General features: G+C 69.3%; 56 protein-coding genes and 9 pseudogenes (1 of these 65 running past the window's edge). 29 read left to right on the forward strand and 36 right to left on the reverse strand.

All coding sequences use genetic code 11. From position 1 onward, the window contains the following. Both KAE78_RS05050 and KAE78_RS05055 read left to right on the forward strand, forming a co-directional pair. Positions 1-168 carry the 3' portion of a type II toxin-antitoxin system Phd/YefM family antitoxin gene (locus KAE78_RS05050; protein WP_223172029.1) on the forward strand. It extends 114 nt beyond the left edge of the window, so 168 of the gene's 282 nt are visible here — the last part of the coding sequence; its start codon lies beyond the left edge, outside the window; it ends in the stop codon at positions 166-168. After that, positions 168-557: a type II toxin-antitoxin system VapC family toxin gene (locus KAE78_RS05055; RefSeq protein ID WP_223172030.1), complete on the forward strand. Its 390-nt coding sequence runs from the start codon at positions 168-170 to the stop codon at positions 555-557. The genes KAE78_RS05050 and KAE78_RS05055 overlap by 1 nt, the downstream gene beginning before the upstream one ends. Before the next feature lie 178 nt (positions 558-735). Here the strand turns inward: KAE78_RS05055 and pntB are convergent, their stop codons facing one another. From pntB to KAE78_RS05100, 9 genes and pseudogenes are all read right to left on the reverse strand, one after another. Continuing rightward, positions 736-2,169, reverse strand: coding sequence for a Re/Si-specific NAD(P)(+) transhydrogenase subunit beta (pntB, locus tag KAE78_RS05060; protein WP_223172031.1), 1,434 nt, complete (start codon positions 2,167-2,169; stop codon positions 736-738). Then, positions 2,169-3,746 carry a Re/Si-specific NAD(P)(+) transhydrogenase subunit alpha gene (locus KAE78_RS05065; RefSeq protein WP_223172032.1) on the reverse strand — a complete coding sequence of 526 codons (1,578 nt, stop codon included), beginning with the start codon at positions 3,744-3,746 and terminating at the stop codon, positions 2,169-2,171. Before KAE78_RS05065 ends, pntB begins: the two co-directional genes overlap by 1 nt. 216 nt (positions 3,747-3,962) lie before the next feature. Further along, entirely contained in the window at positions 3,963-4,439 is a 477-nt protein-coding gene (locus KAE78_RS05070; protein ID WP_223172033.1) for a heme-degrading domain-containing protein, read from the reverse strand. Positions 4,440-4,443: 4 nt separating this feature from the next. After that, positions 4,444-5,481, reverse strand: coding sequence for an aldo/keto reductase (locus tag KAE78_RS05075; RefSeq protein ID WP_223172034.1), 1,038 nt, complete (start codon positions 5,479-5,481; stop codon positions 4,444-4,446). A gap of 54 nt (positions 5,482-5,535) precedes the next feature. Next, entirely contained in the window at positions 5,536-6,141 is a 606-nt protein-coding gene (locus KAE78_RS05080) for a bifunctional 4-hydroxy-2-oxoglutarate aldolase/2-dehydro-3-deoxy-phosphogluconate aldolase (protein WP_223172035.1), read from the reverse strand. After that, positions 6,138-6,881: an IclR family transcriptional regulator gene (locus KAE78_RS05085; RefSeq protein ID WP_223172036.1), complete on the reverse strand. Its 744-nt coding sequence runs from the start codon at positions 6,879-6,881 to the stop codon at positions 6,138-6,140. The genes KAE78_RS05080 and KAE78_RS05085 overlap by 4 nt, the downstream gene beginning before the upstream one ends. 50 nt (positions 6,882-6,931) lie before the next feature. After that, positions 6,932-8,430: pseudogene (locus tag KAE78_RS05090) on the reverse strand (tripartite tricarboxylate transporter permease). Beyond that, entirely contained in the window at positions 8,427-8,918 is a 492-nt protein-coding gene (locus KAE78_RS05095; protein WP_223172037.1) for a tripartite tricarboxylate transporter TctB family protein, read from the reverse strand. The pseudogene KAE78_RS05090 and the gene KAE78_RS05095 overlap by 4 nt, the downstream one beginning before the upstream one ends. Then, complete coding sequence (locus KAE78_RS05100) at positions 8,915-9,904, reverse strand: tripartite tricarboxylate transporter substrate binding protein (protein ID WP_223172038.1); 990 nt, start codon at positions 9,902-9,904, stop codon at positions 8,915-8,917. Before KAE78_RS05100 ends, KAE78_RS05095 begins: the two co-directional genes overlap by 4 nt. Before the next feature lie 318 nt (positions 9,905-10,222). Here KAE78_RS05100 and KAE78_RS05105 point away from each other — a divergent pair, with 318 nt between their 5' ends. Both KAE78_RS05105 and KAE78_RS05110 read left to right on the forward strand, forming a co-directional pair. Next, positions 10,223-11,827, forward strand: coding sequence for an ABC transporter substrate-binding protein (locus KAE78_RS05105; RefSeq protein WP_223172039.1), 1,605 nt, complete (start codon positions 10,223-10,225; stop codon positions 11,825-11,827). Between the two features lie 26 nt (positions 11,828-11,853). Continuing rightward, positions 11,854-12,366 carry a M14 family zinc carboxypeptidase gene (locus KAE78_RS05110; RefSeq protein ID WP_223172040.1) on the forward strand — a complete coding sequence of 171 codons (513 nt, stop codon included), beginning with the start codon at positions 11,854-11,856 and terminating at the stop codon, positions 12,364-12,366. A gap of 338 nt (positions 12,367-12,704) precedes the next feature. On the opposite strand, the gene KAE78_RS05115 is transcribed toward KAE78_RS05110, so the two are convergent. Further along, positions 12,705-12,860, reverse strand: coding sequence for a hypothetical protein (locus tag KAE78_RS05115; RefSeq protein WP_223172041.1), 156 nt, complete (start codon positions 12,858-12,860; stop codon positions 12,705-12,707). 115 nt (positions 12,861-12,975) lie between these two features. On the opposite strand from KAE78_RS05115, the gene KAE78_RS05120 reads away from it, so the two are divergent. The 6 genes from KAE78_RS05120 to KAE78_RS05145 are packed head-to-tail and all read left to right on the forward strand — an operon-like array spanning position 12,976 to position 17,284. Further along, positions 12,976-13,263: a hypothetical protein gene (locus KAE78_RS05120; protein WP_223172042.1), complete on the forward strand. Its 288-nt coding sequence runs from the start codon at positions 12,976-12,978 to the stop codon at positions 13,261-13,263. After that, positions 13,248-13,754 carry an ABC transporter permease gene (locus tag KAE78_RS05125; protein ID WP_223172043.1) on the forward strand — a complete coding sequence of 169 codons (507 nt, stop codon included), beginning with the start codon at positions 13,248-13,250 and terminating at the stop codon, positions 13,752-13,754. The genes KAE78_RS05120 and KAE78_RS05125 overlap by 16 nt, the downstream gene beginning before the upstream one ends. Before the next feature lie 22 nt (positions 13,755-13,776). After that, positions 13,777-14,178 (forward strand): ABC transporter permease, encoded by a 402-nt coding sequence (locus KAE78_RS05130; RefSeq protein ID WP_223172044.1) that lies wholly within the window; start codon positions 13,777-13,779, stop codon positions 14,176-14,178. 39 nt (positions 14,179-14,217) lie between these two features. After that, positions 14,218-15,069 carry an ABC transporter permease gene (locus KAE78_RS05135; protein ID WP_223172045.1) on the forward strand — a complete coding sequence of 284 codons (852 nt, stop codon included), beginning with the start codon at positions 14,218-14,220 and terminating at the stop codon, positions 15,067-15,069. Positions 15,070-15,114: 45 nt separating this feature from the next. Next, the gene (locus KAE78_RS05140) at positions 15,115-15,645 is read left to right on the forward strand and encodes a GbsR/MarR family transcriptional regulator (protein WP_223172046.1); all 531 of its coding nucleotides are present in this window, start codon (positions 15,115-15,117) and stop codon (positions 15,643-15,645) included. After that, positions 15,632-17,284 (forward strand): dipeptide ABC transporter ATP-binding protein, encoded by a 1,653-nt coding sequence (locus tag KAE78_RS05145; RefSeq protein WP_223172047.1) that lies wholly within the window; start codon positions 15,632-15,634, stop codon positions 17,282-17,284. The genes KAE78_RS05140 and KAE78_RS05145 overlap by 14 nt, the downstream gene beginning before the upstream one ends. A gap of 18 nt (positions 17,285-17,302) precedes the next feature. Here KAE78_RS05145 and KAE78_RS05150 read toward each other — a convergent pair whose 3' ends face one another. After that, positions 17,303-17,824, reverse strand: coding sequence for a winged helix-turn-helix domain-containing protein (locus tag KAE78_RS05150; protein ID WP_223172048.1), 522 nt, complete (start codon positions 17,822-17,824; stop codon positions 17,303-17,305). Between the two features lie 117 nt (positions 17,825-17,941). Here KAE78_RS05150 and KAE78_RS05155 point away from each other — a divergent pair, with 117 nt between their 5' ends. Both KAE78_RS05155 and KAE78_RS05160 read left to right on the forward strand, forming a co-directional pair. After that, positions 17,942-18,868: an MFS transporter gene (locus tag KAE78_RS05155; RefSeq protein ID WP_262927763.1), complete on the forward strand. Its 927-nt coding sequence runs from the start codon at positions 17,942-17,944 to the stop codon at positions 18,866-18,868. 115 nt (positions 18,869-18,983) lie between these two features. Then, complete coding sequence (locus tag KAE78_RS05160) at positions 18,984-19,181, forward strand: hypothetical protein (RefSeq protein ID WP_223172050.1); 198 nt, start codon at positions 18,984-18,986, stop codon at positions 19,179-19,181. Positions 19,182-19,189: 8 nt separating this feature from the next. Here KAE78_RS05160 and KAE78_RS05165 read toward each other — a convergent pair whose 3' ends face one another. Continuing rightward, a complete protein-coding gene (locus tag KAE78_RS05165; RefSeq protein ID WP_223172051.1) occupies positions 19,190-20,614 on the reverse strand; it encodes a carboxylesterase/lipase family protein in 1,425 nt (474 codons plus the stop codon). Between the two features lie 103 nt (positions 20,615-20,717). Continuing rightward, positions 20,718-21,281, reverse strand: a pseudogene (locus tag KAE78_RS05170) (TetR/AcrR family transcriptional regulator); the annotation flags it as partial. A gap of 197 nt (positions 21,282-21,478) precedes the next feature. Here KAE78_RS05170 and KAE78_RS05175 point away from each other — a divergent pair. Together KAE78_RS05175 and KAE78_RS05180 are read left to right on the forward strand one after the other, a co-directional pair. Continuing rightward, a complete protein-coding gene (locus KAE78_RS05175) occupies positions 21,479-21,745 on the forward strand; it encodes a hypothetical protein (RefSeq protein ID WP_223172052.1) in 267 nt (88 codons plus the stop codon). Further along, on the forward strand, positions 21,745-22,797 hold the full coding sequence (locus KAE78_RS05180; protein ID WP_262927830.1) for an MFS transporter: 1,053 nt from the start codon (positions 21,745-21,747) through the stop codon (positions 22,795-22,797). The genes KAE78_RS05175 and KAE78_RS05180 overlap by 1 nt, the downstream gene beginning before the upstream one ends. Positions 22,798-22,907: 110 nt before the next feature. Here KAE78_RS05180 and KAE78_RS05185 read toward each other — a convergent pair. The 8 genes and pseudogenes from KAE78_RS05185 to KAE78_RS19445 form a co-directional block, all read right to left on the reverse strand. Further along, positions 22,908-23,249 (reverse strand): annotated as a pseudogene (locus tag KAE78_RS05185) (TA system VapC family ribonuclease toxin); the annotation flags it as partial. Then, a complete protein-coding gene (locus tag KAE78_RS05190; RefSeq protein WP_223172546.1) occupies positions 23,188-23,481 on the reverse strand; it encodes a hypothetical protein in 294 nt (97 codons plus the stop codon). The gene KAE78_RS05190 and the pseudogene KAE78_RS05185, both read right to left, overlap by 62 nt. A gap of 68 nt (positions 23,482-23,549) precedes the next feature. Continuing rightward, positions 23,550-25,716, reverse strand: a pseudogene (locus KAE78_RS05195) (ATP-dependent Clp protease ATP-binding subunit). 345 nt (positions 25,717-26,061) lie between these two features. Then, the gene (locus KAE78_RS18430; RefSeq protein WP_317451867.1) at positions 26,062-26,217 is read right to left on the reverse strand and encodes a hypothetical protein; all 156 of its coding nucleotides are present in this window, start codon (positions 26,215-26,217) and stop codon (positions 26,062-26,064) included. Beyond that, the gene (locus KAE78_RS05200; RefSeq protein ID WP_317451913.1) at positions 26,181-26,849 is read right to left on the reverse strand and encodes a glycine betaine ABC transporter substrate-binding protein; all 669 of its coding nucleotides are present in this window, start codon (positions 26,847-26,849) and stop codon (positions 26,181-26,183) included. Before KAE78_RS05200 ends, KAE78_RS18430 begins: the two co-directional genes overlap by 37 nt. Before the next feature lie 62 nt (positions 26,850-26,911). Then, positions 26,912-27,865: pseudogene (locus KAE78_RS05205) on the reverse strand (ABC transporter permease). A gap of 16 nt (positions 27,866-27,881) precedes the next feature. Beyond that, positions 27,882-29,162: pseudogene (locus KAE78_RS05210) on the reverse strand (quaternary amine ABC transporter ATP-binding protein); the annotation flags it as partial. A gap of 259 nt (positions 29,163-29,421) precedes the next feature. Further along, positions 29,422-30,768: pseudogene (locus tag KAE78_RS19445) on the reverse strand (class I SAM-dependent methyltransferase). A 254-nt stretch (positions 30,769-31,022) separates the two neighbouring features. On the opposite strand from KAE78_RS19445, the gene KAE78_RS05225 reads away from it, so the two are divergent. The 10 genes and pseudogenes from KAE78_RS05225 to KAE78_RS05270 all read left to right on the forward strand — a co-directional run bounded on the left by KAE78_RS05225 (position 31,023) and on the right by KAE78_RS05270 (position 38,370). Continuing rightward, positions 31,023-31,391, forward strand: a complete 369-nt coding sequence (locus KAE78_RS05225) for a GntR family transcriptional regulator (RefSeq protein ID WP_223172054.1) — start codon at positions 31,023-31,025, stop codon at positions 31,389-31,391. A gap of 32 nt (positions 31,392-31,423) precedes the next feature. After that, a pseudogene (locus KAE78_RS05230) lies at positions 31,424-32,318 on the forward strand (ABC transporter ATP-binding protein). Beyond that, positions 32,315-32,761, forward strand: coding sequence for a hypothetical protein (locus tag KAE78_RS05235; protein WP_223172055.1), 447 nt, complete (start codon positions 32,315-32,317; stop codon positions 32,759-32,761). The pseudogene KAE78_RS05230 and the gene KAE78_RS05235 overlap by 4 nt, the downstream one beginning before the upstream one ends. Further along, positions 32,758-33,021 (forward strand): hypothetical protein, encoded by a 264-nt coding sequence (locus tag KAE78_RS05240; protein WP_223172056.1) that lies wholly within the window; start codon positions 32,758-32,760, stop codon positions 33,019-33,021. Before KAE78_RS05235 ends, KAE78_RS05240 begins: the two co-directional genes overlap by 4 nt. Before the next feature lie 158 nt (positions 33,022-33,179). Beyond that, the gene (locus KAE78_RS05245) at positions 33,180-34,199 is read left to right on the forward strand and encodes an RNA polymerase sigma factor (protein ID WP_223172057.1); all 1,020 of its coding nucleotides are present in this window, start codon (positions 33,180-33,182) and stop codon (positions 34,197-34,199) included. A gap of 761 nt (positions 34,200-34,960) precedes the next feature. Next, the gene (locus KAE78_RS05250; protein WP_262927764.1) at positions 34,961-35,896 is read left to right on the forward strand and encodes a S8 family peptidase; all 936 of its coding nucleotides are present in this window, start codon (positions 34,961-34,963) and stop codon (positions 35,894-35,896) included. A 38-nt stretch (positions 35,897-35,934) separates the two neighbouring features. Continuing rightward, entirely contained in the window at positions 35,935-37,215 is a 1,281-nt protein-coding gene (locus KAE78_RS05255) for a hypothetical protein (protein ID WP_223172059.1), read from the forward strand. Further along, positions 37,182-37,559 carry a hypothetical protein gene (locus tag KAE78_RS05260; RefSeq protein ID WP_223172060.1) on the forward strand — a complete coding sequence of 126 codons (378 nt, stop codon included), beginning with the start codon at positions 37,182-37,184 and terminating at the stop codon, positions 37,557-37,559. The genes KAE78_RS05255 and KAE78_RS05260 overlap by 34 nt, the downstream gene beginning before the upstream one ends. Positions 37,560-37,888: 329 nt before the next feature. Next, positions 37,889-38,173 (forward strand): CHAT domain-containing protein, encoded by a 285-nt coding sequence (locus KAE78_RS05265; protein ID WP_223172061.1) that lies wholly within the window; start codon positions 37,889-37,891, stop codon positions 38,171-38,173. Continuing rightward, entirely contained in the window at positions 38,110-38,370 is a 261-nt protein-coding gene (locus KAE78_RS05270; protein WP_262927765.1) for a CHAT domain-containing protein, read from the forward strand. The genes KAE78_RS05265 and KAE78_RS05270 overlap by 64 nt, the downstream gene beginning before the upstream one ends. A gap of 240 nt (positions 38,371-38,610) precedes the next feature. On the opposite strand, the gene KAE78_RS05275 is transcribed toward KAE78_RS05270, so the two are convergent. Continuing rightward, a complete protein-coding gene (locus KAE78_RS05275; RefSeq protein WP_223172063.1) occupies positions 38,611-38,910 on the reverse strand; it encodes a chorismate mutase in 300 nt (99 codons plus the stop codon). A 77-nt stretch (positions 38,911-38,987) separates the two neighbouring features. Between KAE78_RS05275 and KAE78_RS05280 the strand changes: the two genes are divergently transcribed. Next, positions 38,988-40,169 (forward strand): AI-2E family transporter, encoded by a 1,182-nt coding sequence (locus KAE78_RS05280; protein ID WP_223172064.1) that lies wholly within the window; start codon positions 38,988-38,990, stop codon positions 40,167-40,169. Positions 40,170-40,193: 24 nt separating this feature from the next. On the opposite strand, the pseudogene KAE78_RS05285 reads toward KAE78_RS05280, so the two are convergent. From KAE78_RS05285 to KAE78_RS05305, 5 genes and pseudogenes are all read right to left on the reverse strand, one after another. Beyond that, a pseudogene (locus tag KAE78_RS05285) lies at positions 40,194-41,605 on the reverse strand (dihydrolipoyl dehydrogenase family protein). Then, positions 41,602-42,036, reverse strand: coding sequence for a hypothetical protein (locus KAE78_RS05290; protein WP_223172065.1), 435 nt, complete (start codon positions 42,034-42,036; stop codon positions 41,602-41,604). Before KAE78_RS05290 ends, KAE78_RS05285 begins: the two are co-directional and overlap by 4 nt. Then, positions 42,033-42,128 carry a lactonase family protein gene (locus KAE78_RS05295; RefSeq protein WP_223172405.1) on the reverse strand — a complete coding sequence of 32 codons (96 nt, stop codon included), beginning with the start codon at positions 42,126-42,128 and terminating at the stop codon, positions 42,033-42,035. Before KAE78_RS05295 ends, KAE78_RS05290 begins: the two co-directional genes overlap by 4 nt. Continuing rightward, positions 42,095-42,313, reverse strand: a complete 219-nt coding sequence (locus KAE78_RS05300; protein WP_223172547.1) for a hypothetical protein — start codon at positions 42,311-42,313, stop codon at positions 42,095-42,097. Before KAE78_RS05300 ends, KAE78_RS05295 begins: the two co-directional genes overlap by 34 nt. 450 nt (positions 42,314-42,763) lie before the next feature. Beyond that, complete coding sequence (locus tag KAE78_RS05305; protein ID WP_262927766.1) at positions 42,764-43,333, reverse strand: GntR family transcriptional regulator; 570 nt, start codon at positions 43,331-43,333, stop codon at positions 42,764-42,766. 296 nt (positions 43,334-43,629) lie between these two features. On the opposite strand from KAE78_RS05305, the gene KAE78_RS05310 reads away from it, so the two are divergent. The 4 genes from KAE78_RS05310 to KAE78_RS05325 are packed head-to-tail and all read left to right on the forward strand — an operon-like array spanning position 43,630 to position 47,183. Further along, the gene (locus tag KAE78_RS05310; protein ID WP_223172066.1) at positions 43,630-44,499 is read left to right on the forward strand and encodes a hypothetical protein; all 870 of its coding nucleotides are present in this window, start codon (positions 43,630-43,632) and stop codon (positions 44,497-44,499) included. Next, a complete protein-coding gene (locus KAE78_RS05315; RefSeq protein ID WP_223172067.1) occupies positions 44,436-45,779 on the forward strand; it encodes an adenylate/guanylate cyclase domain-containing protein in 1,344 nt (447 codons plus the stop codon). Before KAE78_RS05310 ends, KAE78_RS05315 begins: the two co-directional genes overlap by 64 nt. Then, on the forward strand, positions 45,772-46,857 hold the full coding sequence (locus KAE78_RS05320; protein ID WP_223172068.1) for a mechanosensitive ion channel family protein: 1,086 nt from the start codon (positions 45,772-45,774) through the stop codon (positions 46,855-46,857). The genes KAE78_RS05315 and KAE78_RS05320 overlap by 8 nt, the downstream gene beginning before the upstream one ends. Positions 46,858-46,871: 14 nt before the next feature. Further along, the gene (locus KAE78_RS05325; protein ID WP_411155988.1) at positions 46,872-47,183 is read left to right on the forward strand and encodes a hypothetical protein; all 312 of its coding nucleotides are present in this window, start codon (positions 46,872-46,874) and stop codon (positions 47,181-47,183) included. 24 nt (positions 47,184-47,207) lie between these two features. On the opposite strand, the gene KAE78_RS05330 is transcribed toward KAE78_RS05325, so the two are convergent. The 9 genes from KAE78_RS05330 to KAE78_RS05370 all read right to left on the reverse strand — a co-directional run bounded on the left by KAE78_RS05330 (position 47,208) and on the right by KAE78_RS05370 (position 56,067). Then, positions 47,208-48,494, reverse strand: coding sequence for an adenylosuccinate synthase (locus KAE78_RS05330; RefSeq protein WP_223172070.1), 1,287 nt, complete (start codon positions 48,492-48,494; stop codon positions 47,208-47,210). Positions 48,495-48,575: 81 nt separating this feature from the next. Then, positions 48,576-50,738: a DUF5979 domain-containing protein gene (locus tag KAE78_RS05335; RefSeq protein ID WP_223172071.1), complete on the reverse strand. Its 2,163-nt coding sequence runs from the start codon at positions 50,736-50,738 to the stop codon at positions 48,576-48,578. After that, positions 50,726-51,163, reverse strand: a complete 438-nt coding sequence (locus KAE78_RS05340; protein ID WP_223172072.1) for a hypothetical protein — start codon at positions 51,161-51,163, stop codon at positions 50,726-50,728. Before KAE78_RS05340 ends, KAE78_RS05335 begins: the two co-directional genes overlap by 13 nt. A 297-nt stretch (positions 51,164-51,460) precedes the next feature. After that, positions 51,461-52,075, reverse strand: a complete 615-nt coding sequence (locus KAE78_RS05345; RefSeq protein WP_223172073.1) for a hypothetical protein — start codon at positions 52,073-52,075, stop codon at positions 51,461-51,463. Between the two features lie 70 nt (positions 52,076-52,145). Beyond that, positions 52,146-53,108, reverse strand: coding sequence for a hypothetical protein (locus KAE78_RS05350; protein ID WP_223172074.1), 963 nt, complete (start codon positions 53,106-53,108; stop codon positions 52,146-52,148). Then, a complete protein-coding gene (locus KAE78_RS05355; RefSeq protein ID WP_223172075.1) occupies positions 53,105-53,599 on the reverse strand; it encodes a hypothetical protein in 495 nt (164 codons plus the stop codon). The genes KAE78_RS05350 and KAE78_RS05355 overlap by 4 nt, the downstream gene beginning before the upstream one ends. Further along, entirely contained in the window at positions 53,569-53,802 is a 234-nt protein-coding gene (locus KAE78_RS05360) for a hypothetical protein (RefSeq protein WP_223172076.1), read from the reverse strand. Before KAE78_RS05360 ends, KAE78_RS05355 begins: the two co-directional genes overlap by 31 nt. A gap of 67 nt (positions 53,803-53,869) precedes the next feature. Then, a complete protein-coding gene (locus KAE78_RS05365) occupies positions 53,870-55,465 on the reverse strand; it encodes a hypothetical protein (protein WP_223172077.1) in 1,596 nt (531 codons plus the stop codon). Continuing rightward, positions 55,375-56,067 carry an isopeptide-forming domain-containing fimbrial protein gene (locus KAE78_RS05370; RefSeq protein ID WP_223172078.1) on the reverse strand — a complete coding sequence of 231 codons (693 nt, stop codon included), beginning with the start codon at positions 56,065-56,067 and terminating at the stop codon, positions 55,375-55,377. The genes KAE78_RS05365 and KAE78_RS05370 overlap by 91 nt, the downstream gene beginning before the upstream one ends. Positions 56,068-56,102 lie beyond the last annotated feature (35 nt).

Below are 56,102 nucleotides of genomic sequence, written 5' to 3' on the forward strand. Positions count from 1 at the left end.
GGTCCCGTCGAGTACTCGACGCTGGATGACCTCGCCGCCAAGGGCCGGCTGCGGCGCGCCGTCCATGGCGCTGAGGCTCTGCGCGCCATCGCTCGCGTGAAGCTCGACGGCGACACGAGCTCGGCCGATGTGATCGCCGATCTCCGCGGATACGACCGCGATCGCTGATGCAGATCTCCTACGTCGACACCTCCGCGGCGATGAAACTCCTCTTCGACGAGGCGGAGTCTGAGGCCGCCATCGCCCACTTCATCGAGTCCACGGATCGAACGTTCGTCTCCTCGTGGCTGCTGCACACCGAACTGCACTGCGCGGCCGGGCGCCGATCGGATCTCACGGCGGAGGCGCTCACCGCCATCCTCGGGATGATCGATCTCGCAGATCTCACCCGCGGCGATCTGATCGCCGCGGGCACCCTTGCGCCCCTGCGCTCGAACGATGCGATCCACCTGGCCGTCGCGATGCGGCTCGGTGCCGATGAGATCGTCACCTACGACCTGGAGCTTACGGATGCCGCGGCACGCGCGGGATTCCGGGTAAGCGCGCCCGGCGCCTGAGCGACTTCTCGCGTCACCGGCGGTTCGCCGGCATCCGATGCGCTCAGCTCTGCACCTCCGACGCTCGCGCTACTCGAAACCGTACGCGCCCCACGAAAACTGTGCAGCGGAAGCAGGTTCGAGTAGCGCGAGCGTCTGCGGTGCGCGTGTCTACGGGGCGAGCATCCTCGCGGAGGGATCAGTGGGTCGGCGCGGTTGCGTGGAGTGCGGTGAGGATGTCGTCCACGCGCTCCTTCGCGTCTCCGAAGAGCATCTGCGCGTTCTCGCGGAAGAACAGCGGGTTCTGCACGCCGGCGTAGCCGGAGGCCATCGACCGCTTGAAGACGATGACGTTCTTCGCCTCCCAGACCCGCAGCACCGGCATGCCGGCGATGGGCGAGCCCGGATCCTCGGCGGCGGCCGGGTTGACCGTGTCGTTCGCGCCGATGACGAGGACGACATCGGTCTCGGCCAGCTCGTCGTTGATCTCGTCCATCTCGAGCACGATGTCGTAGGGCACCTTCGCCTCGGCCAGCAGCACGTTCATGTGGCCCGGCAGGCGACCCGCGACCGGGTGGATGCCGAAGCGCACGTCGACGCCGCGGTCGCGCAGCTTCTGGGTGAGCTCGGCGACCGGGTACTGCGCCTGGGCGACGGCCATGCCGTAGCCGGGGGTGATGACGACGCTCGTGGCGTTCGCGAGCATGTCGGCCGCCGACTCGGCGTCGATCTCGCGGTGCTCACCGTGGTCGACGTCGTCGCCCTTGGGCGCCTCGATGCCGAAGCCGCCGGCGATCACCGAGAGGAAGGAGCGGTTCATCGCCTTGCACATGATGTACGACAGGAACGCACCCGAGGAGCCGACGAGGGCGCCGGTGACGATGAGCAGGTCGTTGTTGAGCAGGAACCCGGCCGCCGCGGCCGCCCAGCCCGAGTAGCTGTTGAGCATCGAGACCACCACGGGCATGTCGCCGCCGCCGATCGAGGCCACCAGGTGCCAGCCGAGGAGGAACGACAGCACGGTCACCGCGACCAGGAGCCACAGCTGCTGGTCGATGACGAACCAGACGGTCAGGCCCAGGAAGACGACGATGGCGCCGAGGTTGAGGATGTTCTTGCCCGGGAGCACGAGCGGCTGGGAGGAGATGCGCGCCGACAGCTTCAGGAACGCGACGATCGAACCGGTGAAGGTCACCCCGCCGATGAAGATGCCGATGAAGACCTCGGCGTGGTGGATGTCGGCGAGCGCCCCCTCGAGACCGGGGCTGTGCAGGTGCCCGTTCCAGCCGACGAGCACGGCGGCCAGTCCCACGAAGCTGTGCAGCAGGGCGATGAGCTCGGGCATCCCGGTCATCTCGACCTTGCGGGCGCGCCACAGGCCGATCGTGGCGCCGATGACCATGGCCACGACGAGGAGCGTGAGGCCCAGTGCCGCCTGGGGCTGCCCCCAGGCGTCCTGCACCGTGGCCCAGATGGTCGCGGCCAGCGCGATCGCCATGCCGAAGATGCCGTAGGTGACGCCCGCCTTGGACGACTCATGACGGCTGAGCCCCGACAGGCTCATGATGAACAGCAGGGCCGCGACGATGTAGGCGGCTCCGGCGACGGATGCGGAAAGCTCGACCGCGGTCATCAGCGGGCTCCCTTCGTGTCAGCGGCCGGCTTGGCCGGGCCTTTCGAGAACATCTTGAGCATTCGGCGGGTGACCGAGAAGCCTCCGAAGACGTTGATGGATGCGACCAGCACCGCCACGGCGGAGACGATCTGCACGATCAGATCGTCAGTGGTGATCTGCACGATCGCGCCGACGATGATGATGCCGCTGATCGCGTTGGTCACGCTCATGAGCGGCGTGTGCAGCGCGTGGGCGACCTTGCTGATCACGTAGAAGCCGACGACGACCGAGAGCATGAGCACCGTGAAGTGCTGCGGCAGGGGCGCCGGGGCGAAGGCGTTCACGAGGAAGAGGGCGAGGAGTCCCGCACCGATCAGCGCCGCCTTGCGGCCCGCACTGAGCTTCTTCTTCTCCGCAACGGGGGCCCCCGCATCGGTCCCTGAGCCCGTCGAAGGGTTCGGTGGTGCCGCCGACACCTGCACCGGAGGCGGCGGCCAGGTCTCCTCGCCGTCGCGGACGACGGTGACGGCGCGCTGGACGACGTCGTCGAAGTCGAGGGTGAGCTGCCCGTCCTTCTCCGGCGTGAGGAGCTTGAGGAGGTTCACGAGGTTCGTGCCGTACAGCTGCGAGGCCTGGGTGGGCAGGCGCCCGGCCAGGTCGGTGTAGCCGAGGATGATGACGCCGTTCTCGGTCACGACCCGCTCGCCGGCGACGGAGCCCTCGACGTTGCCCCCGGTGCCGGCGGCCATGTCGACGATGACGCTGCCGGGCTTCATGAGGGAGACATCGGATGCCGTGATCAGACGCGGCGCGGCACGGCCCGGGATCTGGGCGGTCGTGATGATGATGTCGACGTCGGCGGCCTGCTCGGTGTAGATCTCCGCGGCGCGCTTGTCGTAGGCCTCACTGGTCGCCTTCGCGTAGCCGTCGGTGGACTGCTCGACCTCGACGTCGACCGGGAGGTACTCGCCGCCGATCGACTTCACCTGGTCGGCGACCTCGGGACGCGGGTCGGTGGCGCGCACGATCGCACCCATGCTCGAGGAGGCGCCGATGGCGGCGAGGCCCGCGACGCCGACGCCGGCGACGAGCACCTTCGCCGGCGGCACCTTGCCGGCCGCGGTGACCTGTCCGGTGAAGAAGCGGCCGAACTCGTGCGCGGCCTCGACGACGGCGCGGTAGCCGGCGATGTTCGCCATGGAGCTGAGCACGTCCATCGACTGGGCGCGGGAGATGCGCGGCACGGCGTCCATGGCCAGCGCGGTGATGCCGCGGGTGGCGAGCGCTTCGCGAAGCTCGGGGCGCAGGGCAGGGCTCAGCAGGCCGATGAGGGTGGCGCCGTCGGCGATCCGGGCGATCTCGGCATCCGTCGGCGGGTTGACCTTGAGCAGGACCGGGCTCGCCCAGGCCGTGTCACCGTCGACGATCTCGGCGCCGGCGGCCGCGTAGGCCTCGTCGGGGTAGGAGGAGTCCTCGCCCGCGCCCTTCTCGACGGCGACCTCGTAGCCGAGCTTGATGATGGCCCCCACCGTCTGGGGGGTCGCGGCGACTCTGGTCTCGCCGTCCTGTTCTGCCACGATGCCGATACGCGTCATCCGAACTCCCTTGTCTTGCGGGCACCATGCCCTGTGCCCTGGCGCGGTCCCCGTGCTTCGGACCGGCTCAGCGACCGGTCGAACGGTCCGCGTCAGGCACACAAATCACGACTATACGGATGCCACACTGCCGCACTTCCCGGATGACAGCATCAGATCGCGAAAGAATCGCGACTTTTTTCGCCTACGCAAGTCCGAGATATCTGATACCTGCGCTCAGTGCGACCCCCGGCGCTCTCGCAGAAACGCCTCGAGGCCGTCGACCACGAACTCGTGATCGTCCATCTGCGCGAGACCCGAGATGCCGGCCGCGCCCACGACGCCCAACCCGCGAACCGTCAACGGGAACGCGCCGCCGTTGGCGGCGATCTCCCGATGATCGAGCCTGGAGTCGCTCGCGTAGTCTCGCCCCTGCGCGGCGAACTGTCCTCGCACCCCGGCCGAGGAGCGCTCGAAATGCATCACCGCGGCGATCTTGCGGTCCAGCCAGGCATCGTTGTCGGGTGTCGCCCCGGCAAGCGCGGCGTGGAAGACGCGCTGACGGCCGATCGTCACGCCGACGACCACGGGCAGTTCCCGCTCCACCGCCCTTCGGCGCAGGAAGTCCCCGAGTTCCCACGCCCGACTCCGGTCGAGGCGGTCGAACACGATGCGACGTTCCTGCTCGGTGATCCTCTTCAGTTCCGCAGACATCGGCTCAGGCCTCCGAGGACGCGGCCCAGATGTTCAGGCCCCCGTCCTTCGCGTGCTCATCGATCTCCGCCAGCTCCGCGTCGGTGAGAGACGCGGCGCGCAGCGCGGCGACCGTGTCGTCGAGCTGGCTGGCACGGCTCGCACCGAGCAGCACGGAGGTGATGCGCCCATCGCGCAGGGCCCAGCTGACGGCGAGCTGCGCAAGACTCTGACCGCGCCGCTGTGCGATCGCGTGCAGTGCGCGCACGCGCTCCAGGTTCCCCTCGCTGAGCATGCCCTCGCGCAACGTCTTCCCCTGCGTCGCCCGCGATCCCTGCGGCACGCCGTGCAGATACTTGTCCGTGAGGATGCCCTGCGCCAGAGGGGAGAAGGCGATCACGCCGACCCCGCACGTGGACGTCACATCCAGCAGGGAGGGCTCGCCCTCTTCGATCCAGCGGTTGAGCATCGAGTACGAAGGCTGATGGATCGCCAACGGCGTGCCCAGATCGCTCAGCAGCCCGGCGATCTGGGCGGTGCGCTGGGCCGAGTACGAGGAGACGCCGACGTAGCGCGCCAGCCCTTGCCGCACGATCGCGTCCAGGGCGAGGGCGGTCTCCTCCAGCGGGGTCTCCGGGTCGAAGCGATGACTGTAGAAGACGTCGACATAGTCCAGTCGCAGGCTGCGCAGCGAGTTCTCCAGGCTCTCGAAGAGATGCTTGCGGCTGCCGCCCCCGCCGAGCGGTCCCTCGAAGAACGGGTAGCCCGCCTTCGTCGATATCACCAGCTGGCTGCGCAGTGCACCGAAGTCTTCGTCGAGGATCCTCCCGACGTTCTTCTCCGTCGATCCGGCCGGCGGACCGTAACCGTTCGCGAGGTCGAAATGGGTGATGCCAAGATCGAAGGCATGCCGGAGGATCTCGCGCTGACGAGCGATCGGGGTGTCGTCACCGAAGTTGTGCCACGTCCCCAGCGACAGGGCCGGAAGCACGAGACCGGAGGCACCCGACCGTCGGTAGTCCATCGCGGCGAAGCGATCGGGCGCAGGCAGATAGGAACTCATGGGTACTCCTCGGTTCTGGATGGGGATCGGCGGCGGCGAGTGCCACGCCGCCGTTCAGTGGGCGCGGATGAGATCCGCGAGAAGATGCAGTTGGCTCTCGTCCTCGAGCGCGGAGCCGACCGCGACGACGTCGGCTCCGGCAGCGAGGAAGTCGGCTGCGTTGCGAGAGGAGATTCCCCCTGTCGCAACGATGCGCACGTCCGGGAAGGGACCCCGGATGCCGCGGACCCAGGCGGTGCCCAGCGCGTCGGCGGGAAAGGCCTTGACCCATCTCAGCCCTGCACCCATCGCCCGCTGCACCTCGGTGGCGGTTCCGACACCGGGGAGATGACTCAGCCCCGCCGCGACACTCGCTTCGGCGACCTCGAGATCGAGTCCCGGCGCGACGGTGAACACCGCTCCGGCATCCGCTGCGGTCGCGACGTGCTCTACCGAGACGACGGTGCCCGCACCGACCAGACGCCCCTGCCGGGCGCCGGCGTCGACACACGCGCGCAGCGCCTCCACCGCCAGCGGTGACTGGATCGGCACTTCGACGGCGTCGACGCCCACCTCCCACGCGAGCGTGGCGAGCTCCACGGTGCGCTGCGGACTGTAGCCGCGCAGGATCGCCATGATCGGAGCACGAGAGAAGATGCGGTCGAAGCGGTCGCCGGTCATGCTCGCCACCCGAGATCGCGGGAGATGCCGTCGGTGACGTGCAGGAGATCGGGGAGCATGTCCTTCAACGTGGGCAGCGGGGCCTTCGCCTTCAGCGCGGTGATCGAGCAGGCCGCGACGACGGCGCCGGAGGCGTCCCGGATCGGCGTCGCGATGCAGTTGACGAAGTCCTCGTGCTCACCGTCGTCGACGGCGTACCCGGTCTCGCGCACGGCATCCAGATCTCTGTCGTACTCCTCGCGGGAGGTCCTGGTCGTCTCGGTGAACCGCTCGAAGCGATACCCGACGAAGAGGTCATCCACACGTGCCGCCTCCTGATAGGCGAGGATCGCCTTGGCCACGCCCGCGGTGTGCAGCTGCACGATCTGACCGATCTTCGAATGCAGTCGGACCATTCCGGCGGGCTCGACCTTGTAGGCGTAGACGATCCGCGTCGGCTCCAGCGCCGCGAGATGGATGGTGTGGCCGCAGGCGTGACCGAGCTCCTGCATCCTCGGGCGAGCGACGATGGGCAGGTCGAACTGCTCCTCGGCGACGTGGGCCAAGCCCACGAACCGGTAGCCGATGCTGTACGAGCCGTCGGGGTTGCGCCGCGTGAGTCCGGAATCGGTGAGGGTCTGGAGAATGCGCAGCGCCGTGGATCGATGCGTATCCAGGTGCATCGCCACCTCCGATTGGGTACGCGGTGCGGTGCTCAGGAACTCCAGCACCTCAACGGCGCGCTGAATGCTCTGCGACATCGTGCAGCTCCTCTGCTTCGGGGATGAGATCACGGGACCCTGCTGTGCGCTCACGTCGATTCTGCCAAGGCATTTCCTCTGCGTCCTTTCAGCAGTCGCCGCAGCAGCGGTGAGCACACGGCGAGCGCGCTCAGCGCGAAGAGAGTGATCGCGATCGGGCTGGTGACGAAAGCGGCGGGACCGTCGATCAGGAGCGCGCGACGCAGATTGCTCTCGGCGAGCGGGCCGAGGATGAGCCCGAGGACCATAGGCCCCGTGGGGAAGCCGAAGCGGCGCATCCCCAGACCGACGACCCCGAAGATGAACATCAGGATGACGTCGAACACGCTGTTCTGCACGGCGTAGGTGCCCACCATGCAGAACGTGATGATGATCACGTTGAGATAGCGCGGGCGCAGGGCGAGCAGCTTGACGACGCCGCGCATCCGGACCAGTGCCAGGGCGAGCGCACCGAGCGTCGCGATGATCATGATCGCGGCGAGGCTCGAGACCAGGTCCGGCCGGTTGACGAACAGTGCCGGCCCCGGCTGGAGCCCCCAGACGATCATCGAGCCGAGCATCACGGCCATGACCGAGTCTCCCGGCACACCCAGCGCGAGCGTCGTGGTGAGCGAGCCGCCCATCGTGGCCGTGCTGGCGCTGTCGGCGGAGGCCACGCCCTCGAGGGAGCCCTTGCCGAACTTCTGCGGCTCGCGCGAGGCCCGACGGGCCTGGTCCACGCGACGAGTCCGGCGATGTCGCCGCCTGCGGCGGGGACGACGCCCACGACGGCCCCGATGCCGGTTCCGATGCCGGTCGGCTTGAGGAGGGTGCGCACCTCCTTGCGGTTGGGCCACCATCGACCGAGCTGCGTGATCGGGTCGGGGTGGTGTCCGCGGCGCGTCGTCGCGATCTGGTTGAAGACCTCGGCGAGACCGAACAGGCCGATGATGGCCGCGATGAACGGGATGCCCGAGGACAGCTCGTCGATTCCGAGCGTGAATCGCTGGTCTCCGGTGATCGGATCCCGCCCGACGGCGCCCAGGAGGAGCCCGGCGGCGCCCGCCACGAGACCTTTGGTGAGGCGATCGCCGGAGACCCCGATCATCATCGTGAGCCCGAACACCACGAGGGCGAACATGGCGATGGGGCCGAACTGCAGCGCGAAGCCCGCGAGAGGCTGCGCCAGGAACAAGAGGACCAGCACCCCGGCGAGGGCGCCGACAGCCGAGACCAGAGCCGAGCTGGTCAGCGCGACGCCGGCGAGGCCCTTGCGTGCCATCGGGTACCCATCGAAAGTGGTGGCGATCGAGGCGGGAGTGCCCGGGGTGTTGACGAGGATCGCCGGGACGCGGTCGCCGAACTGCGCCGCGACATAGATCGACAGGAGAATCGCCAGCCCTTGAAGCGGTTCCAGGGTCAGGGTGAACCCGGCGGCGAGGGCGACCGCCATCGTGGCGGTGACGCCGGGCACCGCGCCGACGAGTGTGCCCAGGAGGATGCCGATGATCAGGCAGAGGCCGATCGACGGGTCCAGCAGCGCGACGACGCCGTCCCACGCGCCGTTCACAGCGGCACCCTCAGAAGCACGCCGAAGAGCACGTAGAGCACGCCGGTGATGACAGCGGGGAAGAGCAGGAGCGCACGCCAGCCGCGCCCGCCCTGAAGAGCGGTCAGTGCGGATGCGAGCACGAGGGTCACGGGAATGAAGTGCACGAAGTTCCAGACGATGCCGTAGATGATGATGAGTCCGATCGCGCCGAGGAGACGGAGCACGCCGTTGCCGGTCACGGACGCCTCGTCACTGAACGAGGGCTTGACGATGGCGAGCACGATCATCGCTCCCGACAGCAGGAGCGTCGTCACCGCCAGCAGACTCGGCCACCATCGTGGCCCGAACGTGTCGCCGCCGGAGGCGTCCGGCAGGGACTGCGTGGCGACGAGCACGCCGCCGGCGAGCACGGCCACGCCGGCGGCGATGCCGACTTCACGCGCGCGGCTGGCCCGCACCCGTGAAGTCGGCGTCGCGACGATGTCGGTCAATGGATCGCTTGTCATCGATCGGGCGACCTGCTACCGGCCCAGGATGGCCGCGAAGCGGTCCCACTCCGCGGAGACGAACGCCGTGGCCTCGGCGGCGCCCCTGTGCAGCGGGATGTTGCCGCCGGACTCGATGAGGGAGATGTACTCCTCCGTCTGGACCGCCGCGGCGATGGCCGCTTCGAGACGCTCGGCGACGGATGCCGGAAGACCTGCGGGCGACGCGATGACCGCCCAGCTGCCGATGACGACATCCGCCCCTGCTCGGTCGCGGTCGGCACATCGGGGAGAGCAGGCGTGCGCTCCTCCGTGAACGTGGCGAGCACGCGCAGCCTTCCGTCCTGATGAGCCGGAGCGGTCTCACCGATACCGGCGACGACGGCATCGACCTGGCTGCCGATGGCTGCGGTGACAGCGGGAGCGCCGCCGTCGAAGGGGACGCCTTGGAAGGTCACGCCGGCCGCTTCGCCGAGCGCGACGGCACCGGCCTCCCAGATCGAGCCCGGCCCGGCGTTGGACACGGTGATCGTGTGGGGGGCAGCCGCGGCGGCAACGATGAGATCGTCGAGGGTCTCGTAGGGGCTGGATGCGGGGACCGCGATCGTGCCGGGCTGGGAGTTGACCTGCCCGAGGAAGTCGTAGTCGGCGGGATCGGTCGAGTAGCCCAGGTGTCCGAGCATCGCCACTTCCACGGGGAAGACGGCGATCGTGTAGCCGTCGGCTGCCTGCTTGCCGACGTGCTCCATCCCGACCGAGCCGGCCCCGCCCGGGCGGTTGTCGACCACGACGGAGACGCCGAGGTCGTCCTCCAGCTGCGTGGCCAGCGTGCGTGCGGTGAGATCGGTTGCGCCTCCGGCGGAGGTCGGTGTGTAGAAGGTGATCGTCCCTGTGGGGAAGCCTTCCTCGTCCGCGTGCGAACCGTTCCGATTCGCACATGCGGACATGCCGAGCACCATCACACCGGCGAGAGCCGCGGCGGCGGCTCCCTTGAACCTCTTGTTCATGCGAGGCATCTGGTTCCTTTCATCATCGTCGATGATGTTGCACTATGTGCAACGCTGTTGTTCCTACTGCACGTTAACCTATACCGAGTCATGGACCCCTCGCGAAATCGTCGCAGTAACGGTTTGATAACGGCAGGCTCGACAGTGTTGCCGTCGCGTTGCGCAGCTGTTTCACTTCGATCACAAGTTTCAGAAGTTCGTGAATCTTCATTGACATACGAACTGGAAGCATCCTAGGTTTCGAGAGTACCCACCCCGCTCCGATACTCAGGTGCTCCGACGCAGCACCCACCGGTATCACTCAAGGAGGAGTCAGCCATGCAACGCACAACACCCACCCTGATGCTCGCGGCATCCGCGGCCATCGCGCTCGCGCTCACCGGCTGCGCCTCGCAGTCCTCACCCGGCAGCGACGAGGACACCGCCGCCGACCCGATCCGCTACGCCGTCGAAGAGCCCGACAGCCTGGTCCCCGGCAACCACTTCGGCTCCTACGCGATCCTGTTCTCGCTGTTCTCGCCTCTCACCTCGCTCGACTCGAACGGTGAGATCAGCTACCTCGCCGCCGAGTCGGTCGAGTCCGATGACGCGATCACCTGGACGATCACGCTGCGCGAAGGCTGGACCTTCCACAACGGCGAACCCGTCACCGCGCAGGACTACGTCGACACCTGGAACCACGCCGCCTACGGCCCCAACGGGTGGGTCAACGGCCCGCAGCTGGCCGGCGTCGTCGGCTATGCAGACCTGAACCCCGGCGAAGGCGAGCCGGCAGCCGAAGAGCTCTCCGGGCTCACCGTCATCGACGAACGCACCTTCACCGTCGAGCTCGGCGCCGCCGACCGCCAGTTCCCGCTGCAGCTGACGGCGGGCCAGACCGGTCTCTACCCCCTCCCTTCGGAGGCCCTCGAGGACGTCGCCGCCTGGGAGCAGAACCCCGTCGGCAACGGACCGTTCCAGCTGACGGGCACCTGGTCGCCCAACGCGCCGATCGAGACCGTCGCCTACGAGGGCTACGCCGGCCCCGCACCGAGCATCGACGCAGTGACGTTCGTGCCGTACCTGGACACCGCCACCGCCTACACCGACACCCTCGCCGGCCAGGTCGACATCGTCGCCATCGGCGGCTACCAGGCCGGCCAGGCGCGCACGGACTTCGGCGATCACGTCTACGAGCTCGACGCGCCGGGTGTCGACTTCCTCGGCTTCAACCTCGACGACCCGCGCTTCTCCGATGTTCGCGTGCGCCAGGCGATCTCGATGGCGATCGACCGCGAGGCGATCAACAACGCCGTCTTCGGCGGATCGCAGGTGCCGGCGACGTCGCTCACGGCGCCGAGCATGCCCGGAGACCCGGCCGGCATCTGCGGGCGGTACTGCGAGTTCGACCCTGAGGGGGCCAAGGCGCTCCTGGAGGAGGCCGGCGGCTTCGAGGGCGGCATGGAGATCCACTTCATCGCCAACTGGGGCCAGGAGGACCTCTTCGAGGCGATCGCGAACCAGATCCGCCAGAACCTGGGCATCTCGAGCGTCGTGGCCGCTCCGGCATCCGACTTCGCCGCCTTCGTCGACCGCGTCTCGGGCGGAGACGTCAACGGACCGTTCCGCGCACGCTGGGGCGCTCTCTACCCCAGCCAGCAGAACACGCTGATGGCCGTCTACACCGCCAGCGGCGAGGGCAACTTCGGTGCCGGCGGCTACTCCGACGCGGAGGTCGACGATCTGCTCCGCGCAGCGAACGCCGCCGACACCTACGAGGAGTCGTACGAGGGCTACCGCCTGGCGCAGGAGCGCATCCTCGAGGACTTCCCGACGGTGCCGCTGTTCGGCAACCGCTACCTCTACGTCACCTCCGACCGCATCGCCGAGCTGTACACGGTCTCCGGCGGCGTGGACCTCAACCGCGTCGTCCTGGCCGACTGACCCGCCCCCACGAGAGAGCATCACCCGTGCACAACCCTGTCACGGCGCACAGCGCCATCGGCCCGGTCGAGGAGATCCTCCGCCGGGCCGGTGGCGTGTCCGCGCACACCGCCTTCCCGACCGTCGACGAGCTCCACGCGGCGATGGAGGACCTGCGCGCGCGGCGTCCCGACCTCGTCACGAGCGAGCGGATCGGCACGAGCCGGCTGGGTGAGCCCATCCGGCGCTATCGGGTCGGCTCCGGGGCGCTCTCGGCGCTCATCGTGGGAGGCGTGCACCCGAACGAGCCGATCGGATCGCTCACCGTGCTCCACCTGGTCGAGCAGCTCATCGCCGATGACGACTTCCGCGGGCGGCTCGACACGACCTGGCACATCGTGCCCTGCGCCGACCCCGACGGCATGCGCCTGAACGAAGGGTGGTTCGCCACCCCTCCGATCGGGAGCGCTACGCGCGCGAGTTCTTCCGTCCGGCTCCGGACGAGCAGGTCGAGTGGACGTTCCCCTTCTCCTACAAGGACGCCTACTTCGACCGGATGATGCCGGAGACCCGGGCTCTGGCACGAGCGATCGACCTCGCCGAGCCCGACCTCTACGTGCCCCTCCACAACAGTGAGGGCGGCGGAGCGTACTTCTACCTCTCCCGCGCCACCCCCGGGCTGTACGAGCAGCTGCACGCCGTGACGGCGCACCTCGGGGTGCCGCTGCACGCGGGCGAGCCGGAGGGCGCGCACTTCCCCGTCCTCGCCCAGGCGATCTACGAGATGGGCACGATCGAGGAGGCCTACGACTGGACGGAGTCCCTCGGCATGGACCCCTATCCGGAAGGCTCGGCCGGAGACGCCTCGACGTCCTACGCGCGCAAATACGGCTCGCTGTCACTGATCGCCGAGCTGCCGCAGTTCTCCGACCCGGATGCCGACGACACGACGCCCACCGCGCACTCCTACGCCGACGAGCTGCGCCGCAGCGGCGAGCTGCTCATCGAGGCGGGCACGCGGCTGGTCGCACTGCTGCAGGACTCCGAGCCCCATCGGCGACTGGACACCCCCTGCTGCGCGCCGCCCGCGTCTTCGCGCCGGCGGCGGTCTCGGCCGGCCAGGCCAACATCGCCCGCGCGGCCGCCCCGAGGCGGAGCGCCCCGCGACCGTGGCGGAGGTCTCCGCACTGCGCGGACTCGTCGAGCTGCACCGGCTGCGCTGGGGCGGGATGCTCGTGCGCGCGCTGCGCGCCGAGGTCGATGCCGGCACCGCCGCCCCCGAGGTCCGAAGGGCAGCGGATGCCGCGCAGGCGCTGTTCGACGGCTGGCTCGCCGAAGCGCTCGAGACGGGCACGCCTGCCGCGCTGCCGCTCAACGATGTCGTGGGCGTGCAGTACGGCGCCATCCTTGCCGCGCACGCCTACGTCGCCAAGGAGCGGACATGCGCCTCGGACTGAGCCTCCTCCAGCGCGTCGGAGGATTCGCGATCGTCTTCATCGGCGTGACCTTCATCATCTATCTGACGGTCTTCAGCCTGCCCGGCGACCCTATCCGCGCCCTCGCCGGCGACCGTCAGCTCCCCCAGTCCGTGATCGACGCGATCAACGCGCGCTACCTGCTCGACCAGCCGCTCTGGGTGCAGTACACCAACTATCTCGGCAATCTGCTCCGTGGCGACTTCGGCGTGGACCTGACCGGTCGCCCCGTGGCCGATCAGCTCGCGGCCCGCTGGCCGGTGACGATCACCCTCGCGCTGACCGCCTGGGTGATCCAGATCGTGCTGGGCCTGGCCGTCGGCATCGTCTCGGCGCTCAAGCGCGGCACGCTCATCGACCGGGGTCTGCTGATCACGACCATCGCGATCAGCTGCGTGCCGGTCTTCGTCCTCGGCATCACGGCGCAGATCGTGTTCGGCGTGCGGCTGGACTGGTTCCCGTCGCCGGGGTGAGCGAGGGTGGCCCGCGTCCTACGTGCTGCCCTCGCTCGTGATCGCCGTCTTCGGGCTGGCATCGGTGTCGCGTCTCGTGCGCGGCTCGATGATCGAGAACCTCGACGCCGACTTCGTGCGCACCGCCCGCGCGAAGGGCATCGGCGAAGGTCGCGTGGTCGGGCTCCATGTCATGCGCAACTCGCTCATCCCCACCGCGACCTATCTCGCCACCGACCTCGGCTTCCTCCTGGGCGGAGCGGTCGTGATCGAGGGCATCTTCAACCTCCCCGGCGTCGGGAACCTGCTGTTCACCGCCATCCGGAACCACGAGGCGTCCCTGGTCGTCGGCATCTCCACCGCCCTGATCATCATCTTCCTGCTCACCTCGCTGATCGTGGACGCCCTCCATGCACTGCTCGACCCGAGGATCCGCCGTGGCTAAACAGGCTCCCCGAAGACGACCGCCATCGCCACTGCGAAGGTGCGGCAGAACTCCGCCTGGAACCATCTGATCCGCCGGCCGCTCGTCTGGGCGGCATCCCTCGTCCTCCTCGTGCTCTTCGCCTTCGCCGTCGCGCCGGCTCCCTTCGCCGGACTGTTCGGCAACGGCGACCCCCGCGCCTGCGATCTCGCCGACAGCGCCGTCCGATCGGCTCCCGGCCACCCCTTCGGCTTCGACCTGCAGGGCTGCGACATCTGGGCGAACGCCGTCTATGGAGCGCAGAGCTCCATCGCCGTCGGGTTCCTGGCGACGGCGATCGCCTTCCTCCTCGCCGTCGTCCTGGGGACGCTGGCGGGCATGGGCGGCCGGGTCGCGGACTGGATCGTGTCTCGCCTGACCGAGGTGTTCCTGGGCTTCCCGCTGCTGCTGGCGGCGATCGTCGTGCTGAACATGCTCGGCGCCCGCAACGTCCTCACCGTCAGTCTCGTGCTCGGCGTCTTCGGCTGGCCGATGATGGCCCGGCTGATGCGCAGCGCGGTGCGCTCGGTGAACAAGGCGGACTATGTGCTCGCGGCGAGGACCATGGGGCTGGGCACGCCGCGCGTGGTCGGACGCTACGTCCTTCCGAACGCGATCCAGCCGGTCCTGCTCCTAGCCACGCTCACGGTCGGCGCGGTCATCGTCGCCGAGAGCACGCTGACCTACCTCGGGATCGGACTGTCGTCGCCGGCGATCTCCTGGGGGCTGCAGATCGCCGCCGGCTCGCGCGTCTTCCACTCCGCCCCGCACATCCTCGTGCTCCCGAGCATCATGCTGGCGCTCACGGTCCTGGCCATCGTCGCGATCGGCGAGGAGCTGCGCAGCGCCTTCGATCCACGCGAGAGACGCTGAGGATGCGATGCTGATCGTGAGCCCACAGCGGGAAAGGACCAGAACATGACCGAGAATCCGGATGCGGCAGACGACGTCGACGAGCGCGAGGCCTACCGGCTCCAGTTCGCCGAGGACATCAGCCTGATCTGGGACATGGCCGGCGTCTCGCGCATGGACGGCCGGGTCCTCGGCTATCTCATGATCATGGACCGCCCCTACATCTCCTCGGCCGACCTGGCCAAGGCACTCGGTGCGAGCGCGGGCGCGGTGTCGATGGCGACGCGGCGACTGCTCGACACCAACTACATCCGTCGCCATTCACTGCCCGGGGACCGCAGCCACTACTTCAAGGCGGATGAGGACCCCTGGGGCAGCTTCCTCGCGAACGAACGCCGCTACTTCGGCCGTCAGATCGAGGCCCTGGACGCCGCCCTGCGCTGGCTGAAGCCGGAGGAGGGCGAGGCGCGCATCCGCGTCATGAACGGGCGCGACTACCTCGAGTGGATCGATGAGTACCACAACAAGATGCTCGGCGACTGGCGCGAGTACAAGCGCGCCCGCGACACAGGCGAGGAACGGGATGAAGATGGCTGAGTCGCATCCGGATGTCGTCCTGAGCGTGCGCGACCTGCGGGTCGCGTTCGGGAGGAATTCCCCTGTCGAGGTCGTCCACGGCGTCGACTTCGACATCGCGCCCGGCGAGGTCGTCGCCGTGGTCGGCGAGTCCGGCTCGGGGAAGTCGGTCACGGCCCTGTCGGTCATGGGCCTGCTTCCGGAGGGCGCCCACGCCACCGGATCGATCGCGCTGCACGGCCGGGAACTGCTGGGACTTCGCCCCAAGGAGCTGCAGCAGGTCCGCGGTGCGCAGGTCGCGCTGATCTCCCAGGACCCCGTCGCATCGCTGAACCCCGTGTTCACGATCGGCTTCCAGGTCGTCGAGGCCGTGCGCGCGCACGATCGATCCCTCGGCCGGCGGGCCGCCCGGCGCCGCGCGGTCGAGCTGCTCGAGCTCGTCGACATCCCCGATCCGCAGCGGAGGATGGGTCAGTACCCGCATGAGCTGTCCGGCGGCCAGTGCCAGCGCGTCGGCATCGCGATGGCGCTCGCCTCCGACCCCCGGCTCCTCATCGCCGATGAGCCGACGACCGCGCTCGATGTGACCGTGCAGGCCGAGGTGCTCGACGTCCTCGCCCGCCTCGGGCGGCGCGACGGCCGCGGCATCCTGCTGATCACGCACGACATGGGCGTCGTCGCCGACATCGCCGACAGGGTCGTCGTGATGCGCGACGGGGCGCTGGTCGAGGACGGCCCGGTGCAGGAGGTCCTCACCTCACCGGCCGCCGCCTACACCCGGCAGCTGCTGGACGCCGTGCCGCGGCTGGGGCAGCGCGACGAGGAGGAGCCGGCGGCATCCGATCGGCTCATGCTCGAGGTGCGCGATCTCGTCGTCGAGTACGGAGGGCGGCTGCGCGGCGTCGTGCGTGCGGTCGACGACGTCAGCCTCGACGTCCGCCGCGGGGAGATCCTGGGCCTTGTCGGCGAGTCCGGCAGCGGAAAGTCGACGATCGGACGGGCGATCATCGGGGCGGCTCCGGTCACCGAGGGCGGCATCGTCATCGACGGCACCGATATGAGCACGGTCTCCCGTGCGGAGCGCACCCGCATCCGACGTCGCATCGGGGTGGTCTTCCAGAACCCCGCGACCTCCCTCAACCCCCGCTACACCGTCCGGGAGAGCATCGCCGAGCCGGTCGCGACCATCGGCGGCCTGCGGGGACGCGAGCTGCGCGAGAGGGTCGAGAGCCTGCTGATCGACGTCGACCTGGCCGATCGCAGAGACCACTATCCCCATCAGCTCTCCGGCGGCCAGCGGCAGCGGGTGGCGATCGCCCGAGCCGTCTCCCTCGACCCGACGATCCTCATCGCGGACGAGCCGACCAGTGCACTCGACGTCTCGGTGCAGGCGCAGGTGCTGGATGTCTTCCGTCGCCTCCAGGAGAGGCTTCGATTCGCCTGCGTCTTCATCAGCCACGATCTCGCCGTCGTCGACGAGCTCTGCGACCGGGTGGCGGTGCTCCACCACGGGAGGATCATGGAGACGGGTCCGCGCGCGCAGGTGCTGCGGCGACCCCAGGTCGCCTACACGCAGCGTCTCATCGCCGCCGCGCCGGTGCCGGATCCGGTGCTCCAGCGCGCACGACGTGCCGAGCGGCTGGCGGCGAGCGCTTCCTGACCCTCCGGAGGCGCGCGCTCAGCCCGCGGGCGTCTCGCGCGGCGGGTTGCGGTCGGGGTGCACGGCCGCGAAGAAGGAGTACGTCTTGCCGTCGGAGTCGGAGGGGCGCGCCTTGAACTCCTCGGCGAGCTCGCCCAGTCGCCGGCCGAACTCCTGCATGTGCTCGTCGTTGAGCTTGAGGCCGAGCCAGATCGTGTCGATCTCGGTGGGAGCGAGGCCCTCGATCTGCTCGAGGAAGGTCTCGATGAGCACCGCCGACTGCCCGGGGATCGGCGTACGCCACGAGAGCCCGGTCGCCCGGTACGGGATCTCACGGGCGCCCTGCGCACCCGAGCGCTCCTCCTCCGCGGCGAGGAAGCCGGTGCTCACGAGAGTGCGCACGTGGTGGAGCATCGTTCCCGGGTTGACGTCGAGGAGTTCGGCGAGCTCCTTGTTCGTGCGCGCCTCGAAGGCGCACAGGCGCAGCACGCGCAGCCGCAGCGGAGAGCTGAGGGCGCGCGCCCTCGCCTGGCTCTCGGCATCCGATCCCTCATCGACCATGCCCCCACGATACGGGAGTGGTTGACTTTCCTCAATCAGTTACGCAGACTGATTGACATGTCTCAATCAGTAGACGCGAAACCGCGCTCCCTCTGGCGCGACGCGAACTTCCTGCGCATGTGGAGCGGGCAGGCGCTCAGCCAGTTCGGCGCGCAGATCACCGAGCTGGCCATCCCCGTGCTCGCGGTGCTCATCCTCGGGGCGACCGAGTTCCAGCTGGGGCTGCTCAACGCCGCCGCCGTGGCCGCGTTCCTCGTCGTGGGGCTGCCCGCCGGCGCCTGGATCGACCGGATGCGCAAGCGCCACGTGATGATCGTCGCCGACCTCGTGCGCGCCCTGGCGCTGGCGATGCTGCCGCTGCTGTGGTGGCTCGGCGTGCTGGAGATGTGGCACCTCTACGCCGTGGCGCTCGTGCTCGGCATCGCGACGGTGTTCTTCGACGTCTCGTACCAGAGCATCGTCCCCTCGCTCGTGCGCCCGGCGCAGATCGCCGAGGCGAACGGCAAGTTCGAGTCCACCCATCAGATCGCCGGGATCGCAGGGCCCGCGATCGGTGGGTGGCTCGTCGGCATCCTCATGGCGCCGCTGGCGATCCTCGCCACGGTGGCGACCTACATCGCCTCCCTCATCGCGCTGCTGTTCACCCGCGACAACGAGGTGGTCGCCGAGAAGGGCTCGCACGATCCGATCCTCCGCTCGATCGGCGAGGGGCTGCGCTGGGTGTTCGGCAACCGGCTGCTGCGCCGGATCGTCGGCACGACGGCGATCTCGAACTTCTTCAGCACGATCTCGTTCACGTTGCTGCCGATCTTCATCCTGCGCGAGCTCGGCCTCTCCCCCAGGCGATGGGCATCGTCTTCGCCCTCGGAGCGATCGGCGGCTTCGCCGGCGCCGTCGCCACGCCCCACCTCGTGCGCCGGATCGGCGAGGCGCGGGCGATCCCGATCAGCGCGATCGGATTCGCCGTGGCGGGGCTGTTCCTGCCGGCGGCCGCCCTCGTACCGGCGATCGCCTTCCCTCTTCTGGTCGTGCAGGGCTTCCTGATGTCGTTCACCGTGCTGGTCTACAACATCACCCAGGTCACCTTCCGCCAGCGCGTCACCCCGGCACGCCTGCTCGGCCGCATGAACGCCTCGATCCGCTTCTGCGTCTGGGGGTCATGCCGATCGCGGCCCTGCTCGCAGGTGCGCTCGGCACCTGGCTGGGCGTCGTGCCGACCATGTGGATCGGCGCGCTCGGCGGGCTGCTCGCCGCCGCCTTCGTCGTCATCGGCCCCTTCTGGGGCATGCGCGATCTGCCGGATGTGCATGCGGAGTCGGATGCCGCGGCATCCGACTCCGGCTCCTCCGCCGACTGACCGCGGGGTCAGGCCCAGGCGGCGCGCAGCACCGCACGCGGGTCGGGCACCACCGGCGAAGCCGCACCGTCGAACACGCGGGTCGGGCGCGAGGAGTCCCACGCCGGCCATCCCGGATCGCCGGATGCCGCGAACGACACCCAGGCACCGTGCATCTGGTCGGCCAGATGCTGCGGGGCCTCGGCGCCCGCGATGGTGACGGACTCCCCGCAGGAGAGGTTGTCGAAGACGAAGCCGAGCTCCAGCGCGTGGCAGGCGCCCAGCCCCATCACCGGCGTCTTCCAGTCGAAGTCGTAGACGTGGACGGGCGCGCGGTGGGCGTCGGCGATCGTCAGCGAGGGCATCCGGATCGCCTTGTCGAGCGCGATCGAGCCCAGCACGTCGCCCAGCGGCTGACCGGCGAGCGCCTCCCGGTAGGCCCTGACGACCTTCTTCGGGATCTTCGCCTTCTTCCCGGCCGCCCAGAACACGAAGCGGCCGATCTTGTCGTTCATCCTCGTCGGCACGAACCACAGTTTGTGCTCTTCGGTCGTCGCTCCGAGCAGCACGGGGACGGATGCCGCCTCGCCCCTCTGCACGGCCTCGACCGGTTCGATCGGCACCGAGTCCGGGTCGGCGATCATGCCGAAGGCCGCGGTGCTGGAGAGCGGGTTGCCCCGACGCGTGTAGGCGAACTGGGCTTCGACGAGCGTCGTGGGATCGACGGCGGCGAGCGCCTCGGCGCTGGGGGCGACGCCCACCTCCTTGGCGATGTTCGCGGCGGTGGTCCGCGCGGCCTTCTCGTCCTGGAGAAGCGGCGGGCCCGACTGCAGCACCGCGCCGTGGAACAGGCCTCGGGCACGCGGGGCGGCCAGCAGCGCGGCGGTGATGTTCGCGCCCGCCGACTGCCCGCCCACGGTCACCCGCGCGGGGTCGCCGCCGAACGCGGCGATCTCGTCGCGCACCCACTCGAGGGCGGCGATCGCGTCGAGGAGCCCCCGGTTGGGAGGAGCGCCGTCGAAGACGCCGAAGCCCTCCATGCCCAGGCGGTAGTTGATCGAGACGAAGACGACGCCGTCGCGGGCGAAGGCCGAGCCGTCGTAGATCGGCTGGCTCGAGGAGCCGTTGCGCAGCGCCCCGCCGTGGATCCAGACGAGGACCGGGTATGTTCCGGCATCCGTTCCGGGAGTCCAGACGTTGAGGTTCAGCCACTCGTCACCGGGGATCGTGGTGTCGCCCAGGATCGTGTCGATCGGCGGGGCGTAGGGGAGCTTGGGCGCCGTCGGCCCGAAGCCCGTGGCATCGCGCTCGCCCTCCCAGGGCTGGACGGGCGCGGGTGCCCGGAAGCGGTTCTCGCCGACGGGCGGCGCGGCATAGGGGATGCCGAGGAAGCGGATGCCGGCGGCGATCTCCTCGCCGCGGACCCGGCCTTTGCTCGTCTGCACGATGGTCACTGCTGCCCCCTTCCGCGACGGCCGTGCGCGTCCTCGCGCCGGCCATCCTCAGCGCCATCTCGACGTACGAGTTCGCGACCTGTTCTCCCGTGAACGGCGCGTCCGGGCCGAACCAGTTCGCCACGCGCATGCCCATGCCGGCGATCGCGGTGGCGGTGAGGAAGGTGTCGGCGATGTCGAAATCGCCGCGCTCGGCACCCCGGGTAAGCACCTGCAGGAGCAACTGCCGGGACTGCTCGCGCAAAGTCACCGCAGGACGCGCGAGATCGGCCGAGAGCGCGTGCAGCTCGGCGTTGGTGACCACCGCCAGCAGCGGGTACTCGGTATGCACGAGCACATGGGAGTGGACGATCGCGGCCAGCTGCGCGGCCGGGTCGGCGCCCGCGCGCACCACCGCCTCCTGCAGGCGACGGTGCATCTCCTCGTGGCCGTGGAGCACGAGGGCGGCGAGGATATGCCCCTTGGACGGATAGTGCGCGTAGAGCGTGGCGGAGTTGACGCCCGCGTCGGCGGCGAGGTCGCGGATCGAGGTGCCGTAGTACCCGCGCTCGGCGAACTGGGCGAGCCCTGCCTGCAGGATGCGGCCGCGGGTGCCGGGCGGCGTCACGCCCTCGGGCAGTCGGACGTTGACGGCGCTGAGGCGCCTGGCGCTTCCGCTCACGCTCACCCTCTCCTTCGAGATCGATCGATTGATGGATCTGCGTCGATCCCCGATCAATTCCAGAGTATACGCACTTCTGTGTTCCAACCAATCGATCGATTGACACCGGATGCGAACCCGCTTATCGTGAGCGGTACGTCACCTGACCGTCATCTCGCGCCGCATCCGACACTGACGTCCCGCGGCCTGTGCAAGGAGGCACCATGACACCCGACGGCACCCGCGCCGCCACATCGCCCCGCCGCGCCGCCATGGCGAGCTTCATCGGCACCGCGCTCGAGCACTACGACTTCCTGCTCTACGGCTACGTCGCCGCGCTCGTCTTCGGGCAGCTGTTCTTCCCGACCGAGGACCCGGCCGTCTCCACGATCGTCTCCTTCGCCGCCTTCGCCGTCGGATTCATCGCCCGCCCCTCGGCAGCATCGTCGCCGGGCACTTCGGCGATCGCTTCGGCCGCAAGTCGATCCTGATCGCGACGCTGCTGATCGCGGGTGTCGCGACGATGCTCATGGGCCTCCTGCCGACGTACGCGACGATCGGCATCTGGGCCCCGATCGCCCTGGTGACGCTGCGCCTGGCGCAGGGCTTCGCCTACGGCGGCGAGGTCGCCGGCGCCGTGCTCATGGCCACCGAGCACGCGCCGAAAGAGCGCCGCGGCTTCTACGGCGCCGTGATCCCGGCATCCGCTCCCGCGGGCCTGCTGCTGGCGACCATCGCCGTGCTGCTGGTCTCGCTGCTCGACCCCGCAGCCTTCCTCGCGTGGGGATGGCGCATCCCGTTCCTGTTCTCTTTCCTGCTCGTGCTCGTCGGGCTGTACATGCGCGCGAAGGTCGTCGAGACGCCCGCCTTCGCCAAGCTCCGCGACAGCGGCGAAGGCGTGAAGCTGCCCATCGCGGAACTGTTCCGCACCCACACGAAGCTGCTCCTGCTCGCCTCGGGCGTCGGCTACGGCTTCTACGTCATCTTCTACATCCTGCTGGTGTTCATCGCCTCGTACTCGACGACCGAGCTCGGACTCCCGGCGGCCACGGCGCTCACCGGCGTCGCCTTCGGCTCGATCGTCACCCTAATCGTCGCTCCGATCGTGGGCTCGCTGTCGGATCGGATCGGTCGCCGCCCGCCGATCATCCTCGGCGCGCTGCTGTCGGCGGGGTTCATCTTCCCCTTCTTCCTGATGATCCGCACCGGCCAGGCGGGGATGGTGTACCTCGCCTTCGCGCTGGCGTTCTTCTTCCTGGCGATCTACTTCGGGGCGGTGACGACGTACGCGGCGGAGCTCTTCCCCACCGAGGTGCGCTACAGCGCCGGCGCCCTGGCCGGCCAGATCGGCGCCGTGCTCGGCGGCGGACTCGCCCCGCTCATCGCCGCGCTCGTCATGCGCGCCGCGGGCGGCGCCTGGTGGCCGGTGGCCGTGTACGTCGCCGTCAGCCTGCTGATCTCGGCGGCGTGCACCTTCGTGCTGCGCGAGACCAAGGGCACCGACCTCGACGCCGTCGCCGCGAAGGAGCCGGTCGCGGCCTGAGGGAGGCCGCCGTCACACTCCGCGGGCGAGCGGATTGACGGTGCGGAGGCGGGGAACCAGGAGAAGTCGCGGTCGGCCGTCCACAGCTCGGAGACACCGTGGGTGAGGCAGATCGCCGCGATGCGGGCATCGTGCACGCGCGGGCCCGTGACGTCTCCGCGCGACAGCAGACGCTCGAGTTCGTCGACGTGACCGGTGGTCTCGTGCAGCATCCTCATGTTCGGAAGCCGTTCCAGCGCGTGCACCGCCTCGAGCGCCACCGGCATCGGTGTCGGTGGCGCATAGATGCGCGGGTGCGTCACCACCGCGAGGAACTCGTGCACGCAGGGCCAGGGCAATGCCCAGGCCGCCGCTCCGGCGGCGATCCGGGAGAGCACCGCCGCTGCCGCCTCATGATGAGGGCTGTCTTCGCGATGGGCGTAGACGAGGATGTTGGTGTCGAGGGCGATCACGCGGCAGGCAGACCGTAGGAACGTGCGATGGCATCCGTCGGATCGACCTCGACGATGAGACCGCCCCGCCCACCGTGGGGAAGTGGAAGTCGACCGGCCCGATGCTCCCGCGGCGATCGAGCTCCGCGCGAAGAGCGGTGACCATCAGCTCGCGCAAGGTCGTGCGTTCGGCGAGGGCCGCACGCTTCGCCTCGGCTGCGAGGGCGTCGGGGATCTCGATCGTCGTCTTCATCCCGCTATTGTAGCGCGAGACCGTACTCCCGTATCAGCAGGACGGGAGTACGGTTCCGTCGCTTCGGGTCAATCGTCCAGCAGCTCCGCCTCGATCACGTCGTCGTCATCGGATGCCGGATCGGATGCCGCCGGCCCTGCTCGCTCGTGAGCACGAGCTGCGAGCCGTCCGCCGCCACATCGACGCGCACCAGATCGCCGTCGTGCACGCCGCCCGAGAGCAGCGCCATCGCGAGGCGGTCCTGGATCTCGGACTGGATCAGGCGGCGCAACGGCCGCGCGCCGAACACCGGGTCGTAACCGCGCTCGGCAAGCCAGGCCCGCGCATCCGGGGTGACCGCGAGGGTGAGCCGACGCTCGCGCAGCCTCTCGTGCAGCTGGTCGACGGCGAGCTCGACGATCTGCGCGAGGTCGTCCTGGCTGAGCGCCTGGAAGATCACGATGTCGTCGAGACGGTTGATGAACTCGGGCTTGAACGACTGGCGCACCAGGGCGTCCACGGCCTCCCGCTTCTGCTCCGTGCTCAGGGTCGGGTCGATGAGGATCGGCGAGCCCAGGTTCGAGGTGAGGATGAGGATGACGTTCTTGAAGTCGACCGTGCGGCCCTGCCCGTCGGTGAGGCGCCCGTCGTCCATGACCTGCAGCAGCACGTCGAAGACCTCCGGATGCGCCTTCTCGACCTCGTCGAGCAGCACGACCGAGTAGGGGCGGCGGCGCACGGCCTCGGTCAGCTGACCGCCCTGCTCATAGCCGATGTAGCCGGGAGGGGCGCCGACCAGGCGCGAGACGGAGTGCTTCTCTCCGTACTCCGACATGTCGATGCGCACCATGGCGTGCTCGTCGTCGAAGAGGAAGTCGGCGAGGGACTTGGCCAGCTCGGTCTTGCCGACGCCGGTGGGCCCGAGGAAGAGGAAGGAGCCGGTGGGCCGGTTCGGGTCGCTGATGCCCGCCCGCGAGCGGCGCACGGCATCCGACACCGCCTTCACGGCGTCCTTCTGGCCGATCAGGCGCTTGCCCAACTCGGCCTCCAGGTGCACGAGCTTCTCGCTCTCACCCTGCAGGAGCCTTCCGACCGGGATGCCGGTCCACGCCGCGATCACGGCGGCGATGTCCTCGTCGGTGACCTGCTCGTTGACCATTCGGCCCTCACCGCTCGCTGAGCCTGTCGAAGCGTCGGCGCGCTCGGCCTCGTCGAGCTGAGCCTGCAGCTGCTTGATCGTCTCGTACTCGAGCTTGGACGCCTTGGCGTAGTTCGCCTCGCGCAGGGCCTGATCGCGTTCGGTGATGGCGGCGTCGAGCTTCTTCTTGAGGTCGCCGACGCGGTTCAGACCCGCGCGCTCGCGCTCCCAGCGGGCTTCGAGCTCGCGGAGCTCCGACTCCGACTCGGCCATCTGCTCGCGCAGCTTGGCGAGCCGCTCCTTGGAGGCGGCGTCCTTCTCCTTCTTCAGGGCGAGCTCCTCCAGGCGCATGCGGTCGACCTGCCGGCGCAGCTGATCGATCTCTGTGGGGCTGGAGTCGATCTCCATCTTCAGCCGGCTCATCGCCTCGTCGACGAGGTCGATGGCCTTGTCGGGCAGCTGGCGGCTGGGATGTAGCGGTTCGACAGGGATGCCGCGGCGACGAGCGCGCTGTCGCTGATCGTCACCCCGTGGTGCGCCTCATAGCGGCCCTTGAGTCCGCGCAGGATCGCGATCGTGTCCTCCACGCTCGGCTCGCCGACGTACACCTGCTGGAAGCGGCGCTCGAGCGCGGCATCCTTCTCGATGAACTCGCGGTACTCGTTGAGCGTCGTCGCGCCGATGAGGCGCAGCTCGCCGCGGGCGAGCATGGGCTTGAGCATGTTCGAGGCCGCGACCGACCCCTCGCCGCCGCCGGCGCCCATGAGCACGTGCAGCTCGTCGATGAAGGTGATGATCTGTCCGTCGGACTCGGTGATCTCCTTGAGGACGCTCTTGAGGCGCTCCTCGAACTGGCCCCGGTACATGGCACCCGCCACGAGCGCGGAGATGTCGAGCGCCACGAGTTCCTTGCCCTTGAGCGACTCGGCCACGTCCCCCGCGACGATGCGCTGCGCGAGCCCCTCGGCGACGGCGGTCTTGCCGACGCCGGGCTCGCCGATGAGCACCGGGTTGTTCTTGGTGCGACGGGTCAGCACCTGGCTGACCCGGCGGATCTCGCTGTCTCGCCCGATCACCGGGTCGAGCTTGCCCTGGCGGGCGCGGTCGGTGAGGTTGATCCCGAACTGTTCGAGCGCGCTCTGCTGTTCTTCCTGCGGGGCGGGGTGGTCATCGTGCCTCCTGGCGTCTCCTTGCCGTGGGTGTTCATCAAAGTTGAGTGAATATGACTCAACTTTACCAGAGGAGGAGAGTCGGCGATACCCGCACCCGGGCGAAAGGGGTCAGAAAGCCCGAAAAGGCCGCCCGCAGAAGCGGAGCGGCCCTCGGGAACACCGGATTACTCGGTGATCAGCCAGTCGATCTGGTCGCCGAACTCGCCCAGCCACTCCTGCACGGCGCCGGCCGGGTCGCCGGCGTACTCGTCGGAGGTGACGAGCCCTCGAGCGCACCGTACTGGTCATCGGTCAGGGTGATCCCGCTGATGAAGTCGGCGGCCTCGGGAACTCGGCGGCGAAGCCCTGCTTGCCGAGGAAGTGCAGCGACTCGGGGTCGCCCATGGCGCCCTGCGGGTCCTCGAGATCCTTCAGGTCCAGGAGGCGTAGGCCCAGAACGGGCGCCACAGCGTCACGACGACGGCCTCCTCGGCGGCCATCGCGGTGTCAAGGGTCGCGAGCATGCCCGCGGTCGACGAGGTCACCAGCTGGTAGTCGTCCAAGCCGTAGGCGGGCATCATCGAGTTCTGCGTCGCATCCGTCAGACCCGCGCCCGGCTCGATGCCGATGATCTGTCCGCCGAAGAGGTCGGCGTTGCCGGCCAGGTCTTCGAGCGAATTGATGTCGGTCAGGTACTCCGGCACGGCGATCGTCAGCACGGCGCCGTCGTAGTAGGCGCCGAGGTCCTCGATGCGGTCGCCGTACTCCTCCATGTACGAGGCGTGCGTGACCTCGGACCACGCCGAGGGGTACATGTCGACATCGCCGCCGGCGAGCGCCGTGTACAGCGGTCCGGCGTCGACGACATCCTCCATCGCGACGGTGTAGCCGAGCTTGCCGAGCTGGTCCTCCAGCAGGTAGGCGGTGCTGAGCCCGTCGGTCCACGCGGAGAGGAACCCGAGCGTGATGGTGCCCTTGTCCTCACTCGCTCCGTCGTCGCCGGGCTCGGGGGCGTCGCCGCCGTTGCTCGCGCAACCGGCGAGCACGAGGGACGCGGCAGCTCCCAGGGCGATGATTCCGACCAGATTCTTCTTCTTCATTCTCATTCCTTCTCTTTTCACGTATGTCTTCACACGTTTCGTATGTGGTTCTTCTTGCGGTGTTACGACATGGGGACGGGCGGCTTGATGGGACCCTTCGCGACGGCGGTCTCTGCGGCATCCGACGCGCTCGTCACGCGCTGCGCTTCGGCACGACGCCGGCCCAGCATCCCGAGCAGCGACGAGCGGTACTCGCCGGGGTTGCCCAGAGCGGCGGTCACTCGGTCGAGGTAGACCGCGATGAACACGACGCCGAGGCCCGCCTCGACGCCCTGGGCGACGTTGATGGTCGACAGGGCCGCGACGACCTCCTTGCCGAGACCCGGGCCCCGGCCATTCCGGCGATCACGGCCATCGACAGGGCCAGCATGATCACCTGGTTGATGCCGGCCATGATCGTCGGCATCGCCAACGGCAACTGGATGCCGCTGAGGATCTGACGGGGCGTCGCACCGAAGGCGTGGCCCGCCTCGACCTTCTCGCGATCCACCCGCGGATGCCGAGCTCCGTGAGCCGAACCCCGGAGGCAGCGAGAAGATGACCGTGGCGATGACGCCCGGGACGAATCCGAGGCTGAAGAACACGATCACGGGGATCAGATACACCAGCGACGGCATCGTCTGCATGAAATCGAGCACGGGGCGGATGACGGTGCTGACGGTGTCGTTGCGGGCCGCCCAGATGCCCAGCGGCACCGCGATGGCCACGGTCACCAGCGTTGCGACGAGCACGAGCGACAGCGTCAGCATGGCGTTGTCCCACTGGCCGACGCTCACGATGACGAAGAACATCAGCACCGTCCCGACGGCGAGCTGCCAGGAGCGCACGAGCCACGCGATCAGCGCGAACACCGCGATCATCACCAGAGCCGGCGGCGCCATGAGCAGGTCTGCCAATCCCTCGGCGAGGAAGCTCACGAAGTCGGAGATGGCATCCGTCAGCCACTTCAGATTGTCGCGGATCCAGTCGACGAGGAACTTCACCCACTGCCCGATCGGGATGCGGAAACCCTCCATCAGCGCACCCCTCCGTCTCGGCGGCACCGGCTTCGCCGGCGATCGCCTCCGCGAGCGCCTCATCGATCACGGCCTGCGGCATCGGCTGCAGCGGGATCGTCAGTTCCTCGGTGGAGTTCGGCCCGGGTCCGAGAGCGGCCAGCAGCGTCACACGGGGGATGACCCCGACCAGGCGACCCTCGGCATCCGTCACCGCGAGCGGCACCGGCGACTCGACGGCCGGGACGAACAGGTTCATCAGCACCTCGGACTCGTCCACGCTCTGCGGCGCGGGCTTGATGATCGATGCCAGCGACTTCTCGCCCTTTCGAACGAGCTTCACCGCATCGCGATCGGTCACGATCCCGAGAAGCTCACGGTCGCGGCCGGTCACGTAGACGGCCGACATGTAGGCGTCGCGCATCTCCTTGAGCGCCGTGCGCGGGCCCGCCGTCTCCGCCACGACCGGGCGCGGCCGCTCCATGACGTTGCCGGCGGTGAGCACGCGGGCGCGGTCGACGTCCTGCACGAACTGCTCGACGTAGTCGTTCGCGGGGTCGGTGAGGATGTCCTCGGGCGTGCCGATCTGCACGATGCGGCCGTCGCGCATGACCGCGATCCGGTCGCCGAGGAACATCGCCTCGTTCAGGTCATGCGTGATGAAGACGATGGTCTTGTGCAGTTTGCGCTGCAGCTCGACGAGCTGCTCCTGCATCTCGCGGCGGATCAGCGGGTCCAGCGCGCTGAAGGCCTCGTCCATGAGCAGGATGTCGGTGTCGGCGGCGAGCGCACGGGCGATCCCCACGCGCTGCTGCATGCCGCCCGAGAGCGCCGAGGGCAGCTGCTCGCCCCAGCCGGAAAGCCCCACCATCGCGAGGATCTCCTCGGCGCGGGCCCGGCGCTCCGCCTTGCCCACGCCCTTCAGCTCCAGCGGATAGGCGACATTGTCGGCGACCGTGCGGTGCGGCAGCAGCGCGAAGTGTTGGAACACCATCGACAGCCGGTCGCGGCGGATCTCGCGGAGGCGACTCGGCGAGACGCCGGTGATCGTGTCTCCGTGCACGATCACCTCGCCGTCGGTCGCATCGTGCAGCCCGTTGAGCATGCGGATGATCGTCGACTTGCCGGAGCCCGAGAGCCCCATGATGACGAAGATCTCGCCGCGCTCGACGGAGAAGCTCGCGTCGATCACGGCGGCGGTGCCGGCATCCGACACCTGCTCACGGGTCTCCCCGGACTTCAATCGCTTTACGGCCTGGTTCGGATTCTTCCCGAACACCTTGTACAGATTGCGCGCTTCGAGAGCGGTATCGGACACGTTTCCCCGCGGCTCACCGTTTTCGGGTTCGGGAGCCTGCTTCGGTTACGCCCGGGTGATGATCACAGGGTCGCTCCGTCAAAGGCTGTGCAAGCGACACGGACAGCGGATTTCGGATCCACCGTGAAGAACATCGACCGTACGCCCACGCCCCTTTCGTGCACAGCGAAGACGATGTGGGGACGCGACCGCGGACTGGTCTCGGCCCGTTCGGGCCATCATCCACGGTAACGAAGGCCATCGGATGCGGCAAATCCTGTTATCGCTTCGATACCTGCCGCGCCGACCGGGTCACCGTGAACTTCGGGGTGCGATGCAACTGCTCGGTGGGGCCCCCGAGCGCTCCAGCTGCGGACGGTAGCGCAGCGAGGAGTTCCACACCGCGTAGAGTTCGCCGCCAGGACGCAGCAGCCGCGCGGCTGCCTCGAACAGGCGGGTCGCCGCACCCGTGTGCACGCTCGTGCCCAGGTGGAAGGGCGGATTCAGCAGGACGATGTCGGCCTCGCCGGGCGGCAGCTCGGAGCCGGCGTCGTCGTGAGCGACCTCGACGCGGTCCGCCAGACCGTTCGCGGGCATCGTCGCCCGCGCCGAGCGCACCGCGGCGGCCGAGCGATCGGTCGCGATCACGCGGGCGGTCGGATGCCGCAGCGCGAACCACGCCGCGAGGGCGCCGGTGCCGCATCCGAGGTCGACCACCGTCTTCACGGCGACCTCCCCCGATCGCCCCGCGAGGACGCCGACGGCGACCGAGACGAGACGTGATGCGGTTCATGGGGAGAGTCGCCGCGTTTCGTCTCGCTGCGCTCGCTCAACGACCGGAGGCTTTCCGTTTCGCGACTGAGCGCCTCCAGCAGCACGCGCGTGCCGATGTCGAGTCGCGCGCCGGCGAAGGCGGCGCCGTGAGCGGCGAGCGTCAGCGGTCCGAGCCCCGGAGCGTCGACCGTGTCGAAGACCGGGAACGGCGGCTCCTCGGGCACCGGCAGCACCTCCGTCGCCACGAGCAGCCGCGACTTCTGCTCCGCCCGCTGCGGCTGCACGGTGCCGAAGTGTCGTCCGAGCACCTCGTTCTGCGCGAGGGTCATGTGCTTGACGCGACCGCCGGCGATGAGGGTGACGTCCGGCGCGGCCCAGCGGGCGACGGCATCCGCGATCTCCTCGAGCTCGGCGAGCGCCTTCGGCAGCTGCAGCAGCACGAGTCGCGCGCCCCGCAGCAGCGAGGCGTCCAGCTCGCACGGCATGAAGGCTGCTCGTAACGGCGGATCGATGGACGCAGGATCGGCGTGTTGCGCCCCGGCACGCCGATCACGCGCGCTCTCGTCCGCGATCTCGCACATGCCAAGGGCCCCGGCATTGCGCTCGAGCGCCCGGCGTCCGGTCGCGAGGTCCTGGTGGACCCGGATGCCGGAGAGCCCCGCATCCACGAGTCGGAGCGTGATCGCGCCGTACTCGTCGCCGATCACGGCGACCTCCTCGCCGGTGAGGCCCCGCTCCGCGGCGAGCGCGAGGGCCTGGTCGGTGAGGAGCCGGTCGGTCGCATCGTGGGCGAAGAGGTTCGGCGCCTCGACGTCGGGGCGCGGCGCAGCCTCTCCCAGGGGAACTCGGTCACGCAGGTCACCCTATCCCCGCCGGTCTCACTTGTTGCGACATCCGACCCCGCCTACCCGCACCTTCTGAGACCGGCAGGATGGGCCGGTCTCAGTTGTTGCGGGTTCACCCTCACAAAAGTCGCAACAAATGAGACCGGCAGGGGTCGGTAGTGCCTGGTACTGGTCGAGAGGAGCGGAATGGTGATGCGGTTGACAGGCACGAGGTTATGTGGTTAGTTAGTCGAGTAACTAACCCACAAACCCGGGAGGCGACGTGATCGAAGAGGGCAAGCCGCTGTTCCTCCAGATCGCCGAGGCGATCGAGGACTCGATCCTCGACGGATCCCTCGCCGAGGAGGGCCAGGCGCCCTCGACCAACGAGCTCGCCGCCTTCTACCACATCAACCCCGCCACCGCCGCCAAAGGAGTGAACATGCTCACCGACAAGGGAGTGCTCCACAAGCGCCGCGGCATCGGCATGTTCGTCTCCGCCGGTGCCCGCGACCTCCTGCTGACCGAGCGCCGCACGGCCTTCGCCGAGCGCTACCTCGACCCGCTGCTGGCCGAGGCGCGCACGCTCGGACTCGACGCCGCCGACCTCGCCGCGCTCCTGAAAGAGCGCGCCGCGGCATCCGACCACTGACCACACGACCACCCCGAACGAAGGGAACAACCATGACCGCCGTGATCGAGGTGACCGACCTCACCAAGCGCTACAAGGACACCGCTGCGCTCGATGGCGTCAGCCTCTCGCTCGAGCCCGGGAAGATCTACGGCCTGCTCGGCCGCAACGGGGCCGGCAAGACCACCCTCATGTCGATCCTCACCGCGCAGAACTTCGCCACCAGCGGCACCGCGCACATCTTCGGGCAGAACCCTACGAGAACGAGCGCGTCCTCTCGCGCATGTGCTTCGTGCGGGAGAGCCAGAAGTACCCCGACGACGCCAAGCCCGGCCACGCCTTCCGGGTCGCCCGGATGTTCTTCCCGAACTGGAACGAAGAGCTCGCCCAGCAGCTCATCGCGGACTTCCAGCTCCCCATGAAGCAGACGATCAAGAAGCTCTCCCGCGGCCAGCTCTCGGCCGTCGGCGTGATCATCGGCCTCGCGAGCCGTGCCGAGATCACCTTCTTCGACGAGCCGTACCTGGGCCTGGACGCCGTCGCGCGCCAGATCTTCTACGACCGCCTCATCGAGGACTACGCGGAGCACCCGCGCACGATCATCCTGTCGAGTCACCTGATCGACGAGGTCGCCAACCTCATCGAGCACGTCATCGTCATCGATCAGGGCAAGATCCTCCTCAACGAGGAGACCGATGCCGTGCGCGACCGCGCCGTCACGGTCGTCGGCGACGCCGCCAAGGTCGACGCCTGGCGGCGGGCCGCGAGGTCATCCACCGCGAGGCGCTGGGCCGTGTGGCATCCGTCACCGTGCTCGGCACCCTCACCCACGACGAACGGCAGGAGCTGGCGGCATCCGACCTCGACGTCGCGCCTGTCTCGCTGCAGCAGCTCGTCGTCCGACTCACCCTCCGCAACGGAGACGCCCAGAAGGAGGAGAACCGATGAACCGCATCCTCGCCACCGCCCGCATGCAGCTGGTCAACACGCAGACCTACGTCTGGGTGCCCATCCTGGTGGTCACCGGCGCCTTCGTGATCAACTGGCTGATCTTCGCGATCATCGCCGGCGCCGTCGGCGGCATCCCCGATCAGGACGAGACCTTCACCGGCGCCTCGCAGGCCCCGCTGTGGTACTTCCTGGTGATCGGCATCCAGAGTCTCACGCTGACCTTCCCCTTCTCCCAGGCGATGAGCATCTCGCGCCGCACCTTCTTCCTCGGCACGGCGCTCATCACCGCCGGCGCCGGCGCCGTGCTGGCCACCGTGTACACGCTGCTGCGCTTCCCCGAGCTGGCCACGAACGGGTGGGCGTGGGCGCCTACATGTTCAACGTCCGCTGGGTCACCGACGGCCCCTGGTACGAGGGCTGGCTGTTCTTCTTCGCGATGACGCTGCTGTTCTTCGTCATCGGCTTCTGGACGGCGACCATCTACAAGCGCTTCGGCACGGTCGTGATCACCATCGTGATCACGGGTCTGGCCCTCCTGGTGATCGGCCTCATCGCCCTCATCACCTGGCAGAAGTGGTGGATGAACGTCGGCCTGTGGCTCGACACCATCACGCCGCTGTCCACCTCGCTGTGGGTGCTGCTCGCGACCGTCGTGCTGGGCGTCTCGTCGTACTTCACGCTGCGCCGCGCAGTGCCGTAGACCATCCGATCCGCACAACGGCGCGGGTCCCGCAGAGAATCTCAGGATTCCTGCGGGACCCGCGCCGTTCTCCGTGCAGCGACACTTTGCCCGACCCCGAGTCCGTCGTCCTGCACGAGGAGGACGGATGTATCACGCACACTCTTGCCCTGCTCCTGATGGATGTGATCACAATGGGCATCATGAGCGAAGCCGCGACCGACGGTGCCGCGCGCTGGGAGCGTGCGGCGGAGCACTTCAGCGCGTGGCGCGAGGGACGCAACTCGGCGATGGACGAGCTCGTCCGCCTGATGACCCCCGTGCTCTGGCATGTGGTGCGCGCCTACGGGCTCGACCGCACCCTGGCCGAGGACGTGGTGCAGTCGACCTGGCTGATCCTCGTGCGCCGGCACGAGACGATCACGGAGCCCCGCGCGATCTCCGGATGGCTCACCACCACGGCGCGCCGCGAGGCCTGGCGGGTCGCCAAGGGTCACAGTCGCATGACGGCGATCGAGGACGAGCATCTCGAACCACTGCTGCCGACCGAGGAGTCGGCCGAGGAGAGGGCGGCCACGAGCGACGAGCGGAGCCGCCTGTGGGCGCGGTGCAGACCCTGTCCGAACGCTGCCGGCGCCTCCTGCGCATCATCGCCTTCGAGGATCGTCCCGACTACGCCCGGATCGCGGCGGATCTGTCCATGCCGATCGGCAGCATCGGGCCGACCCGACAGCGCTGCCTCGCCAAGCTCCGCACGACGCTCGCCGCGACCGGATTCTCCGCGGGAGGTGCGTGATGGACGTGCCCTCCGACGACGCCGCCCTCTTCGCCCAGCTGCGCGGGCTGTGGGAAGAGGTGGATCCGCTGCCGGCCGATCTCATCGACCGCATGGTCGCCGCCGTGGCCTCCGCCGATCTGTCCCGGGAGTACGCGCTGCTCACCCTCGTCGAGGGGGCGACCACCCCGTCCGCAGCGACAACGACACGGCGACGCTGCAGTTCAGCGACGGCACCACGAGCATCCTGCTGCACGTGTCGGATGCCGGCGGCGACCGCCGCCGCATCGACGGCTGGACCGATGCCGAGGCGGTCGAGGTGCACCTGATCCAGGGCGACAGGGACGCCTCGACGGCACCGGGCGAGCACGGGCGCTTCGCGTTCGAGGACGTCGCCCCGGGCTCAGCCGCGTGCGCATGGTGACGCGCGCGGGAGAAGAGGACCGAGAGTTCCTGACACCCCGGTTCGAGGTGTGAGGTCCGCACGGCATAGGGTGCGACGGCGCTCGCACCGGGAAGGTGACTCATGGCCGACGAGGAGATGTACCCGAGGCGATGGACGTGGCAGGACCGCGCGGAGGGCTCCATACCTCGCGGAATCGCTCTGGAGCCGAGCACCGAGGAGGTCGACGGCATCCGCGCGTACCCGACCGCCTACCTGCCGACCCGGCTTCTGATCACGCCCGACTACGACGACACCGACCGGCACAGTGTCAAGCCCGACGACGACGAGGACGTCAAGGCCCTGCGCGCCGCGGCCGAGGCGTTCGGATGGGAGTTGCACGTCGAGCGCGTCCTCGGTGCCGTGGACCGGCCGCGGCAGCCTCGCGGCGGATTCATCCGTGGACACCTCAGCACTCCCGTCACTCCTCGGGGCGAGGAGGCGCCGTACACGCCGGATGCCTGGCGCGTCCTGCAGCGGGCGCGACGCATGACCGGTTCGACCCTTCCCCACGCCGGCCTGGAGCATGTGCTCGCGGTGGACCCCGTGGGCCTGAATCCGTTCTCCCGCACGAACCCCTTCTCGCGGACGAATCCCTTCTCCCGCAGCAATCCGGTGCGCGGCGAGGGCGCCGTGGGCAGCGACGACTACCTCCAGCCCGGCCGCGGCGGCCGCCAGCCCGTCACCTGGGTCGGCCCCTCCCGACCCGCGGCAGGGATCCGAAGAGAGGGCGACGAGCGGTCGTGGCCGTGCTCGACACCGGATGCGGCGTGCACGACTGGCTGCCCGACTCGATCGTCACGCGGCGGATCGAGATCGACGGTGTCCCGCTCGGCCTCACCGGAGACGACGACCCCGAGCGGTATCCCGACCTGTACGGCCAGCTCGACGGGCAGATCGACGCCGTGGCGGGGCACGGCACGTTCATCGCCGGGCTCATCCGGCAGACCGCTCCCGACGCGGACATCGTCTCGATCCGCGTCGCCGGCTCACTGGGCGTCGTCGACGAGGGCACCCTCCTCGAGACGGTCGCCGGCGTCGTGGAGCTGCTGCGGCGCTACCGCGAAGACCCGACCACGGGGCACCCGATCGACGTGCTCAGCCTGTCGCTGGGCTACTACCACGAGACGCCCGTGGACGGGCAGTACTCGAAGCTGCTGTACCAGCTCCTGCGCGAACTGCGCGAGCTGGGCTGCGTCGTCGTGTGCTCGGCGGGCAACGATGCCATCGACCGGCCCTCGTTCCCCGCATCCCTCTGGCCGTGGCCCGGCTCCGACAACGGACTGAAGCCCGACCGCCACGCCCCGCACGTGTCGGTCGGCGCCCTGAACCCCTCCGGCAGGTCGGTGGCGCTGTTCTCGAACATCGGGCCGTGGGTGAAGGCCTATGCTCCCGGCGCGATGGTCGTCAGCACGACGCCCGCCTTCGTCGGCGGCGTGCAGGCGACCACCCGCGCCGACAAGGACCGCCTGCACCGCGAGACGGTCGACCCCGACGACTACCGGGGCGGCTTCGCGGTCTGGAGCGGCACGTCGTTCGCCGCACCGTACATCGCCGGACGCATCGCCGCCGTGATCGGCCCCCTGCTCGCCGACGTCGACAAGGGCGCGAGCGTCGATACCGGCGAGGCGGTCGCCAGGGCCGCGGAGGGCGTCCCGAAGGAGGACTTCACCGCCTGAATCCCCCGCGGTGCACCCGGACAGGGCATCCTGGAGGAATGAGCCTGACCGCCCACGAGCTCTACGTCCGCGGCCGGACCGCGACGAACGAGCGACGCTTCGCGGCCGGGCGGCGCGATCTCACCACGGCTCGCGCGAGGACCGACGACCCCGACCTGCTCGCCCGTATCGCCGGCACCCTCGCCTACGGCCTCGGGCAGACCGGCCAGCCCGCCGAGGCGGAGGGCCTGTGTCGGGAGGCGCTCGCCCACGAGGGGCTGCGTGCCGAGACGGTCGCCGTCCTCCACGGGCAACTGGGCGTCCTCCTCATGCACGCCGGCCGCCTCGATGAGGCCGAGACCGTGCTCGGCCTTGCCATCGACGGCCTCGACGCCCCCACGATCGAAACGGCGAACTGCCTCCTCAACCGTTCCATCGTGCACATGCAGCGCCACGCGCTGGACGCCTGCACCGACGATCTCCGGCGCGCGCTCGCCATCTACCTCGCCGAAGGTGCCGAGGAGACCGCCGCCGAGGCGCGCCACAACCTCGGCTACGCGGCGCTGCTCGGCGGCGACCTCGTCACCGCGCTCGACCTCATCGCCCGCTCACGCCCGGTGATCGCCGCGGCGTCCGAGGTCGCCGCCGCCATCAGCGACCTCGATCGCGCCGAGGTGCTGCGAGATGCCGGGCTCGTCACGGAGGCCGAGGAACTTCTCGAGAAGGTCGCGCGCATGTTCGGCGCGCAGCGGATGCGGCAGTCCCGCGCCGAAGCGGAATTCCACCTCGCCCGTTCCCTGCTGACGCACGACGCCACCGGCTCCGCACGCGTGGCGCGGACGGCGGCACGGCGCTTCCGCAGTCTCGGCAGCGACAGCTGGGCGGCACGGGCGGAGGCCGTGCGGCTGGACGCGCTGACTCGCCTGGGAACACCGCCGGAACCCGCCCGATTCGCCGAGGTGTCCGCGGAGCTCACCCGCGCGGGCCTGCGCACCGAGGCGACCGGTGTGCGACTCACGGGCCTCCTCGCCGCCGCGCGACGCGGAGACACGAGTGCCCGCCTCCCCGCGTCGCGCCGACCGCGGCGACGCCCCTGCGACTGCGGGTGCACGAGGTGCGTGCTGCCCGGGCGGCGGCACGCGGCCGCCACAGCGAGGCGCGACGCATCGCCGGAGCGGGCCTCGACCTGCTCGCCGAATGGCGGGAGACCTTCGGGGCACTCGATCTCCAGGCCTCTCTCGGCATGCACGGCCTCGCGATCTCCATCGAAGGGCTCGACGCGGCCTCCCGCGCAGATGATTCTGCCGTGCTGTTCGAGTGGTCCGAGCGCGTGCGGCTGACCAGCCAGCACGTCACGCCCGTGCGTCCGCCGCACGACCCGGAACTCGCCGAGGACCTGGCGCAGTTCCGGATGCTGCGCACCGAGCTCGACGCCGCCGACTGGGACACCTCCCCGACGTCCGTTCGCTCCGCGACCGCATCCGGGATCGGCAATGGACCCGCACCGGCTCCGCGACCGCCGTCCCGCGCGCCTCTCTCACCGAGCTGCAGACCGCGCTGGAACCCGACACCGCGGTGCTCTCTTACGTGTACACCGGCCGCGAGGAACTGCTCTGCGTCGTCACCACCCGCGCAGACGCCCGCGTTGTGCGTCTGGACTGGTCAGCCGTGCAGGCGGCGATGAGGGGCTGCGCGCTGACCTGGACGTCTCGGCGAGCGTGCGCGACGGCCCGCTGGCACAGGTGGTCTCCCGCGGCCTCGCCGAACGCATGGCCCGGCTCGACGCTGCGCTCCTGTCTCCCGTGCTCGCGGCGGCGGGACCCATCCGTCGGCTGGTCCTGACCACCCCGGGGTCCTCGCCGGGCTCCCCTGGGGCATGCTGCCCGGGATGCAGGGCATCTCGTTCACGCTCGCCGAATCCGCCTCCGCCTGGCTGCGCCACCGGGGCGGCCACGCGCCCCCGTCCGCATCGGACTCGCGTCGGGCCCGCGCGTCCCGCGGGGCGCGGCCGAGGTGCGCCAGTCTGCCCTCTCCTGGCCGGATGCCCGGGTGCTCACCGGCGACGAGGCGACGGTCACGGCCGTCATCGGGCTCGCGAGCGGCGTCGACGTCCTGCACGTCGCCGCCCACGGCCGACACGCGGTCGACAACCCGCTCTTCTCCGGTCTCGAACTGGCCGACGGCACGCTCTTCGGCTACGACGTCGACCTCATCCCCGCGTGCCGGACCTGGTCGTGCTCTCGGCCTGCGAGCTCGGACGCTCGTCGGTGCGCTGGGGCGAGGAGGCGCTCGGGATGACGCGTGTCTGGCTGCACGCCGGCGCCCGCTGCGTCATCGCGGCGCCCGCGACCGTGCCCGACGACGTCGCCGGGGATCTCCTCACCGCGCTGCACACGGGCCTGGCGGCTGGTCTCGCGCCGGCCGCCGCGCTGGCGCAGGCGCACGCCGGCACGGGCCATCGCACCTCGTTCCAATGCCACGGCGCCGGTTTCTGAAACTTTCTCGTCCGGGATGTATCAGGGGCGGAGGCGCCCGCTCTTAATACACAGGCGATGATGCAGGGAGTCACTGGGGAGCCGACTCCCGCGTCCATGCCGGCCGTGTCAAATGGGGAAATCGGGGAACACGGCGGTCATTCGCCTCCGTTCGGGGATGTCGCAGCTCGGGTACCGCGGCATCCCGTTCTGGCGTGCCCGCGGCATCCGGATGCGACCTGTCACGCCTCTGATGCAGGCTCAGCGACCCGAGGCGGCCTCGGTGTGATGGCGGATGACCTCGGCGACGACGAAGTTGAACCACTTCTCGGCGAACTCCGGGTCCAGGTGCGCCTCCTCGGCGAGCGCCTTGAGCCGGGCGACCTGCTGCTCCTCGCGGGCGGGGTCGGATGCCGGCATCTCGTGCTCCGCCTTCAGATGCCCCACCTGCTGCGTGGCCCGGAAGCGCTCGGCGAGGAGGAAGATGAGCGCCGCGTCGATGTTGTCGATGCTCGCGCGCAGGCGCAGAAGTTCGGCACGGGCGTTCTCGGCGTCAGTCATGGGGCTCCTTCATCGATCGCACTTCGACGATAGCGCGCCTCTGCCTGCCCGGGAACGCGCGGGTCTAGAGTGAGCGCATGAGCACAGACGCGCCCGCGAGCGAGGAAGCAGTTCCGCCCGAGGCTTCGGATGCCGCGCCCGCCGCTGCCGCATCCGAGCGCAGCTACAGGCTGAAGCCGGTCGTCGAGCCCGAGCCGCCGACGCGCTCGATCTGGTCGCGCATCGACCGGCCGTTCGTCCTCGGCTTCCTCTTCACCCTCGGCGGCCTGGCCGCGTTCGTGCTGGGACTGGCCCTCTCGAACCTCGCGACCGTCCTCATCTATGTCACCCTCGCCCTCTTCGCCGCCCTCGGCCTCGACCCGGCGGTGCGCTTCCTCGAGCGCCGCGGCATGTCGCGCGGGCTCGCGACGGCGAGCGTGATCCTGGGGCTGCTCGTCGTGGTCGGCATCGTGATCTCCTCGATCATCCCGACCGTGGTCGAGCAGGTGTCGCTGTTCATCCAGGGCATCCCCGAGACGATCCAGAACTTCCTGCACAGCGACTTCTACGCGCGGCTCGAGGCTCAGTTCGGTGAGCCTCTGGAGCACCTCCTCGGCGAGATCCAGTCGTTCCTGACCGATCCGAGCAATATCGCGGCGATCGGCGGAGGGGCAGTGCAGATCGGCGTCGGGATCGCTTCCGCCATCTCGGGCGCCATCATCGTGCTCGTGCTGACGCTGTATTTCGTGGCGACGCTGCCCGCGATGAAGCAGGCGCTGTTCCGCTTCGCCCCGGCCCGAGACCGCGAGAACGTGGCGACCATCACCGACCAGATCACCGACTCGGTCGGCAGCTACGTCATGGGCATGGTGACGCTGGCGTTCTTCAACTCGGTGTTCGTGTTCATCATGTATCTCGTGCTGGGGCTGCCCTTCCCGCTGCTGCTGGCCACCATCGCCTTCGCCATCACGCTCATCCCGCTGGTCGGTTCGGTGATCTTCTGGGTCATCGGCACGGGTCTGGCACTGCTGAGCAGCCCGATTTCGGCGCTGATCTTCGGCATCGCCTACCTCATCTACATGCAGCTCGAGGCCTATGTGCTGACGCCGAGGGTCATGAACAAGGCGGTCTCGATCCCCGGCGCGCTCGTCGTGATCGGCGCCCTCGTCGGCGGCACGCTCCTGGGGCTGCTGGGTGCGCTGGTGGCGGTGCCGGTGACGGCGTCGATCCTCATCATCATCAAACAGATCTGGTTCCCGCGGCAGGACGCCCGCGTCTAGCGCGAAAGCCCTCCCGCTCCGCGATCACGCCGGGCGGCCGTGCGCCTCCAGGAGCCGCAGCCAGACCTCGCTCATCGTCGGGTAGGCCGGGACCGCATGCCACAGGCGCTCCAGCGGCACCTCTCCGACGATCGCGACGGTCGCCGCGTGCAGGAGCTCGGCGACATCCGGGCCGACGAACGTCGCCCCGACGATCGTCTCGCGCTCCCGGTCGAGCACGAGGCGCGCCTGTCCGCGGTAGCCGTCGCGGTGAAGCCCGGCGCCGGCTACCGACCCGAACTCCACGTCGACGGATGCCGCATCGAGCCCGGCATCGCGGGCCGCCTGCGCGGTGAGTCCGACCGCGGCCACCTCCGGATCCGTGAAGACGACCTGCGGCACGGCGCGGTCGTCGGCGGTGACCGCGTGCCGTCCCAGGGACCGACATCGACGTCCCCTCCCGGGCGCGCGCGGCGATCGCATCCCCGGCGGCCCGGGCCTGATACTTGCCCTGGTGGGTCAGCGGCGCACGACCGTTCGCATCGCCCACGGCGTAGAGCCAGTCGATCCCGGTCACGCGCAGGGTGTCGTCGGTGTCGAGGGCCTCGCCCGGGTCGAGCCCGAGCGCCTCCAGACCGAGATCCCGGATGCGGGGCGGCGCCCCGCCGCGACGAGCACCTCCGCTGCCCGCACCTCCTCGCCCTCGCCCAGTGTCACGTGGACGCCGTCCGCATCGCGGCCGACCCGCGCGACCTCGGCTCCCAGGCGCACGTCGACGCCGCGCTCGCGCAGGGCAGTGGCCACCCGCTCGCCGGCGAAGGACTCGAAGCCCGACAGCAGCGTGCCGCGGGCGAGCAGGGTGACCTCGGCGCCGAGGTCGGAGAAGGCGGTCGCCATCTCCACCGCCACCACGCCCCGCCGATGATCGCGAGTGACTGCGGGATCTCCTGCGCACTCGTCGCCTCGCGGCTCGTCCACGGCCGCGCACCGGCGAGACCGTCGATGCCGGGGATCACCGCCTCCGAGCCGGTCGCGATGACGACGGCGCTCCGGGCGACGAGCCGGCGGGAGGCGCCCGCGGCATCCGTGACCATGACCTCGCGCTCCCCGCTCACGCGCCCGTGCCCGCGGACCAGCGCGATGCCGGCGCCCTCCAACCAGGCGACCTGTCCGGCATCCGACCACTCCGCGGCGAACGCGTCGCGCCGGGCGAAGACGGCGGGGACGTCGAGCTCACCGGGCAGACCCGCGCCCCGCACGCCGACCAGCGCCCTGCGGGCCGCGCCCGGACGGAGCAGGGCCTTCGACGGCATGCACGCCCAATAAGAGCACTCGCCGCCGACGAGCTCGCTCTCCACGATCGCGGCGATGAGCCCCGCCTGCACCACCCGGTCGGCCACGTTCTCGCCGACCGGACCCGCGCAGAGGACGATCACGTCATACTCATCGGTCGTCATTGCGAACCTGCCCTCCGGGATCGTCCGAGTGTCCCCTTGCACAGTACGGGTGAATCCGGCGGGCGGCCAGGGGCGGCTGCGGAGGGCGCTGCCTCAGACCAGGCGAGCAGCTGCGTCGGTGAGGGCGCCTCGACCCGGTGACGCACACGCCCCGGCACGCCGGTGCGCAGATCGACCGTGAGCGAGACCACCTCGTTCGACAGCTGCCCGCGACCAGCAGCGTGTCGTGCACGACCACATGATGCCGCGGCCAGTTCACCCCGACTCGACGACGGCGACGGGGCGAGATGCGAGCCGTCGCCGCGCACCCGCAGCGCTGCGATCGTGTTGCTGCCCGCACCCCGCGTAGAGGAACTCCGCGTCGTGGGAGGCGCAGAGCTCCGCGGCGGCATCGCCCGGCAGCGCTGCCGGCTCAGCACCGTCGCGCTCACGATGCGCCAGACGCCCTCGACCGAGGGGCAAGGACGTAGACCTCGTTCGACAGCTCCGTCACGACGTAGAGGTGCCCGCTCGGATGCCACACCGCATGCCGTGGGCCGGTGCCCGCCGGCAGCACGACCTCCTGTGCGAGCCGCAGCGCGCCGGCATCCGTCCCCGTCGCCAGAGCCGCACGAGATCGAAGCCCAGATCGGTCGTGGCGATGAGCCCGCCGGGCAGGAACGTGCTCTGATGAGAGCGCGAGACGCGCGGCTCCTCGCCCGTGGCCACGCCGCCGAAGTCGTCGAGCCCGGGGCCGCGAAGGGATCGGACGCCGTATCGGCGAGCACCGGCGAACCCGGCAGGCCCTGACCGTCCAGGGGCATACCGACGAGGCGGCCGTCGCCCCAGCACGCCGCCAGCAGCACCGTGCCGTCGGGCGAGACGGCGACGTGGCAGACGAGGTCGCCCGCCTCGACGGGCACGCCCAGCGGCGCCCACGTCGACTCCCGGTGCGCCGGAAGGCCTGGAGCGTCCCGTCGCCCTCCATGGCGGCGTAGAGCAGATCGAGCGTCGGATGCCGCGCGACCCATGAGGGCGAGCCCGCGACCGTCACCGCGTCGCCGAGGTATGCGAGCGCGCCGGATGCGGCATCCGACTCCCCGGCCTCGATCAGGCCGATGCCGGTGGCGCTTCCCCCATTCCGGCGTCGTAGCCGCTGACGAGGAATCTCATGGGTCCTCATCCTATCCAGGCAGCGTCGGCCGGCGGGTCAGGTCGAGACGTCGTCGCCGGGTTCCGAGGGCGCGAGCGCGACCGCCCGAGACCGTGCTGCTCGCGCACCCAGCGTTCGGCGGCATCGGCGTCGCGTCGCTCGATCGCCGCACGCAGGCCGCGATACATCTCGTCGCGCTGGGCCGTCGAGCCCAGCATGGGGCGCGTACCGCGCAGGTTGCGCTCCAGCGCGAGACCGGCCTCGCGCATCATCGTGGCGAACACGGCGTTCCCCGTCAGAGAGGCGATGTGCCGATAGAGCGAGCGGCTGACGGAGTAGAGGGTGAGCACATCGCCGGAGGTCGAGGCGACGATCATCTGATCGAGCAGCTCGATGGCGACGCCGGCCTCCGCATCCGTCATCCTCGGCAGGGCCATGCGCATCGCGATGCCCGCCTGATAGCCCGTGTACTCCAGGGTCTGCGCGCTGAGCTCCGGGGTCGGGGAAGTGACGCGGGTGAAACGGTTCGCGGCGATCTCGACGAGCCCGATACGCGCGAGGCGCAGAATGGCCTCGCGCACCGGGGTGCGCGACACCTGCAGCTGCGCGGCGAGCTCGGTGTCGCGCAGGCGCTCTCCCGGGCCAGCCGCCCATCGAGGATCGCCGATCCGATGCGCTCGTAGACGATCTCGCTGAGCCCGTCCGCCCTGCGCCGACGGGCTGGAGCCCTTCCCTCATATCACCACCCCGTGCACCGCCTGTCGTGCGATCGTCTCACCATCCGACTCTGGACGGCAAACCGATATATCGGTAGGCTCCCCTGGGCGTCGCCTCCAGCCTCGACGACCGCAGCACCCCTGAATCCGGACCCAGCCTCGTACAGGAGAGCCGATTGAACAGCGAGACCGCTGCCCGCGTCCGTCGGAGCCCGCTACTGCTCGTCGGCCTCGGCATCCAGTCCAAGCTCCTCATCATGCTGCTGCTCGTCGCGATGATCTCCATCGCGGTGACGGGCATCATCGGCTACCTCAACGGACGCGAGTCACTGCGTGAGGCCGCCTTCGATCGTATGACGACGATCCGTGAACTCCGCGCCCATGAACTCGAGGTCGCCCTCCGGACTCTTCGAAATGGAGTCGTGCTCGACTCACGCACCTCCGACACGGTCGAGGCGTCGGCGGCATTCAATGCGGCATTCGACGAACTCGATGAGATTCCGATCTCGCCCGTTGAACAGCAGACCCTGCTCGACTACCTCAGTGAGCACTACCTCCCGATGCTCACCGAACGCAGCGGTCTCACGTTCGAACCGGAGGCGCTTTTCCCGGCGACCTCGGCAGGACAGCACCTGCAGGCCGCATACACGGCGCAGAACACCGACTTCGACCAGGCGCTCACCATTCTGGACGCCGGAGACGGGAGCGCCTGGTCGGAAGCGCACGCGAAGTACCATCCGTACTTCAAGGGGCTGATCGATGACCTCGGCTACGAGGACGTGCTGCTGATCAACCCTGAGGGACGCATCGTCTACACCGCCTACAAAGGGATCGACCTCGGTCTGAGTCTGCACGAGCAGCCCATGAGCGACACCGTCCTCACCGCCGCGTTCACCGAGGTCATGCGCAGCAATACGCTCGACACGGTCGTCATCACCGATTTCGAGAGGTATCTCCCTCCCTCAACATCCCCAACGCCTGGGTGGTCTCTCCTGTGGGCCGTGATGGTTCGATCACCGGCGCGCTCGCCATCCAGATCCCTATAGACACCATCAACGCCGTCCTCACCGGCGACGAGGGCTGGGCGGAACAGGGCTTCGGGCGCACCGGGGAGGCCTACATCGTCGGAGCCGACCGCCTGATGAGATCGGTGTCCCGAGCCATCGTCGAGTCCCCCGAGACGTACGCCGAGAAGGCCATCAACAGCGGGACGCCCCCGGCGACGGCAGAACGCATGGCCGCCATCGCGGGCACCGTGCTCCTCCAGCCCGCCGATACACCCGCTGTGAACCGGGCCCTCCGGGGAGAAGCGGGCACGATCGTCGCGCCGGGCTACCTCGGCACCAGCCGGCTGGCATCCTTCGCACCGGTCGACACCGGCGGACCGCACTGGGTGATCGTCGCGAGCATCGACGAGGCGGAGGCGTTCGCGCCCGTCGACGACTTCACCCGCATCGTCCTGATCTCCGCCGGAGCGCTCGTGCTGGTCGTCGCCGTGCTCTCGCTGCTGCTCGCACGCGTCTTCACGAACCCGCTCGATCGGCTGATGAAGGGCGTGCGCAGCGTCGCCGCCGGCGAACGCGACGTGGAGGTGGACACGAGGACACGCGACGAGTTCGCGGAGCTCGGCAGCGCGTTCAACGATCTCTCCCGGAACCTGCAGACGAAAGCAGACCTGCTGGACGCCGAACGGGCCGAAAGCGAACGGATGCTGCTCTCGCTCATGCCCGCGACCGTCGCCGAACGCTACCGGCAGGGCGACGAGACAATCGTGGAGGACCACACGGACGTGACCGTCATCTACGCGGACATCGCCGGTTTCGACGCCTACACCGACGGCATGGACTCCTCCCGCTCGCTCACGGCACTCAACGAGATCGTGACGGGGTTGGATGCGCTCGCCGAGCAGCTCGGCGTCGAACGCGTCCGCACGAGCAAGCAGGGCTACCTCGCCAGCTGTGGACTGTCGGTGCCCCGCGTGGACAGCGCACGTCGCGTCGTCGAGTTCGCGGTCGGCGCCCAGAGGCTCGTCGACCGGCTCGCGACCCAGTGGGGTGCGCAGCTCTCGCTCCGGGCCGGCGTCGACAGCGGCCATGTCACGACCGGCCTCGTAGGACGCAACTCCGTCATCTACGACATGTGGGGCGACGCCGTGAACCTCGCCTACCGCCTGCAGGACGCAGAAACCGAACCGGGCATCGTACTGTCGCAGCGCGCCGTCGACCGGCTCGGCGACATGTTCCCCGTCACCGACATCGGCACCGTCGACACGAAGTCCGGGTCCCAGCGCGCCTGGCGCCTCGCCACGGAGGACTCCCGTGTCTGAACCCTGGGCCCAGTCCTGGTTCTGGCCCGTCGTCATCGTCACGGTCGGGTTGCCGGTGCTGCTCGTCGTGTGCACCGAGATCATGCGGGCGCTGGAGCGCCGGCGCAGCCGCGCCGCGGGCATCATTCGGCTTATCCGCAACTTCGCGCTGCCGCTCGGAGCACTCCTGCTGCTGCTGTCCCAGGTCGACGACCTCGAACTCGAGGTGAACTGGTCGCGGATCATCGCGACGATCTTCGGCTTCGTGCTGATCCTCATCGTCATCAACCTGCTGAACTTCGCCCTCTTCGCGACGGCCGAACGCGGCTCATGGCGACAGCGCATCCCGTCGATCTTCATCGACATCATCAAGCTCGTCGTCATCGTCGTCTGCTTCGCGCTGCTGTTCCAATGGGTGTGGGGTGCGGACGTCGGCGGCCTCTTCACAGCGCTGGGCGTCACGTCGATCGTCATCGGTCTCGCCCTGCAGAACGCCGCCGGCTCCGTCGTCTCCGGTCTCCTGCTGTTGTTCGAGCAGCCCTTCAAGCTGGGCGACTGGCTCGAGACGGGTTCGTTGCGCGGGCGCGTGGTCGAGGTGAACTGGCGAGCGGTGCACATCGACACGGGCAACGGCACGCACATCGTGCCCACGGCATCCCTCGCCGGGTCCAGCTTCACGAACCTCTCGCGCGTCACCGACTTCTATGAGGCCCAGACCGATCTGAGCTTCTCCAAAACGGATGCCCCAACGACGTGGAGGCGCTCGTCCAGTCGGTCGCGCGCGACCTTCCGCTGCGCCTTCCCGACACTCCCGTCGCCGTCACCCCGGGCGGAGCCGGGAAGTACCGGGTATCGATCGCCGTCGCCCGGCCCGCCGACGAGGGTCCGACGATCGCGCTGCTGGTGGGCTGGCTGTGGTTCGCCGCGCGCCGGGCGGGGCTTCATCTCGACGACGAGTCGGGCGACGGGGTGTCGACGGCCGAGCGCCACGCGGAGGCGGCGCGGCGCGTCTCGCAGAGGCTGTCGTTCTCTCCTGAAGACACCGCGCGCCTGGACGAGCGCGGACGCATCGAGCGGTTCGGCACCGGAGAGGCCCTGACGCGTGCGGGAACCGTGGCGCCCAGCCTACGTTTCATCATCGACGGCCGCGTGATGCTCACGGCGACGACGGAGGGGCGTTCACTCGACTATCACGCCCTCTCGGCCCCTGAGGCGGTGGGCCTCGGCGTCTACACGCAGCAGCCGGAGAACGACACGGCGCGCGCGACGTCGGTCGTGACGACCTTCTCGGTGCCCCGTGACCTCGTCGAGGAGCTGATCTCCGATCATCCCCGGCTCGCCGTCGAGCTCGGACGGGTCACCGACAACCGCCGCGAGCTCCTCGCCACGGCGCAGGAGAAGGCGCGGCAGGCGATCGGCGGCTGACCGCAGCGCCCCGACGCCGGCTGATCAGTCGAGGAGATCGTGGCGCACGATGACCTCGTCGCGTGCGGGACCGACGCCGATGACCGAGATGCGGGTGTTGCTCATCGCCTCCAGCGCCCGCACGTAGTCCTGCGCGTTCTGCGGCAGATCGTCGAAGGTGCGGGCGCCCGAGATGTCCTCCTGCCAGCCCGGGAAGTACTCCAGGATGGGCTTGGCGTGATGGAAGTCGGTCTGGTTCACCGGCACGTCGTCGAAGCGCGTGCCGTCGACGTCGTAGGCGACGCAGACCGGGATCTCGTCGAGGCCGGTGAGGATGTCGAGCTTGGTGAGCACGAGGTCGGTGATCCCGTTGATGCGCGTGGCGTAGCGGGTGATCGGCGCGTCGTACCAGCCGACCCGGCGCGGGCGACCGGTCGTCGTGCCGAACTCGAAGCCGCGCGAACGCAGCCAGTCGCCGCTCTCGTCGAACAGCTCGGTCGGGAAGGGCCCGGAGCCGACGCGCGTCGTGTACGCCTTGACGATGCCGACGATGCGGTCCAGGCGCGAGGGTCCGACCCCGGAGCCGGATGCCGCACCCGCCGCCGTCGCCGTCGACGACGTCACGAAGGGATAGGTGCCGTGATCGACGTCGAGCATGGTGGCCTGGCCGCCCTCGAAGACGACGACCTCGCCGCGGTCGAGTGCCTCGGCGATGAGGTGCCCGGTGTCGGCGACCATCGGACGCAGTCGCTCTGCGTAGGAGAGCAGGTCGTCGACGATCTCGTCGCAGGTGATCGCCCGGCGGTTGAAGACCTTCACCAGCAGGTGGTTCTTCTGGTCGAGCGCGCCCTCGACCTTCTGACGCAAGATGTTCTCGTCGAAGAGGTCCTGCACCCGGATGCCGACGCGGTTGATCTTGTCGGCGTACGCGGGCCCGATGCCGCGGCCGGTCGTGCCGATCTGGCGCTTGCCGAGGAAGCGCTCGGTGACCTTGTCGAGCGTGCGGTGGTAGTGGGTGATGATGTGCGCGTTCGCGCTCACCCGCAGGCGCGAGACGTCGATGCCGCGGGCCGAGAGCGCCTCGAGCTCGAAGAAGAGCACCTCGAGGTCGACGACCACGCCGTTGCCGATGATCGGCGTGACCCCGGGCGACAGGATGCCGGAGGGAAGCAGGTGCAGCGCGTACTTCTCGTCGCCGACGACCACCGTGTGCCCGGCGTTGTTGCCGCCGTTGAACTTCACCACCCAGTCGGTGCGCTCACCGAGCAGGTCGGTCGCCTTGCCCTTTCCTTCGTCGCCCCACTGCACGCCGACGATGACGATTCCTGGCATGGCTGACCCCCTGGCTAGTTGGCCCGATCGGGCGCTTCCATCCTACCGATCAGCAGGGGAAGGCCCGATCGGGCTTCGCTCTCAGTCGTCTGAGACGTCTGCGCCGTCCTTGCGATGCCGACGCGACACCAGCAGGAGGACGCCGCCGAGCGCGAGCACCGCGGCGGCGATTCCGCCGATGACCCACAAGCGGCTCGCGTCGAAGCCGGTGGCGGGCATCGGCGCCTCGAAGACGTTCTCGATCTCGACCGAGACCGATTCGTCCTCCAGGAGCGTGAACTCCGCCTCGGTCACCGCGTCACCGCCGGAGACGGTCATCTTCGTCTCGACCGCGCCCGCGGCATCCGATTCGCTCACCGTGCAGTCGGCACCGACAGGGAGACTCTCGAACGTCACCGTCTCGCCATGGGTGATCGGGAAGGTCTCGTCGAGCACCGTCAACGGCTGCTCCCCGCCCTGGTCGAACACGCAGACCGCCACGATCTCGAAGGTCTTCGCGCGGCCCTCGGCGGCACCCGTGCCGGTGACCGTCTTGGTCACGTCGAAGCCGGCGTACTCGAAGGTGTTGGTCGCCACGAGCTCGAGCACCTGCACCTCATCGCCCTCCTCGACCACCAGGGCGTTGTCATAGCCGTCGTGGCTGACCGATGCCGCCGTCGCGCCGCCGGTCACGGTCTCCTCGATGAAGCAGTGACTGCCCAACGGCAGCATCACCGGCGATCCGTCCGGATGGGTCAGATCCACGATCTCGCCGCCCTGGATCCGATACTCGCCCGAGTACACCGTCGTCCGCGTGCCGTCGATGTCGAGCTCGCAGGTCGCGATGACCGTGAACACGGCCTCGGTCGCCCAGTCCTCTTCGGCGGCTGCCCCGTCGATGACCTTCTCGATGCTCGCAGTCGCCGCGGAGAAGGTGTTCACGAAGCCCACCACGATCGTCACCGGACCTGTCTGCGGGTCCTCGGCCGGGATCATCACCGTGACCGGAGCCGGCGTCTCGTCGGCCCCTCCGGCATCGACCTCGGTGACCGTGCAGTCCGCGCCCACCGGGATCCCCAGGATGGGCTCCGACTCGATCGGCTCGCCCGAGCCGTCGCCGGTGAGGGTGACCGTCTCCGAGATCACCTCTTCTTCGAGATAGACGCAGATCACCTCGAAGACGAAGGGACCGTCCGACAGCACGGGGGCGCCGGGGCCGGTGACCTCCTTGAGGATCTGCAGACCGCCGGTCTCGAACACGTTCGTCACCGTGACGATCACGGCGTCCGCATCGGCGTCGCCGATGGTCACCGGTCCGGAGGGATCGATCGACGTGTCGGTGGCGCCGCCGGTGTCCGGCTCGGTCACCTCGCACTCGGCGCCCGAGGGCAGGTTCCCGATCGTGACGGTCGGCTCTTCGGGGGTGACGGTGTGCTCGGCGTCGTAGACCGGGTTGGTCTCGGCGAAGTCGAGCGTGCAGACCACCTGGATCGTGAAGGGACCCGTACCCCACTGCTCGGCCCCCGAGCCGGTGATCTCCTTGGTGATCTCCAGCCCGTTCACCTCGTAGAGATTGGTGAACTCGACGAGAACCTCAGGCTCCTCGCCGGCGACGATCTCGAACTCGGCGACGGCGCCCTCCTCCGTCACGGGAGTGCCTCCGCCGACGGTGACGCTGTTCTCGGTGCTGGCGGCATTCGCGGCATCCGACTCGGTCACCTCGCACTCGGCGCCGACGGGAAGCCCGTCGAACACCTCGGAGCCCCCGGCGTCGAGCGTGACCGTCTCGTTCAGCACCTCGTCGCCGAGGAACGTGCACACCACGGTGAACTCGTACTCGTCGGTCAGGGCGATCGGGGCGCCGTCCTGATCGGTCGCGGGGTTCACGACGACCTTGCCGAGCTCGAAGCCGCCGACGTCGAAGACGTTGTCGACCGTGACCGTCTCGACGGGGGGCACGATCTGCGACCGTGTCGGCAGGACGTCCACAGGCTCGGCCGGGTCCGTCGACCAGGACGTCTGGCCGTTCCAGAACTCGTCGCCCTGCTCGGGTTCGCTGACCTCGCAGCGCGCCGGCGCCGGGATCGCCGACACCGTGATCGGTGTGCCCGGGATGAGCGTGACGGTGCCGAGGCTCTCGACGAGCACCTCCTCGACGGTGCCGTCGTTCAGGTGGTCGTCGACGTAGCAGAGCACCGCGACGTTCGGGAACGTGTCCGGGGCGAACTCGGCGCCGTCACCGGAGACGACCTTCACGATGCGCATGGAGCCGGTGGGTAGGTCACGCCGACCCGCCGGCCCTCGGTGCTGGGCACCTGCACATGGGTGCCGCTCTCCAGCGCCCGACCGCCGACGGCGACCGTGTTCCAGGCGACCGGGTATGCGGCCAGCGGGTCCAGGAAGGGCTGCGTGTGGGTGCGGAACTGCAGCGTGGCGGTGTGACCGGGCTCCAGGAGCGCGTCCTCGGCGAAGTCGATGACGAACTTGATGCTGCGCACCAGCTCCGCCCCGCCCTGGTTCGCCTCGAACTCGGCCTGCGTGAGCCACTGACCGGCGGCGCATCCCGAGGCCAGCGGGTTGAGGTCGACCGTGCAGGGGGTGTCGGAGGCCGTGTAGAAGACCGACAGCGCCGCACCCGCCGGGCATCGACGAGCTCGATGCTCTCGAAGTCGTCGAAGACGCCTTCCCACTGCGAGCCGCGGGGCAGCTGCACGATGACGCCCTGGTCGCCCGGGTCGGCAGGTGGTCGATCGCGACCGCCCGGTCGATCGGGAGCGTTCCCGAGTTCGTCATCACGAACCGCCAGGTGACGTCCGTGCCCGGCGTCGTCACGGGTACGCACGGAGCGCGGAAGAAGCCGTCGGCATCGGCGGCGCTGCCGTCGCGGCAGGCGGGGATGCCCGCGACCGTCTCGCTCTCCGCGCCATGCGCGGGCACCTCCGCGCGCACGTACTTGCGACTGGAGAGTGCGGGCTGGACCATCGGCGTCACCGTCGTGTCGTCGAAGCAGTCCATGACCGGCTCGAGCGGCGGCTCGCCCTGCCCTCGCCCGGGCGGACGGAACACTCGGTGAACGACTGGGCCGGATCGGTGGCGGTGATCGATGTCTCGTTGGTCACCGGGACGTTCGCCTGCACACCGGGGCGGAACATCATCGGCACCGTGATCGTGTATGTCTGCCCCACGCCCAGCGCCGTGCCCTCGGGCATCGTGAAGACGATCTGCTCCTCCGACTCGGAGATCGACATTCCGGCGGCGTTCGTCGGCAGCCGGTTCCACGGGACACCGGGCTCCTGCTCGCTCGTGGGATCGGGACCCGTGAGCGCGAAGGAGTACGGTGATGCGCTCGGGTCACGGTCCGGGTCAAGGATCAGCATCGGGCCGTCCGCGTCCTGCGGGATGAAGTCCGTGAAGATCGGCTCGTGGATGTCGGTCTCTCCCGTGTTGGTGAACGACAGCGTGAACGGGATCAACTGCCCGGTCGGTCGCACGCCGGTGGGCAGCTTCTGGACGGACACAGACGTCGGGTCGGTGAGGAACCGGTACTCGGCGTGCTCCTCGGCATCCGCCTCCAGCCGGTTGCCGGCCTCGTCGATCTCCACCGAGGTCGCCGTCGCCTGGATGGTGTTCCAGAAGATGCCGGCGGCCTCTTCACCCGGGCGGGCTCGTTGATCACGTTCGTATCGGGACCTCCCCGCCGGAGCGCATCTCGGCGCGGCGCTCGAACAGCAGCGGGATCTCCTGGCCGGTATGGACGATCGGGGCGCCGTCGGCCGCGGAATAGGTGAAGCGCAGCGCCTGGATGCCGTCGGCGTCGCTGAGCGCCTCCGACCAGGCCTGGATCACCGCGGCGGTGCCGACGACGGCCGTCTCCCAGTTCGACTCGTCTTCGGTGTACCCGGTCACGATGAGCTCGCCGTCACCCGGGTCGCCCGTGAACACGGCGCCGCGGATGACCTCGATGCGGACCTGATCGATCGGGTCGTTGAGCGCGAACGAAGGATCGACGCCGACGAAGTCCATGACGTTCCAGAACGTCGCGTCGCCCTCGGTCACGGTCGTCTGCGACGCCCAGGCGCTCCCGGTCGGCTCCACGCCCAGACGCACGGTCACGGGGCTCGTGTCGGCGGCCTTCTGCTGCGCCGGGGTGATCGACTTGGTCGTCGTGACCCCGAAGGTCGGACTCTCCAGGGCGATGACGGCGTCGTCCTGGTCCTCGGCGTAGCGGCCATACTCGCCGCCGAGGTCGGACACCGAGCCGTGCGCCTCGTTGACGATCGGGCTCTGCTCGAGGGTGACATCGGCCCCGGATCCGCGCAGGGTCGGGCGAAGACGCAGGTCGAATCGCACATCGGCGACGGCCGCCGACTCGATGCGACCGTTGAACTCGATGCGCACGCCGACGACGTCCGCCAGCGAGGCCTCGGTCGCGCTCAACGCTGCGGCCCGATCGACGACGCTCGTGGATCCGTCCTCGCGGTCGAAGTACACCTGCGTCAACCCCGGGTCCGCGCCGGCGGGCTCGGTGATGTCGAAGATCCGGGCGAGGTTGAACGCGTCGAACGGCATCGCGTCGCCGGGGGTGCCCGGATCGGAGATCACCAACTGGTCGACCATCGCCGGTGTCGTGTTCATCGTGCGGATGCGCACGCGGCTGGCCGGGTACTCCGAGGGCGCCGTCCCCGGGCCGGGACGGCGAGCGGGCCGCCCGTCCAGGTCTTCTGCGTCGTCGTCGTCAGCGGCACATCCGTGATGACGAGTTCGTCGCCCTCCACATCCTCGCGGAGGAGTTCGCCGTCGAGATAGCCGGAGGCACGCACGGAGTTGTGCACGACGCCGTTGTCCCCGCGACGTTGAATCCGTACTCGCCCAGCACGGGTCGGGGTTGGTCGTGTCGCGTCGCTCGTCACGGATCTGGAAGACCAGGTCGACCGTGCGGTCGTGGGGATCGAGCGGGTCACGCCCGTGCCGACCTGCGGCGCGGCCAGGGCCGCAGCCGGGTCCACGTCGTAGAGGTCGGCCAGCACCTGGGCGCGGTCCGGGTTCTCCACGTAGACGAGGCGCACACCGATCGTGGTGAGCTGCTCGGCCTCGGTCAGCGTGTAGCCGGGAAGGTGCCGTGGCACGCGGTGCCGGCGCAGGGGTCCGTCGCGGTCGGCTCCCACTCACCGAAGACCTCGTTGAACAGCTCGACGCGGTCGACCGCGTCGAAGGCGATGTACGGATCCTGCGTCTGGGTGATGGGCTCCACAGAGACGAGGTTGAAGGCGTCGAAGACGCTGTCGCCGATCGCGGTTCCCGCGGGATCGTCGATGTCGGTCAGATGCACCTCGTCGAAGGCATGACCGCCGGTCGACCAGTACAGGCGCGCGGGATCGTGTCGCCCGAGCGCGAGATCACGGCCTTGTCCCTCCGGAGCTGGAGGTCAACCATTCCTTGTCGATCAGGTCGGCGCCGGGGCCCGGATCGACCGGGATGAGTTCGACCTGCGAGCAGGCGGGAGCGTCGGCCGTGGCATCCGGCCCCTCGGACGAGGCGTCGATCGTGCCCTCCGAGGTCGCGCAGTTCTCCAGCGTTCCGCCGTTCTCGGCATCGAACGCCGGGGTTTCGGGCGAGACGCGCGAGTCGCTGCGCAGCTCGCTCGTGAAGTTCGGCGCGAATTCGGTACCCGGAGGGAAGCCGTTCGACTCGGTGCCGGTGTAGTCGTAGACGAATCGGATGCCACCGGCGACCGCCTGGATCTCCGGCGGGATCTGCTCGGAGTGGATGGCCGGCCCGGCGATCGGACCCGAGAACACCTTCCACGTGCCGTCGGTCGTGTCGTAGTACTCGATCGTCAGCGTGGAGTCGGCCGGGATCGGCGTCTGCGTGATTGAGGTGATGTTGAAGGAGTCCCACCATTCCCCTTCGCCCGCGGGAACGTCGGCCGGATCCTGCAGGACGACCTGATCCGCATCGACGGTCGAGCCGTAGTTCGGATTGTCGCCCTCGGGGTCGGGGCGCTCCGCGAGCCCGCCGTTGAGCGAGACGGTGACCGATTGGCCCGGCACCGCGAGGATCTGGCTCGGGCGGACCTGCTTGGAGATCCAGGTGTCGATCTGCTCCTCGTAGATGTGGAGCGTGTCCTCGGCGGTCTCGCTCGCGCTCGTCGGGCCGCGCTCGCCGGTCACGGTGATCTCGTTGTTCACCGCGAGCGGCAGGTCCAGGATCGGGATGTCGTCCGCCGCCCTGACGCCGAAGGGCACCGTCGCGGTCGCATCGGGTTGGATGTCACCCGTGAAGGTGATCTCGAACCCCGTGACGGATGCCGGATCGACGCCGTCGGGAAGCACCGGCGTCGCACCGTCGGCGACGGTGATCGTCTCGCCGCTCGGCAGCAGCGTGATCACGGCATCCGTCGCGCCCTCGGGGTACACGACCGGGCCGGTGAAGCCGGCGAAGACGATGTTCTCATCGAAGGCCCCGGAAGAGGGCTCGGAGATCGTGAGGGTGTCGATCGGCGAGCTCGAGCCGTTCGTCGCCGTGAGGGTCACGGTGCTCGACTCCCCCGGGACCACGACGTGCGGGTCGAAGGTCTTGCCGGGCTCGACGACGATGATGTCCTCGCGGAGGGTGTGCGTGGCGGAGCTCTCGCCCGTGGCGGACTCCTCGCCCAGCGAGACCTCGCTCTGCACGGTGTTGGTCACGGTGAAGCCGTCGGACTGCTCCAGGACCAGATCGGTGTGCACGAGATCGAGCGAGACAGCGGCCTCGGCTCCGGCGGGGATGTCGCCGTGGAAGGTCACGCGCGTGCCGCGGACATCCGGATCAGGGCCGTAGCCGGCATCGACCTCGACCCAGCCGCCGTCGACGTACACCTCGTAGACGGTGCTCCCGGGGTGATCCGCGCCGTCGGGCGGGGTCACGGAGCCGAAGCCGGTGAAGCCCAGGTACTCGAAGGGACTGGGTGCGGCGTCCGGATTCGAGGGATCCTGGATCGCGAGGGAGTCCACCGTCGCGTTGGAGGAGTTCGTGCCGCCGAGCGTCGCGGTGACCTGGGTTCCCGGCACGGCGAGGGCACTGGTCGGATCCAGGGACTTCGTGGCATCCGTCGCGAGCTGCAGGGGATGACCGGCACGACCGTGGCGACGTCCTCCTTGGTCTCCGAGTTGCTGGAGGTGATCGAGGCGTGGTTGTCGAGCGGGACGCCGTTCGCCTCGTAGGGGAGGTCGTCGCGCACCCGGACGGTCACGGTGATCGTCGCCGTGGAGCTGTCCCACAGGCCCTGGATCCCGCCCCCGAGATCCTCGGTGAAATCGACCACGATGCTCTGCCCGTCGATGGCCGGAGTATCGGATGCCGCACCGCCCACCGCCACGTCGACGATCTCGAACTCGTCGGGGACGAGGTCGGTCACCTGTGCGTCGAAGCAGCCGTTCTCGGTGATGGACGAGCAGCCGACGGTGATGGTGTAGGTGAAGGTCTCGCCCGGTGCCACCTCCTGCGCCGACGCCTCCTTCGTGATCGTCGTGACGCCCGAGATCTCGTCGGCCAGCGCCGCCGATGGCGCGAGCCCCAGACCGAGTATCAGCGCCGCGCTCGCAAGCGCGGCCACACGGCGTGACTTTCGAAGTCGCACGGTTGCCCCCT

The organism is Microbacterium sp. NIBRBAC000506063 (assembly GCF_017968845.1).
Classification (GTDB): Bacteria; Actinomycetota; Actinomycetes; order Actinomycetales; family Microbacteriaceae; genus Microbacterium.

What these genes read in the sequence shown, in the direction of transcription:
- KAE78_RS05350 (WP_223172074.1), bottom strand. Translation starts at nt 53,108, where the DNA reads ATGAACACGACACCGGCGATGGTCGACCAGTTGGTGATCTCCGATCCG.
- KAE78_RS05150 (WP_223172048.1), bottom strand. Translation starts at nt 17,824, where the DNA reads ATGGTCGATGAGGGATCGGATGCCGAGAGCCAGGCGAGGGCGCGCGCC.
- KAE78_RS05100 (WP_223172038.1), bottom strand. Translation starts at nt 9,904, where the DNA reads ATGAACAAGAGGTTCAAGGGAGCCGCCGCCGCGGCTCTCGCCGGTGTG.
- KAE78_RS05240 (WP_223172056.1), top strand. Translation starts at nt 32,758, where the DNA reads ATGACGCTGCTGTTCTTCGTCATCGGCTTCTGGACGGCGACCATCTAC.
- KAE78_RS05280 (WP_223172064.1), top strand. Translation starts at nt 38,988, where the DNA reads ATGAGCACAGACGCGCCCGCGAGCGAGGAAGCAGTTCCGCCCGAGGCT.
- KAE78_RS05145 (WP_223172047.1), top strand. Translation starts at nt 15,632, where the DNA reads ATGAAGATGGCTGAGTCGCATCCGGATGTCGTCCTGAGCGTGCGCGAC.
- KAE78_RS05080 (WP_223172035.1), bottom strand. Translation starts at nt 6,141, where the DNA reads ATGACCGGCGACCGCTTCGACCGCATCTTCTCTCGTGCTCCGATCATG.
- pntB (WP_223172031.1), bottom strand. Translation starts at nt 2,169, where the DNA reads ATGACCGCGGTCGAGCTTTCCGCATCCGTCGCCGGAGCCGCCTACATC.
- KAE78_RS05140 (WP_223172046.1), top strand. Translation starts at nt 15,115, where the DNA reads ATGACCGAGAATCCGGATGCGGCAGACGACGTCGACGAGCGCGAGGCC.
- KAE78_RS05245 (WP_223172057.1), top strand. Translation starts at nt 33,180, where the DNA reads ATGGATGTGATCACAATGGGCATCATGAGCGAAGCCGCGACCGACGGT.
- KAE78_RS05070 (WP_223172033.1), bottom strand. Translation starts at nt 4,439, where the DNA reads ATGTCTGCGGAACTGAAGAGGATCACCGAGCAGGAACGTCGCATCGTG.
- KAE78_RS05255 (WP_223172059.1), top strand. Translation starts at nt 35,935, where the DNA reads ATGAGCCTGACCGCCCACGAGCTCTACGTCCGCGGCCGGACCGCGACG.
- KAE78_RS05055 (WP_223172030.1), top strand. Translation starts at nt 168, where the DNA reads ATGCAGATCTCCTACGTCGACACCTCCGCGGCGATGAAACTCCTCTTC.
- KAE78_RS05160 (WP_223172050.1), top strand. Translation starts at nt 18,984, where the DNA reads ATGCCGATCGCGGCCCTGCTCGCAGGTGCGCTCGGCACCTGGCTGGGC.
- KAE78_RS05235 (WP_223172055.1), top strand. Translation starts at nt 32,315, where the DNA reads ATGAACCGCATCCTCGCCACCGCCCGCATGCAGCTGGTCAACACGCAG.
- KAE78_RS05275 (WP_223172063.1), bottom strand. Translation starts at nt 38,910, where the DNA reads ATGACTGACGCCGAGAACGCCCGTGCCGAACTTCTGCGCCTGCGCGCG.
- KAE78_RS05115 (WP_223172041.1), bottom strand. Translation starts at nt 12,860, where the DNA reads ATGGGGCTCGGAGTCCTGCAGCAGTGCGACCAGCCGCGTGCCCGCCTC.
- KAE78_RS05190 (WP_223172546.1), bottom strand. Translation starts at nt 23,481, where the DNA reads ATGAAGACGACGATCGAGATCCCCGACGCCCTCGCAGCCGAGGCGAAG.
- KAE78_RS05200 (WP_317451913.1), bottom strand. Translation starts at nt 26,849, where the DNA reads ATGAAGAAGAAGAATCTGGTCGGAATCATCGCCCTGGGAGCTGCCGCG.
- KAE78_RS05330 (WP_223172070.1), bottom strand. Translation starts at nt 48,494, where the DNA reads ATGCCAGGAATCGTCATCGTCGGCGTGCAGTGGGGCGACGAAGGAAAG.
- KAE78_RS05095 (WP_223172037.1), bottom strand. Translation starts at nt 8,918, where the DNA reads ATGACAAGCGATCCATTGACCGACATCGTCGCGACGCCGACTTCACGG.
- KAE78_RS05085 (WP_223172036.1), bottom strand. Translation starts at nt 6,881, where the DNA reads ATGTCGCAGAGCATTCAGCGCGCCGTTGAGGTGCTGGAGTTCCTGAGC.
- KAE78_RS05105 (WP_223172039.1), top strand. Translation starts at nt 10,223, where the DNA reads ATGCAACGCACAACACCCACCCTGATGCTCGCGGCATCCGCGGCCATC.
- KAE78_RS05175 (WP_223172052.1), top strand. Translation starts at nt 21,479, where the DNA reads ATGACACCCGACGGCACCCGCGCCGCCACATCGCCCCGCCGCGCCGCC.
- KAE78_RS05125 (WP_223172043.1), top strand. Translation starts at nt 13,248, where the DNA reads ATGCGCCTCGGACTGAGCCTCCTCCAGCGCGTCGGAGGATTCGCGATC.
- KAE78_RS05065 (WP_223172032.1), bottom strand. Translation starts at nt 3,746, where the DNA reads ATGACGCGTATCGGCATCGTGGCAGAACAGGACGGCGAGACCAGAGTC.
- KAE78_RS05075 (WP_223172034.1), bottom strand. Translation starts at nt 5,481, where the DNA reads ATGAGTTCCTATCTGCCTGCGCCCGATCGCTTCGCCGCGATGGACTAC.
- KAE78_RS05335 (WP_223172071.1), bottom strand. Translation starts at nt 50,738, where the DNA reads ATGCGCATCGTGAAGGTCGTCTCCGGTGACGGCGCCGAGTTCGCCCCG.
- KAE78_RS05155 (WP_262927763.1), top strand. Translation starts at nt 17,942, where the DNA reads ATGTGGAGCGGGCAGGCGCTCAGCCAGTTCGGCGCGCAGATCACCGAG.